Origin of the sequence: Tumebacillus lacus, from assembly GCF_026410385.1 — a bacterium.
GTDB classification, from domain to species: Bacteria; Bacillota; Bacilli; order Tumebacillales; family Tumebacillaceae; genus Tumebacillus; species Tumebacillus lacus.
Map to the genome: position 1 here is coordinate 1 of NZ_JAPMLT010000007.1, position 57,671 is coordinate 57,671.

Here is a 57,671-nt window from a genome sequence, read left to right on the forward strand (position 1 = left end):
TGCGGGGCGTGAATCATCTGCACAACCAGCATGTAATATGCACAACCAGCACGCGGTCATGGCGGAATTGGCAGACGCGCAAGATTCAGGTTCTTGTAGGGGCAACCCTGTGGAGGTTCAAGTCCTCTTGACCGCACCATAACTATCGAATAAAGAAACGCCTCTTTCACACCTTGAAAGAGGCGTTTTTTTATTCGATAGTTATATACATCTATATTTATGATTTAAGGACTTGTGGACTATTGCTCTGAAAAATGGAAACAATATGCGATTGTATCGCAGAAAAAATCGTATCAGTTGGCCCAGACGGTAGGACATACGGTAACTGGGCATAGCTGGGTGTCAACGACAACGATTCCACAACAGCCGGAACCACCTATGTGGTTTATGGTCGGAATTATGACACACTATATTCAGTGAAATTTGCTCCGTACCTTAGGTAATCTAAAATAGAGGTGGAATGACATCGTACAGCTTCTGTTTCTCGTGTTCACATTATTCGTAAGCGTGCAGGTGTCCGCTTGCTCCCCTCAAGATCAGGCAGGAAATGACAACCATGTCAGCAACGAAGCGGCGGCTGCATATGTCCAACAGGAAGGCTTGGTGAATACTGTAAGTGAGGCCCATCTCACTACAGCCTTTTCACCACCAATGACCGTTGTAACAGGAAAAAATGCGTCTGGTGATGATGCAGTGATTTTTCTGCGAGGTTCGAATTCAAACATCCACATCGTTCGTAGTGTGCTTCTTAAAGATGGTGTGACAACAGAACAAGTACTCGCTGCGTTAGCTGAAAGAGGAGCAGACAAGAGTCAGGTGCAAGCGGTGCATCTAGTTCCCTTGGAGCCGAATGGACAGACTGCTTGGATGGTCGAGATGAAAGGTGAGGCGAAGCAACAGCACTGGTTCGATTTTCGATCAGGCGGCTACCTGGGTCAAAGTGACAAATACCACTCCTTGCAACCCGCCTCATAAAGGTGATTAAAACTTGCACGGTGCCATTCCAAAATGTTAAAATCAAAGCACCAAAAACACCGATACGAGAAAAGTATCGGTGTTTTTTGCTAAGGAGGCTGCCCCACCATGCAAGAATCGATCCACCAAGCAGCGACCATCTTACTCCTCCGTGAAAACCCTACCACCTGCCACCTCGAAGTGTACATGAACAAACGCCCCGACACCATGCGCTTCCTCCCGGGCCACTACGTCTTTCCCGGCGGCCAGATGGACCAAGAAGACACCGACCCGACCTGGGCGACCTACAGCCATCCCATCGACCCAGCAAAAAATCCAGAAAGACTCCCGCTCTCCTACTGGATCACAGCACTTCGCGAGACATTCGAAGAAGCGGGGATCTTACTCGCCCGTCATGCAACTGGAGAATACATCGACCAGACAACCACCGAGTCATTCCGCACCGCCATGCTCAACGGCGAATGCACCTTCCTCGAAGTCGTTCGCCAACTGAACGTCACCCTCGCCACCGATCAACTCAGGTATTTCGGCAATCGTCTTACCCCGCGCATCGTATCTCCGAAGCGATTTGACACTCGGTATTTCCTTGCCCCATTGCCCGCCGGGATGGCTCCACAGCCGTATGCGGGCGAAGTGGTGGCCGATGAATGGGTAGACCCAGAAGTTGCACTCAGCAGGCGGGCAGAGGGCACCATGCCGATGGTGCCGCCGACAGCCGACTCCCTGAAGGTGCTGGCACGTTTTCACACAGTTGACGAGATCCTGACATCCACCGAGGGAGTTGGCAATCCAACTCCCGAAGAACTCGCATAAACACAAAAAAGGAACTGCCGCATTCCCACCGTCGGCAGTTCCTTTTCACATTTGTTATCCGATCAAAGAATAAACCCCGTCCACTTCCTTTACCCTTCCATCTCCCGCCAACTTCAACACATGCCCCTGAATCGTCCGCACAGCCACCCACATGACGCTGGGATGCACCGTATCCCCATACACCGCCTCGACCAACTCATCCACTGTGCGCGCCTGTTCATCGAGCAGCCGAACCACCTGTTCTTCACGCTCCAAGCGACGTCCGATAAAGAAGTCAATCTTCTCCTCCACATCCGAGATCATCTCCCCGTGACCGGGAGCGATCCATGCGGCCCCGAACGTCTTCAGCCGGCGCAGCGTCGCCAGATACGCCGTCAGATCGCCCTCCGGCGGTCCGATCCACGTCGTCCCGAGCCCGACCACATTGTCGGCCGTAAACAGCACGCCGTCCTCCGGCAGCCAAAAATTCAAACACCCGTGCGTATGCCCCGGAGCGTGCAGCACCTGCAACTCCACCTCGCCGATCTTCCACACATCGCCTTCCACCAACGTCTGCGTCACACGAGCCGGCGAGATCTCTTCCTCCACATAAGGCACCTCCACCGGATGTGCCACAATCGGGCAGTCAAAGAACTTCGCAAAATACTTCGCACCCGGCGTGTGATCCCGATGAAAATGCGTCAACAAAATCGCCTCCACACGCGGCGATCCGATTTGTTTCCAATAAGTCACCACATCTTGATGCACCTGTTCATGCTCATATCCCGCATCGATCAATACAGCCGTCATCCCGTCCGTCACAAAAAACACATTCGTCGTCGTCGCCGGAAACAAAGTCGGTGTCGTCACCGGCACACAATGCACGTGAGCTGTCACTTGCATGGAAAACTCCTCCTCCAACAGTCAGCCAATCTACCCCTTCATCATAACAAAAATCACCAGCAAAATGCCACGTTATGTCTAGTATACACAAATGAGATCCCCCTCCTGTTTTGCAGATAATCGTTAGAACTATATCCCTCGCCTTAAAGCAAGCTTGATCAAATCGGAGAACCAATGTTTTTATTTATGTTAATAAAAGGTTTACAAGACTCAGGTCAGTGATCTATAATGGAAAGTAGGGAGAATCTTGTCAAACTTTGTCGCATTCCTTCAACGGACTGCTTGGGGACAAAGCGCGACTGTCAGGTCTCGCCAGATCGGTTTGGGGACCAATCGGCTGGACCGAAGGACATCTGCCCTTGGGGAAGGGTAGTTTAGAGGCGATCTCTCATAAGGGGAGAGGATCGTTCTCATGGGGATATGAAACTTCAAACAAAAGGGGAAATGAGAAAATGCATTGGTTGGCTGAAATGGTCCTGGATTATCGCAAACGTCTGATGGATATCGAGTTCTTTCAACATGTGAAAAACTCTACGAAAAAGGAAGACTTTGCATGGGCGCGTTACCTGCTCCATCAATCGTATGAGTTTCCGCTGATCCTTTCGCTTCGTTACTCGCTGTGCAAAGATGCGAAATATCGTCAATACTTTGCCGTCCATGCGGACGAGGAGTACGGTCACTGCGACATGTTGCAAAACTGGATGGTACGTCATGGCCTGATGGGTGAAGAGGAAGAAGTGAACGCGGTTCCGCCGACGGTGGAAACGATGAGCGCGATCTCCTACTTCTATCGTCAAGTCATCACCGAAGACGAGTTGGCTCAGCTGGTGGGCCTGAACGCTGTCTCCGAAGGCATTGCGGCTGATTTCTTCTCGACACTCGCACCGATCGTGAAAACTCACGGCATGGGAGATGAATATTGGGACATCCACGCAGAAGTCGACGTGGAACATTCGGAGGAATGCCTCACGATGTTCCCGGAGATCGACCGTGACTCCGCTCTTGGCATCAAACTCGCACGCATTGTGCATGAGTCGTTCGTCTTGAACGGCTACATGTTGAATTCTTGGATTGGGATTCGCGCAACTATGGACACGACTGGACTAAACGAATCGGAACGTCAACTCGTTGTAGCGTAACGATCATCTGACAGAGAGGGAATCAGGCAGATGCATACAGAATTTTTGCAATGGGGTTTGTTCGGATTTTTGATTGGTCTTGTTCTGGCCGTGTTGCTCGTGCCGACAAACGTGTTCGGCGTACCGGGCTTTACGCGGGTCTTTATCAACCCGTCGAAGCTGCGTTCTGCGCACCTTGACTTCTTCATGCAGGCGTTCGCGCTGTGCTTTGCATTCTTGCTGGAGTATGCCACGAAGACGCCTTTCCCGCTGTTCATCACCATTCCGCTGATCTACGGCTCGATCAACAACCCGTTGCTCTTCTTGTATGAGGCAACGCCGCTGATCGTCCACCCGATCGGACAAAAGCTCTTCCCGATCTACATGTTGTCCTCTTGCGGTTCCGTGCTGTTTGCATGGGGCGCGATCGGCTACATGTTGCTGCCGGCGTACATGGGCATTCTGTGGATGGCGCTTGTCGGCGTAGGCGCTGTCGTAGCGGTCATGTACTCGCTGAACAGAGGGAAGCTGGAAGAAAACGCAGCGCATCAGATCGCAGCATAACCAGATCTAGGATCAAAAGAAAGAAGTCCTCTCGAAAGAGAGGGCTTTTTTCTATATCATAGAAGGAGACACTGTTGGAGGAGGCATCTTATGAAAATCTACACCCGCACCGGAGACAAAGGCGAAACCAGCCTGATCTACGGGCATCGCATTCCGAAAGACTCGATCCGCGTGGAGACGTACGGCACCATCGATGAGGCCAACTCGATGATCGGCCTTGCTGCCGCCTATCTGCGCGATGTACCGTTCCGCACGGACGATTTGCTTCCGCAGATGAAGATCATCCAGCGGGAATTGTTCGATCTTGGCCGCGACCTTGCGACGCCGGTGGAGAAAGTGCAGGAAAAAGGCTACCACGTCAACAAGGAGCAGGTCGATCGCCTCGAAGCGTTCATCGACGGCTACGACGCGGAAGTGCCGCCGCTGACCCGGTTCATCCTGCCGGGCGGGCATGTCGCGGCCGCCGCTGTGCAGAGCGCCCGCACGATCACCCGCCGTGCCGAGCGCATCGCGGTCACGCTGGCGGGGGTGGAGTCGGTCAACCCCGAGGTGCAGCGCTATCTCAACCGTCTGTCTGACTACCTGTTTGTCGTCGGGCGGGCGATCAACCACCGCGCGGGCGTCCACGAGCCGGAAGTCGATTTTTCCTGAGCAAAGGAGAGAAGCACCAGTGAACGAAGCATCATGGCTCTCGCAGACCCGTGCCTACCTGCTCGACCTTGACGGCACGCTGTTTCGCGGCAAAGAAGTGATCCCGGACGCGCCGGCCTTTATCGAGTGGCTGACGAGCACCGGACGTCAATATCTCTATGTCACCAACAACTCCTCGCGCACGCAAGAGCAGGTGGCCGAACATCTCCGCCACCTCGGCATCCCGGCGGAGGCGGAGCATGTCGTGACGCCGAGCATGGTCGCGGCCAACTACATAACCGAACAACCGAACGGCGGTCGCCGCGTCTTCGTTGTCGGCGAAGAAGGCCTGCGCACCGCCTTGTTGGCAGCAGGCTGCGAACTGGTCGACCGGTTTGAGTCGGGTGTCGACTACGTGGTGCAGGGGATCGACCGCGGCTTCACGTATGAAAAGTTGAAGACGGCGAGCCTGCTGATCCAAGGCGGCGCGACCTATATCGCCACCAACGCGGACAAAGCGTTGCCGACCGAAGAGGGATTGCTGCCGGGTGCAGGTTCGATCGGAGCTGCGATCCGCACGGCATCACGCACCGAGCCGGTCGTGATGGGCAAGCCGGAAGCGCGGATGATCGACTACGCGCTGCACCTGCTCGGTGTCACCCGTGAGCAAGCGGTCGTCGTCGGTGACAACCTCGAAACGGACATCCTTGCCGGGGTTCATGCAGATGTGCGCTCTGTGCTGGTGCTGACCGGATTTAACAGGCGGGAAGACATCCCGCTCGCAGTCGCTCAGCCGACTCTCGTCACGGAGACGCTCACCGAACTGATGCAGATCGCGAACGGACAGCGTTAACCGACAAACACAAAAAGAAAACGGACTGCGAACGCCTGCAGGCCGTTTTCTTTTTAGTTTGCTGTCACGTCTGCCTCGATCTTCAGTGTCGTGTCGCCTTCCGCTTTTACATTTTCCAGCAGCAGGCGGTAGGTCTGTCCTTCCTGTACGTCATGGCGAAAGACAAATCGGGTGCCGGACGAGGTCGTCTGATAGGTCCCGACGGAGCGTCCCGTTCGGTCGAACAGCGTGACGTACGTCAGTTCGGCGTCACTCGCATCGGCAAAGGTAAAGGTGATCGTCAATTCACCGTCCATGCCCGGCGTCAGGACAAATTTTTCTTCATCCACGCCTTCGATCAGATTTTCCACCGTCACGTCCTGCGTCGTACCGATCTGCAGGGCCGGAGCGCCGGTGAAGTCGATCTTTTGTCCGCGGTGGGTCTCTTGATAGCCGATATAGAAATACCGGGAGATCGCCGCTACCGCCAAGGCGGCCAAGATCAGCAGCAATACTTTGGCGAGACGGCGCCCCGGCTGTGAAGAGTTCCACAGCTTTACGATCCCAAAAGAAACGGCCAGCGCCACCGCGCCGCCAATCGATGTGTACCAGGCGAGCAGCACCGCCATCTCTTGAAACGTGACAAACGCATACACCGTCCAAGCGAGCCACAGCAACGTCAGCAAAATACCCACTCGTGTAGTTGTTTTCATACAGGCTCCTTTCGAGAGAGGGGTCAGAAAGTCCTGTTTGTCACCATTAAAACATAGAAAATTCTCAGTTTTATATTACTTTCGGGTCAAATGTGTTAAATAGTTATTGACGACGATTCGATTATGTTATAACTTGAGAGTAAGGATACAGACAAAAAACAGATAAAAATCTGGGAGGCTTCATCCACATGCAAAATATGAAAAAATGGCCTTATGCCGTACTCAGCACGACGCTGGCTTTGTCGATGCTGCTGACGATGCCGCAAAGCGGCGCGCTGGCTGCGACCGATGAGCAACCGACTTCCCAAGCCGTGACGCACGACCATGACCATGATGCGGAGATCTCTCCGACGCTGGACACGGACGGCGATGGCCTGACCGACGTCTTTGAGCAGGAAGTGACGCACGCGCACAAAGCGGACACCGATGGCGACGGCATCCCGGACAGCGGGGAAGACACCGACGGCGACGGCCTGTCGAACCTCGTCGAGCAGCAAAAGGGCACCAACCCGCTTGTGAAAGACTCCGACGGAGACCGCCTCGATGACTATGAAGAAGTCTATACCCACCACACCGACCCGGCAAAAGCGGACACCGACGGCGACAACCTCTCCGACGGCACCGAGGTGCTCAACTACTCCCTCGACCCGCTCGCAGCCGACCAAGACGGCGACGGTCAGCTCGACGGCACCGTCTCCCGCGACTTCACGATCCCGGCCAACGAGATCGGCATCACCGGCACGATGAGCGGCATGGGTGACATCCCGCAAAAACTTACGGTGCGCCAGTCGCCGATCCTGATCGTCCAGTCGATCCAAGCAGAGCAGTCGTTCGATCTGGAAAGCCTCGACCGCACGGCCACCTTCAACATCGAAATGCCAGTCGGCAAAGGTGAAGGCGATCTGCGCCTGTTCCGTTATGAAGCGAACCAAGCGACGCTGACCCCTGTGGAAACGCAGCAGGTCAAAGGCGGCGTGATCGCAGCAGAATTTACCGGCGGCGGCTCCTTTGTCGTCCTGCCGATGAGCGAATACAAAAAATCGCTGCGCCCGGACAAAGCCGAATACAAAGGCAAGTTCCAGAAATTCTCCGGCAAAGCGAAACTGCACGGCCTGCCAAACGTCGAGATCGACGGCGCGCAGGTATCGGCGGACGGCACGTTCACCGTCAAGCGCGGCGAGGATCAGGCGGTCTATAAGATCCAAGATATGCAAAAAAGCGACGGCACGACCTATGTGACCGCGTCGGCGATCTACCCGGAAGCGGGCAAAGTGCCGACGATCCTCGTTCACGGCTTCTGGGGCTCCTCGACCACGTGGGGCTTCAACCAAAAGTGGAGCAACGGCGGCGACACCCCGTCTGCCGAGTCGGCGATCTACAGCTATGAGACGTTCACCGGCAAAACGTACGCGAGCGGCACCGCTTCCACCTACTCCAACATCGATGTGCAGTATATCACCTCCAACTCGGACAGCACTGAGATGGGCCCGATTCTCGTCGGCAAAGGCTATACCCGCAACGTCGACCTGTTCAACTTCGAATACCACAGCGACGGTCATGTCGCGCTGGCTGGCCAGCACTTGAAAAACTTCATCGCCAACCTGAAAAGCGCAGGCAAGATCCCCTCTGGCGCGGTCAACATCATCGCGCACAGCAAAGGCGGTCTCGTCTCCCGCTACTTCATCGAGAACCAGTCCGGCTCGTCCAGCGTCGCGCGCCTGACCACGCTCGGCACGCCGCACTTTGGCTCCGACTACTCCACGTTCGGCGATATGGACCGCGACGACAGCGACCTGTGGCTTGGGAACAACAACGACGCGTACTGCAACACGTTCACCAACTCGCACCCGTACACCAAGTACTTCGCGTTCGGCGCGTTCCAAGCGTCTGCAGGCGACCTCAACGCGACCTACCCGTCGCAGCGCGGCGTGTGGTCGGTCGGTCAACTGTCGGGCAGCTATGACACCGACGTGCGAAACCGCTTCAAAAACGCGGGCAACGAGATCTCCTGGTGGAGCTATGCGGACGTCGAAGACGGCGTCGTCAACATCGACAGCGCGATGGGCTCCGACCAAGAGCCGGACTACGACGGCACACTGCCGAAAGTCAGCATCTTCAAACGCTGGTACATCTTCCACGAGACCTATGGCGATCACAGCGGCATGCGCAAATACAGCACCGTTCAAAACATGGTATACAACATTCAACAAGGATCGTACGATTACTAAAAGTTGAAGAAAGCATTTTTGGAGACTCCCGAAAACGGGAGTCTTCTTTTCTTTGACCAACAGCGTTTTTGACTGGCCACTGCGATTGATCGAAAAGACCTATTTTCACGAAAGATCCTCGTTGTTAAGCGGGGATCTTCCTACTGGTAAATAGTACTTTCCGCCTGTTTCTCGTGTCGAAAAATTTTCCTTTTTGACGGAATCGAGCAATGGCGGGCTTCGTCTGAGTCAATGGACAGAAATAGGGGTGTTTGCCCGTTTCCGTCCTTTTCAGCGACTCTGGTAAAAATACCTCGTCTCTACCATGCTGGAAGTCTTTTTTCATAGCTTTCGAGTCCCTTGACCCCTAGCAAATCTAGTGTGATAATCATCCTTGTCGCAGAGACAAGCACTACATATGGTGTTTAGAAACGGAGTTGAACCCCACCATGAAATGTCCCTATTGCGCACACGTCAGCTCCCGCGTGATCGAATCGCGATCCGCAGATGAGGCGATCCGCCGCCGTCGCGAATGTGACAATGCAGACTGTCAGCGGCGCTTCACCACGTATGAAAAGATCGAGATGGCACCGCTCATGGTGGTGAAAAAAGACAAAAAGCGGGAGGAGTTTTCCCGCGACAAACTGCTGCAAGGACTGATTCGCGCCTGCTACAAACGACCGATCTCCGCGGAGCAGATCGACGCGCTGACCGATGAGGTCGAGCGGGAGATCCGCCGCGAGTATGAAAAGGAAGTGCCGGCCGCGAGGATCGGCGAGCGCGTGATGGACAAGCTCAAGCATATCGACGGCGTCGCCTATGTGCGATTTGCCAGCGTATACAGACAGTTTAAAGATGTGGAGACGTTTGCCAAAGAAGTGCTCGGCTTGTTGACACATGAGGAGGAGACACGGTGATGACTCAAGAGATGAAAACCAGCATTTTGCCGTTTACAGAGGAAGACTTCCTGGCCCCGACGGGCGAGCGGATCGTGTCCGACCGCTACTTGTTGAAAGACACCAAGAAAGAGACGCTGGCGGCGGGCTCCCTCGTCGTCGCCGTCATCGACAAGAAGCGGGCGTACCACGAATTGGCGAGAGTGGTGTCCTTGGACGCTGCGAACCGCACCGTGCAGGTCGCACTGCGCGACGGCTACGAAATGGAACTGCCCCTCGACCAGATCGACGTGCTGAAAGAAACCTCACCGCGCGAGATGTGGAAGCGCATCGCCCGCGGCGCAGCAGAAGTCACCGGCGACAAATCCTACTGGGAGCAACGCTTCTACGACCTGCAGAGCGGCTGGAAATACGTCCCCGGCGGTCGGATCAACGCCTCGATGGGCACAGGCATCCAGACGACGTCCTACAACTGCTTTGTCATCCCGAACGTCGGCCCGACCCCGCGCGACTACGCGGTCTCCTTCGGCCAAACCTTGGAGATCCAAGCCCGCTCCGGCGGCGTCGGCATGAACCTCTCCCAAGTCCCGCCGCAGGGCAGCCTCGCGCAGGTAGCAGAAAAAGTTCGCGTGTCCGACCTGCAACTGGTGCTCGACGTCTGGCATGCGGATCTGGTGGATTATTTGAATGAAAACTATGCACACTCCACCAAAGTCGTTCGCGTCACCCGCGACTTCCTGCGCGCCGTGGAAGAGAACAGCCTCTGGACCTTCGAGTTCCCGGATACCTCGGTGGATGAGTACGACGAGCTGTGGAACGGCGATCTGATCGCTTGGAAAGAGCGCGGCCTGCCGACGGTGACCGGCGAAACGGTTAACGCGTCCGACCTGTATGAGCGCATCGTCGAAGCGGGTGTCATGGTCGTCCAAGACGTCATCGGCGTCACCTTGAACCCGGGAGACAGCCGCACCACCATTTCCAACACGCTTGGCGACATGTGGGAAGCGATGCTCAAAGGCAAGCGCGTCTCCGTGCTGCTCTCCTCGCTGCGCCCGCGCTACTCCTATGTGCGCGGCGTCAACGGCCGCTCCTCGGGGGCCTACTCCTGGGGTCAATTGTACGACAAAGGCAACTACGTGCATGCGATGGGCTTTGGCCCGGTCGGCGTCGGCGAGATCATGAGCGTCGGCTGCCAGCTGACCTTGCAAGGCGGCTCCCGTCGCGGGGCTCTGATGCTGATCCTGAACGACAAGCACGCGGATATCAAGAAATTCATCGCCTGCAAACAAGTGGACGGCGTGATCACCGGGGCCAACCTCTCCGTCGGCATCTCCGAAGAATTTATGGAAGCAAAGGCGAACGGCGAGACTTGGCAGATCGGCTACCCGCACCTCGACCAGATGCACAACTTTGACGGCGACTTTGAAAAGTGGGAAGCGCTCGGCCACGAGCTGAACGTCGCGGAAGAACTCCCGGCCGAGTCGCTCTGGGACGAGATGATGCTCTCCGCTTGGAAATCGGCTGAGCCGGGCGTCGTCTTCCTCGGCCGCTACAACCGTATGTCGAACTCCAACTACTACAACCCGATCATCGCGACCAATCCGTGCGGTGAGCAGGGGCTGCCGGCATACGGCATCTGCAACCTCGGCGCGGTCGTGCTCTCCCGCTTCACGATGGGCTTTGCAAAAGGCGCGGAAAAAGCGACCTTTGCCAACGCCGCGACGGAAGAGCAGATCCGGGGCGAGCTGAGCAAGCAATTTGACGAAGCGACGACCGAATTCCTGCTCCACCACATCAAGTGGGAAGAGTTGGAGGACACCACCCGTGCCGGGCTGCGCTTCCAAGATGCGGTCATCGACGCGACGTACTACCCGTTTGAGGAAAACCGTAAAAACCAGCTCGGTGAGCGCCGCGTCGGCCTTGGCATCATGGGCCTGCATGACTTGATGATCCAGTGCGGCATCACCTACGGCTCGGAAGCGTCGACCAAACTGATCGAAGTCCTGCTCGGCATGATGGCGGAGTGGTGCTACCTCGAATCGGTCGAGCTGGCAAAAGAAAACGGTCCGTTCCCGATGTTCGATGCGGACCTGTACATGCAGTCCGGCTTCATGCAGATGATGGAACAAGAAAAGCCGCACGTCGCTGCGGCGATCCGCGAACACGGCGTCCGCAACGTCACCACGATGACGATCGCTCCGACCGGCACCACCGGCACGATGGTCGGCTGCTCGACCGGTTGCGAGCCGTACTATGCTTGGTCGTACTACCGCAACTCGCGCCTCGGCATGTTTGAGGAAAACGCGAAGATCGTCGACGACTACTACAACGTCTACGGCGAAGGCGAGCTGCCGGAGTACTTTGTCACGGCGATGGATCTGACTCCGGTCGACCACGTCCGCGTGCAGGCCGCTCTGCAAAAATGGATCGACTCCTCGATCTCGAAGACCTGCAACGCTCCGAACTCGTACACTGTCGAGGACACGAAAGCTCTCTACGACCTCGCGTACGAGCTCGGCTGCAAAGGCGTGACGATCTACCGCGACGGCTCCCGTTCCGAGCAAGTCCTGTCCTTGAAGGACGAGACGAAGGAAGAGGAGACCATCGAGCAGACCACCGCTGCGACTGCGGAAGAACTGCCGATGCTGCAAGCGCAACAGGGCTATAAGAAGCGTCATCGTCCGGATGTCCTGTACGGCGCAACGTATAAGAAAGACACTCCGCTCGGCTCGGCGTACATCACGATCAACGATGACCCGGAAAACGGCCTCGCCCGCGAAGTGTTCGTCAACATCGGGAAAGCAGGATCTGATGTCTACGCTTCGAACGTGGCACTGGGCCGTGCGATTACGCTCTACCTGCTCGACTCCAACAACCCGGACAAAGAAGCCGAACTGGTGAAAACCTTCTCCGGCATCGGCGGCCAAGGGTCTGTAGGATTTGGCGAACGCCGCATCACATCCGTGCCGGACGCGATCGCCAAAGCGCTGATCGAGCACTCGGAGACGTTCCCGTTGCGCCATCTGGAGCAGATGGTCAAGCAGGTCGTGAACAAGGAGCTGGCATGTACGACCGATGCACCGGCGCAGACGAAACTGCGCGATCTCAACACGGGTAAGGACTACTGCCCGAATTGTCATCAGTACACCTTGATCCGTCAGGGTGGATGCAATGAGTGTGAGGCGTGTGGGTTTAGCAAGTGTTAGGTAGTTAGCAGAGGGGCACTCCATGAGTGCCCCTCTTTCTTTGATCTTTTGTTTATTTTTTCAAATCTGAAGGAATGAATGCGGGTAATCGCCCATATGATGATCGTGTAGAGGGTGAGCAAGTTACATACCAGCTACCAGATAAAGTTGAAGGGAGGAATTTGGCATGAAAAAAATGACCATCAAGAAAACGGAAGCGGTAAAACTGACTTCCGCAGCGTCCGCTCTGTACGATTGGGGCTGCTAGTCGGAACAGAACGGCAGGAAGAAGTGGGGCGTCATGCCCCACTTTTTTCCTTATCTGCTGGACAGGGGTGTGACGTGTGGACGATGAACGAAAGATTGCCTTGCATCCGCTGACGTTCCTTCCCGACGGTGAAGGGGTGTCGATCGGGCGGTTTGGCACCGATACGTTTGCTCTCTTTCCAGAGGACGGGGCGGAACTGGTCCGGCAGTTGCAAGCGGGTCTGACGGTGGGCGAAGCGGCTCGCTGGTACAAGCAGACCTATCAGGAAGACCTTGATATGGACGATTTTCTGGAGATCCTGCGCGATTTGACGTTTTTGAATGAAGAGGGAGATGCCCCGGCAGACGGTGGCGCGGTGCGCGGGCACAGGGCGGGGAAATGGGCGTTTTCGCCACTTGCGTGGGTGCTGTATGCGCTGGTGATCGGGACGGCCGGTGCGTTTTTGTGGTCGGTTCCTGAGTTGCGGCCCGCGAGGCATCATGTGTTTTACTCGGAGTACTCCACGTTTGTGATCTTTGGACTGTTTCTCGGGATCCTGCCTGGCGTGCTCTTTCATGAAACGATGCACATGCTGGCTGGGTGGCGGCTCGGGTTGCCTTCTAAATTGAGCGTTGGGCGGAGGATGTTTTTCCTTGTTTTCGAGTCCTCGATGCCCGGCTTGGCAGGTCTGCCGCGCAAGGAGCGGTATTTGCCGATTCTGTCCGGGATGTTTGGCGATGTGCTGTATTTTTCGTTGATGGTGGTCGTCGCGGGCGTGACGCTTACGCAGACGGGGGAGTTGAATGGATTTGCCCGGTTCTGTTTGGCGGTGGCGTTTACGACGGTGTTGCGATTTATCTGGCAGTTTTATTTCCATCTTCAGACCGATATCTACTATGCCATCGTGACGGCGCTGGGCTGTGTCAATCTGCAGGAGACCGCCCGACAGTATCTGAGAAATTTTTGGTATCGGCTGATCGGAGCGTCGCATAAATGCATCGACCCGTCGAAGTGGGCGGAGCGGGATGCGCAGGTGACGCGATGGTATGGCCCGTTGTATGCGGTGGGGTATGTGCTGTTTCTCTGTATGTTTTTGTTTGTGATCGTGCCGATCTTGTATCAATTGCTGGCGAATGTGGTGTGGAATCTGTTGAACGGCTCCACGGTGTACATATGGGATTCATTGGTGGTGATCGCTGTCGTCGGCGTTCAATACGGGACGGTGGGATGGCTGTTCATTCGAGAACGAAGAGCGATTGCAAAAGGAGGATGAGGGAGTATGGGACAAGGTCAGAAACACCGGTGGGTCTCCGGGCGCATGAGGGATGAGCGGGCTGCGCTCTATCAGGGGCGAGTGCAGGGGCTCGCGTTTCATATCGAATCGCATCAGCGGCTGCGGGGACCGTACACGGCGGCTGGCGAACTGTTGCGGCAGGTCGTGCCGATGGTCATGGAACGGTGGCCGGAAGTGGTGGAGCGGCATGTGGTGGAGATCTTGACGATGGCGCCGGAGTTGCGGTCGGTGGTGCCGGCGTCCCGCGAGACGCTGACCTCGTTGGCGATTCCGGAGGAGCGGACGCGCTATTATTCGCGGATGCGGACGATGCGTCTCACCAACGGTGTCGTTGATTTTTTGAAAAAGATCACGGTGCCGGAACGGCTCGGACGTCTGCAGGTCGTGTTTGAACATGCGGGGGACTGTGAGGTGCTGGATGGGGAATTTCTCTCGACTCTGCTGCGCCGGGTGCACGCAGAGCAGATGGAGTTGACGATCTGCACGCAAGGGGATGCCGGGCAGCCTCTGTTGCAGGAGGCGTTGGTGCGGTATGCGGAGCGGGTGGAGGCACCGGTTCTGGCGGCGAAGGAGACGTGTGTGAACGGGCAAGGAGAAGAGATATTGACGCTGGCGGAGCGTTTCGTGCAGTCGGATGGGACGTCCGACCGGTCGGAGGAACTCACGGCGTACGAGTCGCTGCCGGAACGTGAGCGGCAGGCTCTGCATGATCGTCGCGCGGATGAGTTGACGGCGCTTGGCGATACGTCGTGGCAGTACGGGGCGATCCCGTGGCACCGGGAGCGAGGGAGTTCTGCCCTGATGGCGATGGAGGCTCTGCGTCATGCGCTGGAGTACTGTATCAATATCGGAGCGTACGAAGCGACTGTTGATTTCGGTCTTCGCGGGAGGAAATGGGCAGATTGGTCGGATGCACATTTTGCGCATATGTGGGCGTTTACCTTTAAGACGACAAACGCGTTGGCCGCTCTCGGCCGCACGGAAGAGGCGGAGGCGATGTCGATGGACGCGCTTGCGAGCACCGACAGCGTCCGCGTGCAGACGCAGGTGGCCTATGCCACGGCGATGCTGTACACGCGACATCACGCGAACCGCGATCATGAGACGGCCCGCCAGTGGATCGAAAAGGCGATCTCTTATGCGCAGACGATAGAGGATGAAAAGATGCGGGCGTTTCGGACTGTATTTTACAACAACGGGCTCGCGTTGATCGAAATGCATGTGAACAGGATCGAGGAAGCGTTGCGGCTGGTGACTGAAGGTCAACAATTGTTGAACCGGGTGTTGGCGCCGGATGAGCACCTCTTGCACCGCTCGGTGCTGATCCACAACAAAGCGTTGATCCTCGCTTCGATGAAACGGTATGAAGAAGCACTGGCTGATTTTAATCGGGTGATCGAGATCGATCCGAACTATCCGGAATATCATTTTGACCGGGGAAATCTCTACAACAAAATGGGGCGACTGGAGGAAGCGGTCGAAAATTACACGCACGCCATCGAGATCTCGCCTCCTTTCCCGGAGGTGTATTTCAACAGGGCCGGTGCATACAGTCGGCTCGGCATGGCGGAGAAGGCGTTGGCCGACTACGACTATTTGCTCGACATCGACCCGACGCATCTCGACGGGCGTTTAAACCGAGCGACGCTGTTCTTGGAAGCAGGTGAAACGGCTCTGGCACGACAGGATGCGGAGGAGGGGCTGGCTCTCGACCCGACACATGCGCAGTTGCTCTGCACGTTGGGGCTGATCGAGATGGCGGAGGGGCGGCTGGACGCAGCGCAACGCGCTCTGACGGCGGCGCTTGAGATCGACGCCGGACTGTTGGAAGCGCATGTGAATCTGTCTGTTCTGCTGTTCGAATGCGATGATGCACAAGGAGCGGTGGACGCGCTGAATCGGGCGGTGCAGCAACATCCCGAAGCTAATGTGCTGTATTTTAACCGCGCGTGGGCGTTGCAATCGCTGGGGCACTGGCAAGAGGCGGTCGCAGATTATTCGAAAGCTCTGGAACTGGGCTGTGACGAGGCGGAGGAGATCCGAGCCCGACGGGAGACCTGCTTGCAGGCGCTCGGTACGAATTGAATGGGAAAGCAGGATGTCCGCAAGGGCATCCTTTTTTTGTGTCTGCGGCACGCGGTGTTTGGAAAGTAATGCACCCGATCTTCTTCTCTCCTTTGGACAAACTGATAGCACGATCTCATCCAAAGGAGTGAGCCCAAGTCAATGGATACCGTTGCAGGGAAAACACAACCGGAAATCGTGGAGTTTATTCGAAGTGCGGTGGCGCGGATCGAGTCCAGATTTCAGGACGTGCAAGGGCTGGCGTTGACAGAGAGCGATCTGAAGTGCATGTTGTACATGGAACTGAGCGAGTTTATGGGCGATCTGATGCCGTTGCATGCGGAGCTGAATTGGTACGATGTCGAGGCCAAACTGCGGATGAAGCCGGACCTCACCATCGTCGATCCGGCAGGCCTGACGATCACGGAGAACGGGACGCTGCGGCTGCCGCATAAAGGGTGCCAATTTGAAGGGCCGACGGTGATCGTCGATATCAAATACATCCGCTCCAAAGGCGTGCAAAAGCGTTATCTGGAGAGCATTCGCAAAGACATGACCAAAATGAAGGAACTGGCCGCGCGTCACGACGATCTGCGCCCGATCATGGTCGTGTTCAACAAGACGCACAACGGATATGAGAAAATTGAGTCGTTGATGTCGGAGTTTGAGCAGGAACGGTCTGTCGAGTGGATCTATGCGACGAGCGATATGAAGTAAAGAAGAACAGGTGACCGCCTCGAAGAAGAGGCGGTTTTTTTATGCGGAGGGGTTGACGTTTGGTGGACGAAATCATAATATGTCTATAAATAAAACAAACGAACCGAGGTGTTGTTTGGATGAGTGATGTATCGGAGTTGTTTTGGAACGCTTCGGTCGAGGAGATCAAAAGCGGGTATGTGCACGACAGCGCAGCCGGGACCTATACGTGTCTCGTCTGCGGCGAGGTGTTTGAGCAAGGGGTGATCTACCCGGCCGACGAGGTGTTGTACGAGGCGTCCCGCTATGTGAAGGTGCATATCGAGGCGGAGCACCGCTCGATGTTTGAGTATCTGCTCGGCTTGGAGAAGAAATGGACGGGGCTGACCGATCTGCAAAAGACGTTGCTCGGCTATTTCCACGACGGGTACAGCGATCAGGAGATCGTCAAAGAGATGGACGGCGGCAGCACGTCGACGATCCGCAATCACCGCTTTACGATGCGGGAGAAGGAAAAACAGGCGAAGGTGTTGCTGGCGATCTTGGAGCTTGCCGGGAGCAAGGCGGGGAAGAAGGAGCGATTTGTGCCGATTCACCGGACGGCGACGATGGTCGATGCTCGCTATGCGATCACGGAGGCGGAGAATGAAGGGATTTTAAAAACGTATTTTCCGGAAGGACCGGAGGGGCCGATCAGCTCGTTCCCGAAAAAGGAAAAGCGCAAACTCGCGATCTTGCGTCATCTGATGCAGCGGTTTGAGGCGGGACGCAAGTATTCGGAGAAAGAGGTCAACACCGTGCTGGAGGCAGCTTTTCATGACTATGTGACGTTGCGGCGGTATCTGATTGAGTACGGCTTCCTCGACCGGCAGGCGGACGGAAGCGCATATTGGGTGAAGAGGTGAGCGAGATGAATCGACGGGAAGAATTGAAACGGGAATACAAAGAGACGCCGCGGCCGATGGGCGTGTTCGCGATTCGCAACACGGTGAACGGCAAGCGGCTGATCGGATCGACGACCGAGTTGGAAAAGGTGTACAACCGGCATCTGTTCCAGTTGCGAACGGGCGTTCATCCGGCAAAGTCGATGCAACAAGACTGGAATGAGCACGGCGAGGACGCGTTTGTCTACGAGGTGCTGGAGCAGATCAAAGAGCCGGAATCGGCGCTCTGGCCAGGTCCGGAAGCCGCCCAACTGCTCGACGAGATGCGGGAAAAATGGATCGCGCAGTTGCAGCCGAACGGTGAGAAGATGTACCACAGCCATCGATAAGCAAAGCCCCCGGATATGCGAAAAAGGCATAGACGGGGGCTTTTTCTTTTGATTTTGTGCATATAATAAGATAAAAAGGGGCTGGACAAGTGAATGGGAGAGAGTAATAATAAGGTTACTCAAATCCATACTGCGAGGGAGCGAAGGAACATGAACACCACTCTCACGACGCCTGAAGTCAAAGTCAATCCGAAGTTGTTGAAGTTGCAACGGTTGGCAGGGGCACTACCCACCAATGGTGCAGCGCAAAAGATCCTCGCAGAACTTCGGTCGCGGTAAGCATGAACAACAGCAAAGTACTGCCCTTTCAACACCCGTCCTTGATACGGGTGTTTCGTTTTGTCGGAATTGATGTGTCGCGATTGCGGAAGAAGGAAATTTTCGTAGATACATGTATCTTGGTGGCGTTGGCTGACCCGGAAGATGCATGGCATGAGGTGGTTCAGCAGTTTTTCACAAGCTGTTTACTGGATGATGACGAAGGACCGAGTTTTTGGGTGACGGATCGTTCGTTTGGCGAGTTTTGTGTTGTGATGGAGAAAGCTCTGTGCAACCATTTTGAATGCGGCAATCGCAGGACACCTCAGCATGAAGAGGTGCTTGCGATTCGTTCACGAGTCGCGAATTGGTTGCGGGATACGATGGATGAGCAGGCGGGCTTGTTTCATACGGTAGCCCTGCAGTCACACACCGTTCGAGAACGGGCTCTGACGCTGTGGGAAAAGCATGAGATCGGGGAGACCGATGCTCTGTTTGTGTCGCTCAGTGCAGAACAGGAAATGGCTTTGCTGACGGTTGATGCGAGGTTGGTGAACAGTTTGCGGCGGGGGCGGGACTTGCCTCTGAAGATGGGATCACAACTAGATATCTATTTTGCAGAGCCTAAGTTTCGAAGAAGGAAAAGGGAGGAATAGATCAATAAAAATCACCCTCCCCTAGGCGTTCTTTCCTAGAGGAGGGTGATCTGCTGTTAGACGTGTTGGTGATGCGAGGTTTCAACCATCTGCTCGATCTTTTGTACTAAGCGATCCAGTTCTTTTTCGGGAGATGCCCACCAATTTCGGCTCCAAATCCGATGGATGGTCCAACCTTGGCTCTCAAGGAAGCGTTGACGGTACAGGTCTCGTTCTCTTGCGACTTTCGATGAGTGATAGGTCGCACCGTCACACTCGATTCCGAGCAGGTAAATATCAGGGTTGGAAGGATGAAGGACGGCAAGATCGATTCGATAGCCGGAGAAGCCGACCTGTTTTTTTATTTCATATCCTCGTCGCTTCAGTGCCTCCCCGACCTCTTCCTCAAAAATGCTCTCATAGACCCCTTGGTCGTCCTCTGCTTGGACGGTGTGGGTATCCAGGATGCCTTTTAGAATCGTCTCGACCAGTTGGTCGTTCCCTTCGGAAATGGCTTTACCATACTCTAAGTATCGTTTCAACAGACGCACACCGGATTTGTACGTTTCTGCTCGGTGCCATTCTGCAGGGTCAAAACTGCATACCAAGTAGGCTTTTTCCTTGGCACGAGTGATCGCCACATTTAGACGATTGGGGCCGGCCTCGCGTTGCAAGGGGCCAAAACTGCTAGGCATTTTGCCTTCTTCGTTTTTTGCATAGGCGACAGAGAATACGATAATATCGCGCTCATCCCCCTGCACGTTTTCGATGTTTTTTACAAACAGACCTACGTCTTCTTCGCCATTTTTCCGCTGCTTTGCTTCTTCAAGGAGCAGTTGGACCTCAGGGCTTTCGGCGGAGCGGCGATCAAAAATGTCATTGATCAACTCCGTTTGTTTCGCATTAAACGTGATGATCCCGAGCGTTTTTTCAGGACGGTTGCGCAAAAGGTAGATAACAATATCCACGGTACGCTCTGCCTCGACCAGGTTCTGTTGCCCGATCCAAGTCCCATTCACTTGGATAAATTCCAGAGGCTTCTCAGTTCCAAAAGTGGCGTTCGGAGCGATTTGCATGCGACGACCGTAAAACGCATAGTTGGAGAAGTTGATCAATGCTTGGTGCTTCGAGCGATAATGCCAAGCTAACCATTGATCTGTAAATCTTGACTTGCCCCACTCTAAAAGACTTTGAGCTGTCTTGTCGCTGGCATTTTTGTATTCTGCGGATTTTTCCTCGTCCTCAAGTTCTTCTTCGTCAGCGGTGCGCTGGAAAAAGTTGCTCGGAGGAAGCTGTTTTTCATCACCGGCAACCACAATCTTTTGGGCTCGCAGAATGGAGGGGACTGCATTTTCCACAGGAAGCTGCGAAGCCTCGTCAAAAATCACGAGGTCAAACAGGCCCTGTTGATGCGGGAAAATCGCACTGACAGCTTCCGGTGTACAAAGCCAGCAAGGAACCAGTCGCAACAGATCTTCCGCAAATGAGCTCATCATTTTACGAAGCGCAGGTTGTGAGCGTTTTTTCTTTGCTTCATGTTGCAAGGTTCTTCGGTTTGGGTTCGTGACATCCAATGACCGTTGGAAAAGCCGATGATCGATCAGTCTCGGCAGTTTGATCCGTTTTTCTTTCAGCAGGTCGCGATATCGGGCGACATGACTGATATACAACTCGGTGGATACTTCCTTGACATGCGGCTCTTCGGACTCGATTTGTAAGATCCACTGGTTGTAGTAATTATTTTCGATCAGGCGCTGCCAGTGCTCCACAATGTCAGAGCGAGAATCGAGAGGAGCCTTTTCCAAGCAGAGCTCAATCAGACGAGTTTGTAACTGGTTGAGTGCTGTTTTCCGTTGATCGAGTTGCACGATGCTTTCAAAATCATCGAGGGAACGAAGCAAACGCAGATAGGTATCGTGGTCATAAATTCCGTTATCAACGTCTTTTCTCAGTTCGACTAGTTGGTCTTGTTCAAAGTAAGGGTGGAGTCGGTCCACGATGGATCGAAGCTGTTTGGTGATCTCGGTGAGCTCGATGGTACGTAAAACGGAGTCGCTAAAACTCGTGGCAGCCAGTTGTTCCAAGTCTTTCGGTGAATTCAGGTTTGGCAGCCATTTCGGATAGATGACCTGAGCTTGCACATAAAGGGACAAAAATTCAATCGCTCGTTTTTTCAGACCGATCCATTTCTCCCACTCTTGATGTTCGTTCAATAGAGGGGCATCGGAAAAAAGATGATGAGACTTGGCCTCGGCACGCATTGATTCGTACTTCAGGAATGTCTCAATTTGTTCGAGATGTTGACGCACGCTTACTCCGTCGAACAAAATACCTTGTTTTTTACAGTAGGCTTCTAATTCCTTACGTAGGGAACGCCAACTGGAAGAGAACCATCGGGTGAATGACTTTTGGTTCAGTTCAAGGAACTCATTTATTTTCCGCACCCAGTCCTGTGCTTCGCCTGATGCGAGATGGGTGACGGGGTCAGGGCGGTTTTCAAGCAATTGAACTTGACGTTGGAGTGCGCTCAATAGGTGTTTGACCTTTTGGAGTTCATCTTCATGTTCAAATTCGCGGCTTTCATTCTGGTAGTACAGCAGGATGTGCCGATTCATGTTTGCGTTCTGCAAAATTCTGATCGACATCTCCAAACCGTCCAATGTTTCTCGATGAGTCAAGAAATAAGACGGTGGATACGCAAACTCAGTTTTTGTTTTGCATGCGACGCCCTGTTTCATGAGATTCATGATGTCAGTGAGCATTTCTTCCAGTTCGCGATGATCTTCAATCGTATAGGAAGCAAAGTTTTTACGGTTCGACCAAGGATGATTCGGTTGGTCATATTTGGACATCAAGAGGACGATTTCACGAAGAGTTTGAGATTGTTTCCTCAATTCCTCGTATGTCATGTTCTCCATCAGTTTGGAAACATCGATCCGTAATGAGCTGTCCCATCTCGCATGATTGTACAGCCAGTACAATGTTTTTCCAAATGGACGTTTGATGTGCAGGGATCGGGCGATGCGATTGAGGCGTTCGGAAAGAGTCTGCATTTCTTCTGAAAGATGGTCGAGTTGGTTATCTTGGTGCTGAGCGGTTCGCTCCAAAACGTTTGCTAATTTCGAGTACACGTACCCTTTGCTTTTGGCATAGTCGTGAACTTGGGCCACGTGTTTTTGCAAGTGAATGGAACCGAGCCGATTGTATACGACATTGAGCGCAGTCGGTTTTTGGCAGACGACAAGTACTCGTTCACCCCGTGCCATCCTGTCGGCTACGAGGTTTACAATGACCTGTGACTTGCCTGTTCCAGGAGGACCGTGAACGATCAATCCCCTTGAGTCTCGTGATGCAGCGACGACAGCTTCCTGACTGGCATCCGTTTCTGTAACAAAATAGTTCTCTGTCTCATGGACGTGATTTAGGATTTCATTGTCGATTTTGTCATGGTCATTGCTTTCGACATGGTCATCAGATGAACGGAACAGATCGTGCAAAAGGCCTTCAGTCGGAAAGTGTTGCAGCAAGTATTGGTAGTCATGGAGCAACGTACTGGTGGATTGTTGATACTTACCGATAACAGCACAGGGGCGAATCGTAAAACCTTTTTTGTAATTTGGCGCATCTTTGGTTGTCATGTTCTTGAAAGGTATTAAATTTGCGTACGAAGACCCGTTTTCTGAGAGGGCGGGCGGAATTGCAAAGAGATCCATCTGTTCCGTTGCCGGTGTTTGCGGGTGAAGATCGAGAGAGACAGGGATGTTGTAACCAGCGAGAAGATCTGTTACAAAAGGCAAGACTTGCGATAAATCTTTCGGCAAATTCTCCATTTGGCGCTCAAGTTCATCCCCGATTTGTATATTGGCAAATTTTTGCGCGGCCAACAAGAAGGTACGATTGAGGAAGGGGTCGTTCTCCAAGTCGCTTTCAATCACCCATTGAAGAACACCTCGAATCTTGACTCGTTTTAACTTGGCCGGATAAAACAGAAGCGGACTGCGTATGAAAAGATCCTCGTGAAAGTATCCTTCAAGGAATCCATAGGCTACGTAGAACGTGTTCATCCCGGTTTCTTGTTCGATCAGGTCGATCTCTCGCTTTAACTGGGTGAGGCGGTGGGCAAGGGACATTCCATTTTCGGACAAATCCCCCGTTGGTAGAAAAGGCACTAGCTCTTTTCGGGATGTGACCTCTTCTAAAACAGAAGCAGCTTGTCCAGTTTGCCAATGGTTTAACGTAAATAAATCGAAATGATTTTTATTGTAGAGCTTCATTAGTTTGAGACTTTTGTTCCGTCCTGTCAGATCTGTTAGTCGATCACGATACAGTGTGAGCAACTCACGTGCTTTTGCATCTTCCAATACGACACCCTCCTAAAGTACTGTTCAAATTAATTATAGGTTTTCATGACACATTTGAGTACCGTTTTTGTACAATGGGAAGATAATCGAGAGAGGGGGGACCTCGTTGAAACTGGGTGCTCGGATTGTCAAGACGGGTGCGGCGGTGGCGTTGGCGCTTGGGGTGTGCGAGTGGCTCGGGTTTGAGGATGCTGCGTTTGCGGCGATTGCGGCGACGTTGATGATTCAGCCTTCGCTCTATCGGTCGTGGAAACATTTTCTGGAACAGTTGCAGGCCAATCTGATCGGGGTGACGATTGCGGTCGGCGGGGTGCTGTTGCTCGGGCATCATCCGCTGGTGGTCGGGCTGCTGGTCATCACCGTGATCACGATCAATCTGCGGTTGAAATATGACCGGAGCATCGGCCTTTCGGTGTTTGCGGCCATCGCGGTGACGGAGGGTGCGGCGGGCACCGGGGCGTATCTGCCGTTTGCGCTGCATCGGTTTGAGTTGATCCTGATCGGCATCTTCTCGGCGACGCTGCTCAACGTGCTCTTTATCCCGCCGAAGTACGAAGGCCAACTCCTTCATGAGATCAAGGAGACGCGGGATCAGATGTCCCTGCTCATGCGCAATATGATCACACAGGAGATCCGCGCGTTCCCGGAAGAGAAAGAGAAGGTGCTGGAGCGGCTGAAGTCGACGGAGGAGTATTTTGAGCGGTATCGCGAGGAGCAGACTTATATGCGCCGGGACAAGCATCAGGCGGCAAGGCGGCTGGTGCTGTTTAAGCGGATGATCCATCTGCTCTATAAGGAGATGGAGACGATCCGCACGCTGGACCGGCATCTGCCGTTTCTGAACGTGGCTTGCGGACAAGAGATGCGGGATCGGCTGCAGGTGCATATCTCGACCCTGACCGCGTATCATCAAAAGATCCTCGGCAAATACGAGGGCACGATCAAGACGCAGTATCCGCATGAAAAATCGGCCAAGGTGTTTGAGGGACATGAGCGGCTCCTGCGAGATTTGATCGAGCTGTACGATCCTCGGACGGAACAGACGCTGTGGGTGCACGTGCTGCCTGTGGTGGCGGTGCTCAGCGATCTGGCACTGCAGATGGATCATCTGGATAAATTGATCGATGTGTACAGCACGCATCACAAAACGATCTGATTTTAAGCAGGATTTTAGACTTGGTAAAAAGAACCTTTTCTTGATGGAAAGGGGTGTGAGGATGCACAGTAATTTTGAAACGATCCTCTTGTTATTGGCGATCGCCACATTGGTAACGGCGGTGGCGAAAAAAAGGAATCATCCGTATCCGATCGCGTTGGTGATCGTGGGGGCTGTGATCGGGTTGGTTCCGATCAGCGGTTTGGAGTCGTTGAAGGAGTTTGTGGCAGAGGATGAGGTGTTCCGGTTTGCGATCATTTCGATCTTCTTGCCGGCCTTGCTGGGTGAGGCGGCGTTGAAATTGCCGTTTTCCCACCTGCTGGACAATCGTCGTCCGATCCTGACGCTGGCGGTCGGGACGACGTTGATCTCGTTTCTTGTGATCGGGATGGGCGGGCATCTGTGGCTCGGGCTGTCGCTGCAGGTGGCGTTTGTGTTTGCGGCGTTGATGTCGGCGACCGACCCGGTCAGTGTGATCTCGATCTTTAAGAGCATGCGCGTCGATCATCGGCTGGCAACGGTCATCGAAGGCGAAAGTTTGATCAATGACGGGATCGCCGTGGTGTTGTTTAATATCTCGGCGTATCATCTGTTGCAATACATAGATGCAGGCGCGATGGGGTTTGGCTACGCGCTGGTGGAGTTTGCGAAGGTGGCGGCCGGCGGGTTGATTATCGGCGGTGCGCTCGGCTATGCGTTTTCGCAAGTCACGCGGCTGTTCGATGACTATCCGCTCGAGATTATTTTCTCGATGATCCTGTTTTACGGGTCGTTCTTTATCGCGGAGCACTTCCATGTGTCCGGGGTGATCGCGGTGGTGACGGCGGCGTTGATCTTTGGCAACTACGGGGCGAAGATCGGGATGTCGCCGACGACCAAGCTGAACATTTCATCGTTCTGGGATGTGACGGCGCTGCTGGCCAACTCGCTGGTCTTTTTGATGGTCGGCCTTGAGATCACGCGGATCGATGTGTTGGATAAATGGGGGCTGATCGCAGGCGCGGTGTTGATCGTGCTCGTGGCCCGGAGCATCGGGGTGTACGGGGCGTTGGTGTTTGTTCGACATTTCCCGGGAAAGTGGAAGCATGTGTTGAACTGGGGCGGATTGAAAGGTTCGCTGTCGATTGCGTTGGCACTGTCTCTGCCGCTGAATTTTGAGGGGCGTGAGGATCTGCTGTTGCTGGCGTTCTCGGTGGTGTTGTTCTCGTTGGTGTTCCAGGGACTGACGGTGAAGCCGTTGATCTCGATGCTCGGCGTACGGGCGGAGAGTGCGGGTCTGGCTGTCTATGAAGAGGTCATCACCTCGATCCACCGCCGCAAGATGGCGATCCATCGCCTCGGACAGTTGCGGGAGGATGCGCTGATTTCCGATGTGGTGTACCGGCAGTTGCACGATGAGTACAAGGGGCAGTTGGAGAGCGGGTATCAGCGATTGGAATCGCTGTATCAGGAACATCCGCATCTGCAGGAAGAGCAGATCGACATGGCGCGGGAGCAGGCGCTCTATATGGAGTACGAAGCGGTGGAGGAACTGCACCGCCGCCATGTGATCTCGGAGCAAGTCACCGAAGAGGAGCGGGAGAAACTGCTCAACCAGATCGAAGCTGAAAAATCCAAGCGGGATACGCATTAGGGAAAGTCCAGAAGAAACGTGAGCATAGCATGAGCTTGAGTACGGGCATGAGTACGGGCATGAGCACGGGCATGAGCACGAGCATGAGCACGAGCATGAGCACGGGCATGAAGCACGGGCTTTGAGACTCATGCGTGTCCGCGCGGTGTATTTCATAGGAAAAGCGGTTCGTCTCCTGCTGAAGGAGATGAACCGCTGTTTTGTTCTTCGGGCGTAGGTTATTTCTTCTCGGCAAGCAGGGTTTCGATGCCTTTGAGGATCGTGGCGTCTTCCATGTCCGGGCCCATCAGGTAGGACTGGCGCAGGTTGTTGTTTGCGTCGAGCAGGAAGAGGCGGTCGTTGTGGGCAAAGTCTTTGCCGCCGTGGGTGGAGTGCTCCAGCATGATCTCGTCAGCCGAGACGCCGAATTGGTCCATGACTTTTTGCGTTTGTTCGGCGTTGCCGCGCAGGAATTCCCAGTGCTTGGTGTCCGCGCTGTAGGACTCGGCAAATTTTTTCATGACGTCTGCCGTGTCGCGCTCGGGATCGACGGTGATCGAGAGAAATTTGACATCGTCCATGTTGACGCCTTTGTTTTTCAGCTGTTGCATCATCGACGCCATGCGTCCGGTGGTAATCGGGCAAGCGTCCGGGCAGTTGGTGTACATGAAGTAGACGAGGCGCGCTTTGCCTTTGAGCTCGTCGTCGAGGGAGACCTGCTGGCTGTTTATGTTTTCCAAGGTGAACGGTTCAATCTGTGCGATCACCGACAGATCGTCAGACGCGCCCGACTGCTGGTCACCGGATGACGCGTGCTCATGGCTGCCGTGCGCGTTCTGCTGCTGCGGGGAGCAGGCGGCCAGCGCAGCGGCGAGCGTCAATGCGCCCAAAATACCTGCTGTATATCGGAAAAGTGGGTGTTTCACTGTGAATTCACTCCTTTGTCAACGATAAGTGTACCGTGTATCAAAAGGTGGGGCAATGGACAATTCATGAAAAAACAGTGACAGGGGAAAGCAGGAAACGAGGTGAGTAGGCAAAAGGGAGAATCTTCTGTATAATCTCTGGAAAAGGGACAGCAGGAGGCGGAATGAGTGGCGGAACGGATCACACAACGAGAGCATGTGTTGCGTAACGGACAGAGGTTGACGGTACGGGAGGCGGTCCCGGCCGATGCTGCGCAGACGATCGCTCATCTGCGGCAGGCAGCAGGGGAGACGAACCATCTGTCGTTTGGCCCTGGCGAATATTCCACGCCGCTGGAGCATCAGCAGATGATGATCTCGGAGATGGCGATCAAACCGAATTGTCTGTTCCTCGTCGGGGAGGCGGACGGGGAGATGGTCTCGATGCTGACGTTCACGTCAGGCGTGCGGGCGCGGAAGGCGCATCAGGGCGAGTTTGGCCTGACGGTGGTGCAGTCGCATTGGGGGCAGGGGATCGGTGAGTTCATGTTGCGCTATCTGATCGACTGGTCCCGGCAGAACGGCGTGACGCGCAAAATCAACCTGCGCGTGCTGGTGACCAATGCGGCGGGAATCGCGTTGTACCGCAAGTTGGGATTTGAGGAAGAGGGGCGGATCAGGCGCGAAACGTTCCTCGATGGACAATTCGTCGACACGCTCCTGATGGGGCTTTGCATCGACCCGGACTGAATGCAGGGATCAGTCCGGGTTTTTTGCTGCCTATTTTCCAAGTCAGGCGGGCAGGAGCCTTTCCCATTCTGGGGGGAGTTGCATTACATGTACTGTGTCAACAACACAAAACGAGCCGCGAAAGGAGTGTTGTTCCATGTACGGTGTTTTCGGTGCTTACACCCAATGGGCGGTGGTCTTCCTGATCATCTTCGTCCTGTTCATCCTGCTGGTCCCGCAGTGCTACCCGGTGCAAACGACCACGATCAAGTGCCACTAATCGCAGACGGAGGGAGCGTATCCCTCGCCAAATACGGAGCCCGGTGACGGGCTCCGTATTTTTTGCTGTTGAAAAAGATTCTCAAAATCAATCAAGTGCCATATTTGGTCATGAAACTCGTTCTCAATTAAAAATCGCGGATTTTCTCTTGTTTTTGTGTTTTTCCTCTGTTTCTTGTGATATGATAATACCAACAAAACGGTACAGTCACCGAGAGGAGGCGAACGCGATGCATGAACATCATCATGAACATCATCATTCTTCACATCATGAATTGTCGGGAAAATCGGAACGGGTAATCCGGATCGGCATGATCCTGACCTTTGTGATCTTTCTCGTCAAGATCATCGGCGGGTATCTGACCGGTTCGCTGGCTCTGCTCTCCGACGGTTGGCACCTGGGCGGCGATCTGGTCACGCTGTTGCTCTCGTGGTGGGGTGTGAGGCAGGCGGTCAAACCGGCGACGAAACGGCAGTCGTTCGGGATGTACCGGGCGGAGATCGTGACGGCGTTCATGGCCAATTTGATTCTCGTCGGTGTGGGCGGCTATATCTTGGTGGAAGCGGTGGAGGCGTATCTGCACCCGGTCGCGGTGTCGTCGGGCTGGATCTTCTGGCTGACGGCGGCGGGGCTGGTGGTGTATACGATCCTGACGTATATGCTGAGCAAGGAAAAGGACAATCTAAACGCCAAATCGGCGTGGCTGCACTTCCTCGGCGATGCGCTGTCTTCGGTGGCGATCTTGATCGGGGCGGTGGTAATCTGGCTGACCGGGTGGTACGCGGTCGATGCGATCCTCGGCGGACTGGTCGGCGTGGTGATCGTGATCGGAGCGGCGAAGATGGCGTGGGAAGCGGCGCGCATCCTGCTCCAGTTTGCCCCGGAGCATATCCATCCGGAAGAGGTGGAGCGGTCGTTGATCGCGCTGGATGAGGTGGAGTCGGTGACCGACCTGCATCTGTGGAGCATGACGCCGACGCAGCACTACATGAGCGTCCATCTGGCGGTCACGGTGACGACGATCGGCGAAGGAGAGCGGATCATCCGGCTGGTGCAGCAGAAGATGTATGAGCAATACGGCATCCACCATGTGACGGTGCAACTGGAGACGTCGTCGTGCTCGACGTGCTTCCACACGGCGGTGGACATGGAGAGCCATTGCAAGGAGTGCCCGTCGCTGACGAATGCGTGCTTGATCTCCCTGGACGGGATGCGGGCGAACAAAGTGATGGGGTCGTAATAAAAAGATAAAAAAACAAAAATTAGAAACAAGATCAAGCAAAGACAAAGCCAAGAGCAGATGCAACAAAGAGCAGATTAGTGCAAAGGGCAGATCAGATGCAAGGCATTGGGCGGGGTCTAGGATCTTGTGTAAATGCAAGAAAGGCTATCGGGGTGTTCGCCCGGTAGCCTGTTTTGTCATGTTCGCCTTTGTGTTGCTTTCTTTGTAGTCAGTCTTTGTATGTAAAGCTGCCTTCGTCGATGGAGGTGACATCGTCCAGCGCCGCGAGGTCTTTCGCGAGGCGCATGGCGGCGTCGTCTTTTTGTTTGGCTTCGACCATGATGTCGAGATCGGTATTGGTCGTCTCGCGGACGAGGTCGAGGAAGGGGAGGAGGTCGCCCGGTTCGATGTAGTCGGCGTGGTGGAGCATCGCCTCCGGGCTCTTCGGCGAGGAGATGTGGATCTTTGGCACGAGGCCGGTGCCGTCCCACGTTTTGAAGATGCGCGAGGTGAGGTCGCGCAGGTCTTCCTCGCCCGGATTGCAGCGGTGGTGGTGGATATCGAGCACCATCGGGATGCCGAGCTCTTCACAGAGGGTGAGCGTCTCCAGTGCCGTGTAGGTCTTGTCGTCATTTTCCAAGGTGATGCGTCGCCGGATGCGTTCCGGCACGAGCTGCCAGTGATCCCGGAAGCGGTTCAGGGACTCTGCTTTGTCTTTGTAGGATCCGCCGACGTGGATGTTCAGTTTGGCCGTCTCGTCGAGCCCCATCAGCTCAAACATGGTGGTGTGGCGGTCGAGGTCGGCGATGGAATTGTCGAGCACTTCTTTTTTCGCACTGTTGAGCAAGGTGAAATGGTCCGGGTGGAACGAGACGCGCATCTGTGCTTTTTTGATAAAATCACCGACTTCTTCAAACTCCGGTTTCAGTTTGGTCCAAAAATCCCATTCGGCGGTGTGGGCGTGTCCGAGCAGCGGAACGAGCTTGGAGGTGAAGCGGTAGAGGTGCAGGCCGTGCGCGTGAGCATGCCGCATCACCCGCAAGGAGTTCTGCAAATTTTTGGCGGCCGTGTTGGTCAGTTTGCGCAGGGCGGCTTCCCGGTCGATGATCTTTTCAAAGTTTGTGACGGTCATCGTCTGCGAGGGCGACGCGTTTTTCAAGTGAATCGACATCGCGACAAATCCAAGTCGAATCTTCATAGCAAAAACTCCTTCACCAGACGTTGTGAAAAAAGGAACTTTCTGTGACGATTTGAGTATAATGTTTGTAGGTGCAATCTTTCACATACTTGGTGACAAGCAGATGGCGAAGCGAGTAGTACAATCTCGCGCTCTCGTAAAGACTAGTTTCACACCAACGTGTCTGCTCCACACCGTACGCTGAACGACCCACCGAAATACTCAAGGGAGTTGATTCCGATGGCTAAGATTTTGATCGCGGGTGCCGGTTACGGCGGCCTGACATGCGCCGTCGAGCTGGAGAAAGCGGGTCAACCTTTCACTTTGATCAATAAGCACGACTATCACTACTTCACGACGCTGCTGCACGAGCCGGCCGGAGGCCGCAACAAGTTTGAAGAGTACAAGGTCAATCTCCATGACGTGCTGCGCAAAGAATCGTCGAAACTCGTCAAAGGGGTGGTGACCGGTCTGTCGCCGCAGGAAAACAAGGTGCTCACCGACAAAGGCGAACTGTCCTACGACTACCTGATCCTCGCGCTCGGCAACGCGCCGGAGTACTTTGGCATCCCAGGCATGGCGGAGCACGCGATGTTGCTGCGCTCTTGGGACACGGCGCGCAAGATCCACGAACACATCGAGCACATGTTCCGCATGTACCGCGATGACCGCGACGAGACGCGGCTGCGCATCATCGTCGGCGGCGCCGGTCTGACCGGGATCGAGCTGTGCGGCGAGTTGGCCGAGTGGATGCCGGAGTTGATGGCGACGTACCACGTGCCGGCGGAGAAGGTGCAACTGATCAACTTGGAGGCGGCTCCGACGATCTTGCCGATGCTCGACGAAGGGCTGCGCAAGGCGGCAGAAGAGGTGCTGACCAAAAAAGGCGTGCAACTGCGCACCGGCACGGCGATCGTCAAAGTGAACGAAAATCAGGTCGAGTTGAAGACAGGCGAGGTGATCGACGCGCGCACGATCATCTGGACAGGCGGTGTGCGGGCCAATCCGCTGATCGCCGCCGCCGGATTTGAAGTCGACCCGCGCGGGCGGGCAAAAGTGAACGAGCACCTGCAGTCGGTCGATTTCTCCAACGTGTTTGTGATCGGCGACTCGGCGTGGTTCACCGGCCCGGACGGCAAACCGCTGCCGCCGACCGGGCAAGCGGCGACGCAGATGGGCGCGGTGGCCGCACACAACGTCCTGCGCATCATGAAGCGCGAACCGCTGGAGACGTTTACGCTGAACTACATGGGCACTCTGGCCTCGCTCGGTGCGGAGGTCGGTGTCGGCAATGTCAAGGGCATGAAGACCAAAGGCGTGTCGGCCGCTCTGATGAAGGAAGGCAGCAAACTGAAATACCTCTGGCAACTCGGCGGCCTGCGCCTCGTCAACAAAAAGCGCGGCCAGCTCTCCTCGCGCCGCTAAGCTGAAAAATGGGGCTCTCCTCTCCGTAACCAATCGCGGAGAGGGGAGTCTTTTTTATTATAGACGAAACGGGTTTGGGTTGGATGTCTCTGGAAAGTAGTGTGCCTCAATGTCGTATTTTGTATCAATGTATGTGCAGGGCCAATACGTTGTGTGCAAAGGGGGTGAATCATTCGATGTGGGCGGTGTATGTGACGCTGGTCGGTGGGCTGATTTTGTTTTTTTACCTCGATATCAAGTTGGCGGCGATGTGGGAGTATTTCAGTGTGAGAGCCTATACGATGTCGATCCAAGCAGGCGGCAAACAGTCGGGATGGGCGCATGACGAGAGCACGTTTGTGACGCACGACGGTCCGATGCAAAGAAAACGTCGAATCATGCGGAATGACTAAGAAAAACAGTCATGATGGTTTTTGGTGTCCACTATACATGGAGAGGGAGTGATTGAGAGGAAAAGGGGAGAGACCACTGCATGTCCGTGATCAAATTTGGAACAGACGGTTGGCGCGGCGTGATCGCAAGAGAGTTCACGTTTGCAAATGTGGCGATTGTCGCGCAGGCGGTCGCGATGTACGTGAAGGCGGAAGGGCAGACCGGGAAAGGGATCATCGTCGGCTATGACAACCGCTTTCTCGGCAGCCTGTTTGCCGAGCGGGTGGCCGAAGTGCTGGCGGCGAACGGCATTCCCGTGTGGCTGTGCGATGCGCCGGCTCCGACGCCGGCGGTGGCGTCGATGATCGCCGAGCGAAGCCTCGCCGGGGCGATGATGGTGACGGCGAGCCACAACCCGCCGGAGTATAACGGCATCAAATTTATCCCGGACTATGCGGGACCGGCGACGCCGGAGATCACAGATGCGATCACCCGCTATGTGCGCGAGGTGGAAGCGGGGCAGGTCGAGGTGCAGGTCGTGCCGCTGGCTCAAGCGACGAAGGAAGGGCTCATTGCCTATGAATGTCCCAGGCAACCTTACGGAGAGCGTCTGAAGCAAGTGGTGGACGGAGCGGTGATCCGGCAGGCGGGACTGCGGGTAGTGGTCGATCCGATGCACGGGTCGGGGATCGGGTATCTGGAGGAGATCGCCGCAGAACTCGGCGTCGAGGTGGTGGCGTGCCTGCGCCATCACAAGGACCCGATGTTTGGCGGTCGGCTGCCGGAGCCGTGCGAGGAAGAGCTGGAGGAACTGGCCCGCCTGACGCAGGAGCACGGGGCGAGCCTTGGACTCGCGCTGGACGGCGATGCGGACCGATTTGGGATCATCGATCCGAGCGGGGCGTATGTGACGCCAAACGAGGTGTTTATCCTGCTCGCCCATGATCAATTGCGCTACAAAGGCGGCCTGCAAAAGATCGCCCGCACCGTGGCGACGACGCACCGGATCGACCGGATGGCGGCCGCGTACGGGGTTGAGGTGGTGGAGACGCCGGTCGGATTTAAATATATCGGACAGGAGATCCTCAAAGGCGCGGGGATCGGCGGCGAGGAGAGCGGCGGCCTGTCGATCTCGTCGCACATCCCGGAGAAAGACGGCCTGCTGGTCGGGCTGCTGATGCTGGAGCTGACAGCAAGAACCGGCCGCACGCCGAAACAACTGCTCGCCGAGTTGGAGCAGACGTACGGCACGGCGGTCAGCGAGCGCGTCGATGCCCGCATCTCGCCTGAGCAGAAGGATCAGGTGCTGGCGGTGATGCGTGACTGGACGGCCGAGCGGCTGGATCGGTGGCTCGTGACGAAAAAGACGGCGGTCGACGGGGTGAAACTCGTGTTTGACACCGGAGCGTGGACGCTGGTGCGCCCGTCGGGCACAGAGCCGCTGGTGCGGATCTATTTGGAAGCGGGGGACAGGGAGGAGCTGAACGGGCTGAAGACCGCCTTGTTCGCGGTGCTGGGGCTGTCCGCGATTTGACGGAACGGGGCACTTCTCTTACAATGCTTTCAGAATGGAAGCATGGAGAGGAGTGCCTTTTTCCTATGGTTCGCAGTATCCGCGACGTGATGCAGGAATTGAAAAAGGGGATCGTGCAGCCGGTGTATCTGCTCTACGGCATGGAGGCGCTCTTGATCGACGAGATGGTGACCTCAATCCAGCAGCGGGCTCTGCCGGGGGGGATCGACGATTTTAACAGCATGAAGTTCCACTACGATGAACAGCCGGTGCAACTGGCGGTGCAGGAGGCCGAGACGCTGCCGTTTATGTCGGAGCGCAAATTTGTACTGATCCACAACTGCGGCGCGTTTACGACCGCCAAGTCGCCGCGTGTTGATCACAATACGGACGCGTTGCAAGCGTATCTGGAAAATCCGGCTCCGTACTCGACGGTGGTGATCACCGTGGGCGCGGAAAAATTGGACGAGCGCAAAAAGCTGACCAAGACGGCGCAGAAAACGGCCGTTGTGGTGCCGTTTCAAGCGTTGAAGGAAAACGAGTGCCGGGACTGGGTGATCGGCGAGGTGAAGCGGCAAAAGGCGGCGATCACCGGCGACGGGGTCAACCGTCTGATCTTGTCGGTGGGGACCAATCTGCGTCTGCTGCGCAGCGAGATCGAGAAACTGGCCCTGTACGCGGGCGAAGGCGGCACGATCACGGAGGAAGTGGTCGACGATCTGGCGACGCGGACGATGGAGCAGAACGTGTTTGTCTTTATCGATGAAGTGGTGCGGCTGCGCGTCGACCGGGCGATGCGGATGATGTACGATCTGCTGAAAAATCGCGAGGAGCCGATCAAGCTGCTGTTTCTGATCACCCGCCAGATCCGGATCATGTTCCAGATCAAGGTGCAGACCGGGCGCGGCTACACGATGCAGCAGGTGGCGCAGCAGATCGGCGTGCATCCGTACGCGGCAAAGATCGCAGGCGAGCAAGGGCATTCCTACACGCCGAAGCAACTGGAGCGGCTGCTGTTTGAACTGGCCGACCTCGACTACAAGATCAAGACCGGGCAGATCGGCGACCGGGCGGCACTGGAGATGTTTTTGCTGACCCTGCCGCAAAAGGCGGGTAGAGGAGCGTCGGCGGGGGCACGATAAGCGTGGAGGTGACGGGCTATGGCTCGCAACAGACGCAGAAAAGTGCTCGTGCCCGAGGCGCGGGAGGCACTCGACCGGCTCAAGAGCGAAGTGATGAACACAGCCACTGCGGAACAAGCCGTCTTTGAATCGGCCAGACGGCAGAACGTGCCGCTGGTGCAAGGGGACAATTCCCAACTCACCGCCGAGCAAGCGGGCAAGGTCGGCGGTCCGATAGGCGGGCAGATGGTGCGCAAATTGATCGCGCTCGCCCAGATGCAGATGATGAACGAACAACAGCAACAGGACGGCAACCGGCCGCATCTATAAAAAAACGACCCTCGCGAGATCGCAGGGTCGTTTTTGTCGGCCGCTGATTCAGGTCTTTGGCGCCAAAGACTTGAAAAATTAAGCGGTTTTGTTCAGCTTCTTGGTCAGGCGGGATTTCTTGCGAGCTGCGGTGTTCTTGTGCAGCAGGCCTTTGGTAACAGCCTTATCCAGAGAACGGCAAGCTGCTTTGAGCAGCGCCGGAGCGTTTGCATCGTTGGACGCGAGAGCCAGCTCGTACTTCTTGATCGAAGTGCGGAGAGCGGATTTCGCAGCAGCGTTGCGCAGGGTGCGGGTGCTGATGGTCTTCACGCGTTTCACGGCGGATTTAATGTTCGGCATCTATGATTCACCTCCATCTTCATGCTACATATCCCTCTAAAAGGACAATGGATATTTTAGCATGCCCATACGTAGATTGCAAGGCTTCGGGCGAATTGCATATTTTGACATGGCGGTTCGCAACCTAGGAACAGTCTAGATCGAGAAGAAGAGGTGGTAGCCGTGGCAAGGGAAATGCGGTACAAGCGACAGGAGCAACAGCCGGTGGAGATCGACTGGAATTCGTACAGCGTCAATACCGATCTGGCGCTGGAGGCACATCAGATCTTTTCGCCGGAGCATGGCGGCTCGATCCCCGGCGTGCAGAGTTCGACCGAGGAGCTGGACGGGATCACGATCACCCGGCTGTCAATTGAAAATGAGATGGGCTCGAAGATCATGGGCAAGATGGTCGGGAACTATTTGACGCTGGAAGTTCCCGGACTGCGCTACAAGGATACAGACTTGCAAAAGCGTGTGGCACAGACGTTGGCCGCCGAGTTTCGCCAATTTGCCGGGCTCACCCCGGAGTCGACGGTGCTGGTGATCGGCCTTGGCAATCGCAAGGTCACGCCAGACGCCCTCGGGCCGCTCGTGTGCGACAATCTGTTCGTGACGCGGCACCTGTATGAACACATGCCGGAAGTCGTCAATCAAGGCGGCTACCGGCCCGTAGCGGCGGTCGCACCGGGCGTGATGGGCATCACCGGGATCGAGACCAGCGAGATCGTGCACGGGATTGTGAAAAAGGTCAAGCCGGATCTGGTGATCTGCGTGGACGCGCTGGCGGCCAGATCGCTGGAGCGGGTGAATACGACGATTCAGATCGCCGATGTCGGCATCTCGCCAGGGGCGGGGGTCGGGAACAAGCGCAAGGGATTGAATAAGAAGTCGCTCGGTGTCCCGGTGATTGCTGTCGGGGTGCCGACGGTGGTCGATGCGGTGACGATCACAAGCGACGCGATGGATCTGATCGTCAACCGTCTGGAGCAGGATGTGCCGAACAACGGGATGACGAAACTGATGGCGAATTTTAATGAGCAGGAGAAGAAGCAGCTGATCTTCGAACTGCTCCAACCGCTCGGGAACAACTTGATGGTCACGCCGAAGGAAGTGGACACGTTTATCGAAGACGTGGCCAACGTGATCGCGAACGGACTGAACGTGGCGTTGCATGAGGCGATATCGATGGATGATGCGACGATGTATACGCATTAGAGTTAGTTATATAAGAAGAAAAGAGATGCCATGATTCTGGTGGCATCTCTTTTTGGCATGAGGTGTGAATTGTACGAAACGACCGTTTCCGGCAATCGGCTCTCCTCATAGACTGTAGGACAAATACTTGCAGAGTGAGGGTATGAGGTAGCGATGAAGGTGTGCGTGATCGGGACAGGCTATGTGGGCGCGACGACATCTGTGACGTTGGCCGCCTTGGGACATGATGTAGTCGGGGTGGATGCTGACCCGCGAAAGGCGGAGTTGCTCGGGAGAGGGACTCTGCCTTTTTTTGAAAGCGGGCTGGAAGACCTGTTGCGGGAGATGATCGCGGCAGGAAGGTTGAGATTTACCGGGAACGGGTCGCAGGCGATTCGGGACTGTGAGGTGGTGTTTACAGCGGTTGGCACGCCGTCTGCCCCGGACGGGTCGGCCGATTTGACTGCGGTGTGGGAGGTGGCCAGACAGATCGGGCGGACGATCACCGACTATACGGTGGTGGTGAACAAAAGCACGGTGCCGGTGGGAACCGGCGAGCGCGTCGAGGAGATCGTGTTGCAAGAATTGCAAGGGCGCGGTGCGGATGTGCCGTTCGATGTGGTGTCCAACCCGGAGTTTCTGCGCGAGGGCAAGGCGCTTGAGGATGCGTTGCACCCGGACCGCGTGGTGATCGGGGCAGCGTCGCAGCGGGCGCGTGAGGTGATGGCGCGGTTGTATGCGGATGTGGTCGCGCCGGTGCTGTGGACGACCGTGCGGGATGCGGAGATGATCAAGTACGCGTCGAATGCGTTTTTGGCGACGAAGATCTCGTTTGTGAATGAACTGGCCCGGCTGTGTGAGCGGACAGGCGCGGATATCGCGCAGGTGGCGCGCGGGATGGGGATGGACGGCCGGATCGGGCAGGCGTTTTTGCAGGCCGGGGTCGGGTATGGCGGGTCGTGCTTTCCGAAAGATGTCGATGCGCTGCTCCATCTCGCCCGCGTGAACGGCGAGCGGCTCGGACTGCTGGAATCGGTGGCCGAGGTGAACCGGACGCAGACGGGGTGGTATCTGGAAAAGGTGCGCCGGGTGCTCGGGGACTTGGCCGGGAAGCGGGTCGCGGTGCTCGGGCTGACGTTTAAGCCGGGGACGGATGATATCCGCGAGGCGCCGGCGTTGCGGATCTTGGCGGCACTGCTGGACGAAGGCGCGCAGGTCTGCGCGTATGATCCGCAGGGCATGGCGGCGGTGCGCAAACTTGTACCGAGCGTCGTGTATGCATCGGATGCGTATGCGGCGATGGAGCGGGCGGAGGCGGTGTTGTTGGTGACGGAGTGGCAGGAGTTGGTCGAATTGGACTGGCAGCGGGCGTTCGGACAGGTCAAGGAGGGCATCGTCTTTGACGGGCGAAATGCGCTGGATGCTGACAAGATGACGGCGGCAGGCTGGCGGTATTACGGCGTCGGAAAGGGGCGATTGCGATGAAGGGTGTGATTCTGTGCGCCGGTAACGGGACGCGGATGCAGCCGTTCTCGTATACGATGCCAAAGACGCTGTTGCCGGTGGCCAACCGGCCGTTGCTCGACCATTGCATCCGCAAGATGCAGGCGGCGGGTATCGAGGAGATCGCGGTGGTGATCAATCCGGCGCAGAAGCGGTTGGAGGACTATGTACGGGCCTATCAAGGCGCGAAGTTGCGACTTCTGTATCAGAAGGAGCCGCGCGGGATCGCCCATGCGCTGATGGCGGCCAAATCTTTTTTGCGCCGCTCGCCGTTCGTGTTGCTGCTCGGGGACAATCTGATTGCGGAGCCGCTGTCGACGATGCTCGGGTCGTTTCGCGGGAAGGAGGCGTCCGTTTTGCTGGCCCGGGTGGAAAAGCCGCAGGAGTACGGCATCGCCGAGGTCGAGGGCGAGCGGATCGTCCGGTTGACGGAGAAGCCCGCTCAGCCAAAGAGCGATCTGGCGGTGATCGGGGCGTATGCGTTTCGAGCGTCGATCTTTGAGGCGATCCGCCGGTTGCAGCCGTCGGCGAGAGGCGAGTACGAGATCACCGATGCGATTCAGACGCTGATCACCGACGGGCGACCCGTGGCGTTTTCGGTGACGCAGCGGCCGTACTTCGATGTCGGGACGGTGCCGCGTTGGCTGGCGGCGAACCGCTGGATGTTGGAGGCGGAGCAGGGTGCGGCTGTGCAGGTCGGGGCGGACACGTCTTTGGAAAACGTCGTGCTGCGCGGACCGGTGCAGATCGGCGACGGATGCCGCCTCAAAGACGCGGTGATCGGGCCGTATGTGTCGGTGCAGGATCAGTGCGAGCTGATCGACTGTCGGATCGAGGACAGCCTGGTGCTGCAAGGGGCGCGGGTGGCGCATGTGGAGGTGCCGATGCGTCGCAGCATCCTCGGGGCACGCAGCCGTCTGGAAGGGCGGACAGCGGCGGCCGGAGAGTCGGTCGAACTGCTGATCGGGGATCTGTCGCAGGTGCGGTGGCTGACCGCAGGAGAGGAGCGGGCGAAGGATGGGACATGAGGAAAGCCTCTTCCGGTGAAGGAAGAGGCTTTTCTCATGTCGTTTTTTTGTGGGTCAGGGCAGGTTGTAAAGGCGTTTGATGTCTTGGATCTGCAGGTAGAGGCCGAGTTCGAGGTCGAAGAGCGGGGAGTAGGCGAGCTCCGTTTTGGCTTTGCAGATGTCTGCCCACGTGTGGCGCGGGTCGCCCGGCTGTTGCGGGAGGTGTTGGAGGCGGGCTTTTTTGCCGGTGTGCGTTTCGATGATGCGGATGACGTCGAGCAGGCGCAGTCGGTCGCGGCCGCCGATGTTGTAAGCGATGCCGTTCTGCTGCGTATCGAGGGCGGCGAGGTTGGCGGCGATGGCGTCGTCGACGAAAGTGAAGTCGCGGCTCTGATGCCCGTCACCGTAGATCAAGAGCGGCTGGTCGGTGAGGATCTGGCGGATGAATTTGTGAAACGCCATGTCCGGCCGTTGGCGCGGTCCGTAGACGGTGAAGTAGCGGAGCGAGACGACGGGGAGTCCGAAGTTTTTGGCGTAGAGGGTGCAGAGCTGTTCGGCCGATAGTTTGGTGACGCCGTACGGGGAGAGCGGCTGCGTCGGGCGTGTCTCGTCGGTCGGTCCGGACATGTTGCCGTAGACGGAAGACGAGGAGGCGTAGATCAGTTTTTTGACGGTGGGGCTCGCTTTGACCGCTTCGAGCAGAGATTGGGTGACGAGGATGTTGTGATCGACGTAGTCGGCGAAGTCGCGGCCCCAGGAGGTGCGCACGCCGGGGAGGGCGGCTTGGTGAAAGACGCCCTCCACGCCGTCGAGCAACTGCGGCATGTCGGCGTGGCGCAGGTTCAGTTCCCGGAAAGTGAAATGAGGGTGGCGGAGCAGGTCGGCGAGGTTGCGCTCTTTGATCCAACGCTCGTAGTTCGGGCCGAACATGTCGACGCCGAGCACGTCGTATCCTTCGCGCAGCAGGCGTTCGGAGAGGTGCGAGCCGATAAATCCCGCGCAGCCGGTGACGAGGATGCGGTTCATTTCCAAACGCTCAGGATGTCGGCGACAACCCGCTCCCAGCCGTATTTTTGCTCGGCCAGCCGACGGCCGTACTGGCCCATCGCTTTCATCTTGGCCGGATTGGACAGCAGTTCGGATATTTTTTGGGCGATCTCGTCCGGCTGTTCCGGAGTCTCGATGATCAAGCCGTTTCGACCGGGCTCGATCACTTCAGGGTTGCCGCCGCGGCTCGTGGTGAGGATCGGCAGTTCGGCGGCCATCGCTTCGTAGTGGACGCGGGCCAGCGGTTCCATCCACAAGGACGGGCAGACGAACAGGTCACCGGCCCAGAACCAATGGTGGATCTGAGCCGCATCGATGTAGCCGGTCGAGATGACGGGCAGCGGCGCGCGGGCGGCGAGGGCGCGGATGTAGGCGACATAGTCGGAGATCGAGTTGTCGCTGAACCAGCGGCCGCCGACGATGACGAGGGCGGCGTCCGGGTGCTTTTTGGCGAGCGGGTACATGGCGCGCACGAGCATGTCGGCGCCTTTTTTCGGTGAGAGGCGGCCGACGAAGAGGACGACTTTTTTGCCGGTCAGACCGTGTTCGCGGCGCAGTTGCTCGCGGATCTGCCGGGACGAGGAGCCAGTCCGGTAGCGGGCGAGGTCGACGCCGGAATAGACGGTGCGCAGTTTGTCGGCGGCCTGCGGGTAGTCGTCGCAGATGGCGCGGCCGACGTAGTCGCTGACGGTGACGATGCGCTCGACCTCTTGGATGGCGAGGGCGGCCTGCTCGGGCGCGATCTTGCCGGGGAGGAACATGTCGTTGTGCATGCTCAGGATGAGGCGGGCATGGGGTGCGGCGCGGCGCACGGTCTCGACCATCAAGGGGCGGTTGAAAATGTGGATCAGGTCGTAGGAGCGGTCTTTGAGAAACGCTTCCACCCCTTCGCGGTACAGATCGAAATTGCCGCCGGGGATGCGCTCATAGCGGATGCGGCCGACCGTTTCGCTGTCCGGCAGCTCCGGGTCGGTGCGGCCGAGGATGGTCAGGCTGTGATGGCGGCTCAGTCCTTCGGAGATGCCGGAGATGTAGGTTTGGATCGCGCCGCCGCGGATCGGGGGCACGGGAAGTTTTTCGGTGACGATCATCAGGATGTTCACTTATTTTTTCTCCTTTCGCGGCTGGTTGATCAGCGCTTCCACAAGCTTTTGAATGCGCGGGTCCGGGGTCAGCGGTTGGTTGGCCGCTTGGATCAGCGCGCGGGCTGTGAACTCGATGTAGGCGCGGCGTTGTTTCAGCGATTCATCCGGTCGTTTGGTGCGGTTCGAGACGGTGAACGGCCGTTTGTCAGGCATGGAGAGCGGCTTGGGACGCGGAGGTGCCGATTTTTTCGAGGATGTTTTGGCGGTCTTTGGCTTGAAATTTTTCAGGTCGAGTGCGTCAAGGAGGGACGGAATGTCCGGCAGGTCGAGGGAGGGGGAGTTTGCGGCGGAAGGAACAGGAGCGGCAGGCGTTTTAGGAGCGGCAGTTGTTTTAGGAATGGCAGGTGTTTTAGCGGCAGGTGTTTTTGGATTGGCGGGTGTACTAGAAGCGGCAGGTGTTTTAGGAGCGGCAGGTGTTTTAGAGTCAGCACGCGACTTGGTCGGAGCAGCGGCAGGCGGCGGGGAGGCCAGACCGGCGTACTGCGGGGACGGCACGGCGTGTGAATGGCTGCGGTTGGCGGCGTGTGCGGAGGCGGCTGTGGCGGTGTGGATCAGATAGCGCGGTTTGAAGTCGCTCGGGGCGGTCTGGATAACGGCTCCCAGCTCTTTCAACGCGGCCCATTTGGTGGCGTCGGTGGCTTCGAGGTGGTCGAGCAGCGCTGCGGTTTGGGGATCGTTCAAAAAGAGTTCCGGCTCAAAGACGATCTCTTTGATGTGTTTGTAAAATTCGTTCGGCATCGCCATATCGATCAAGAGCATCTGATAGAGTTCCGGCTCAATCGGGTTGGCTTGGTTGTAGGCGTCGATCATGCCGCGCATCCACGTCAGGTCCCACACGCCCATGTCGTGCATGGTCGAGGTGATCAGTTTGCGCAGGTCGCGGATCGGCAGGTCGTAGGCGACACCGTCGAGGTCGATGATCCACAGGCCGCCCGGACCTTGCTGACCGTTCGACCAGCCGTAGTCTTGGTGGGCCAGGCCCCAAGCCGCTTCGCCGCGTTCGATCAACGCGGGATAGGGACCGTTTTGCAGAGTGTGCAGGGCGTCACGGGCTTGTTGCTCGTATTTGTCGACGATGCCGAGCAGTCGCCGGCTGGCCGGGTGGTCGGAGTAGGTGGCGGCGATGACGCGGAACCAGCTGATTTTTTCGAGGATTTTCATGTATTGCTTTTCGTAGCCGTACAGACGGGAAGCGCGCTCCGCTCCGGCAGGCGGCATGTAGCCTTGGGAATGGCGGTGAAATTCGCCGAGGCCGTAGCAGAGGGCTTGGGCACCTTCGAGGTCGACTTTGCTGGCGGGGGTGAGATCGATCCAGTCGGTGACGATCCACAGTTTGCCGCCGCACTCGCAGCAGAGCGCGCCGTCGCGATTGGGGATCAGCGCCGGGACGCGGGCTCCTTTGTTGACGAGGTACTCCTGCGCGCCGACGGAGAACAAGCTGCGGGGCGGGGTGCGGTGCAGCACTTTCAAGGAGCGCGGGCCTTTGTCGGTGAGGATCTTCCAGATCGCGCCGCCTTTGTCCGGCTTGGTGGTGATCAGGGTCCGCTCCTGCACGCGCATGTCGTAGCGGGAGATCACTTGTTCCGCCAGTTGGTCGAGCTCCGGCGGTACGGTCGGCACGTCGCCTTCGACGTCTCCCCAAGGGACGATGGTCCATTCAGTCATGGGTTTCCCTTCCTTTTTTAAAGTTTTATTAGCAGTCTATGAGGGGGCAGAGCGTGTCGAAACGGACAAACGGGCAGGTATTTTTCGCGGCTTCGGAGCAAGGGACCGGCATATCTAGCAATCTCGTTTCATAGAATCAGGAGAAACAAGGCAAAGGATACGCAACAGTTGCCGACAGAGGAGGACCTGTGCGCATGAAACGAGATCAAGAACGCAAACGACGCTTTCGCTCCTATACGGTCAATATGGCCTCACCCAAAGCACGGACGACGATCATCATGTTGGGGCTGGCCATCGCCGTTTTTGCGATCATCGTGTCGGTGATCGCGGTGCAGTTGCTGGCGGGAGGGCAGAAGGGGCTGGCCGGAAAGATGTTGCACAGCATATCGGCCCATTCGCTCTCTCATGTGATTTCCCAGGAAATTCCGATGTACGCGTCGGTGGGGCCGGATGTGACGATGGTGGAGAACAAGGTGTATCCGAAAGGGTTTTCCAATATGCTGCTCTACCTGTTTACCGATATCGATGCGGGCAATCCGCTGACGGTGGTCGGTTCACAAGTGCCCGGCATGGCGGTCAGCGAGTTTCAACTGCTGACTCCGGGACCGGAGTTTGACGTTCCGCCTGCGGAACACACGCACCCGGAAGGCTCGCAGCCAAACGCAGATGCGAAGCCTCGGGAGAAAGTCGAAGATTTCAAGACGTCGAACGAGCCGCTGGTCTATGTGTATCACACCCACAACCGGGAGTCGTTCCTGCCGGCGATGCCGGGGGTGTCTGATCCGGATCGTGCGTATCATCCGAAAGAAAACATCGAGAAAGCGGGCACTGCGTTAATCGAAGGGTTGAAAAAGGAAGGCTATGCGGGGCTTCAGACGCTGGAGGACTATTGGGTGAAAGGCGACTTTAACCGGGCGTATGATTTCTCCCGTCCGACGGTGCAGAAGGTGTTGAAGGAAAATAAGAATCTGCAACTGATCTTCGACATCCACCGCGATGCTAACAAGCGGGAGGTGACGACGCGAGGGATCAACAAGGAGAACTATGCGACGGTGTACCTCATCGTCGGCGGCGGGAACAACCCGCACGCGGAGAAGAATGAGGCGGTGGCGTATGAGTTGCACAATTTGATCCAAGAGATGTATCCTGGCATGTCGCGCGGGGTGTGGAAAAAGAACGACACCCGATTTGACACGCGCTACAACCACGATCTCAACCCGAACATGGTCATTCTGGAGATCGGCGGTCCGGAGAACACGATGGCGGAAGTGACGCGCACAGCAGAAGCGATGAGCAAAGTGTCGGCTGCGTATTTGAAAAAGAAAGGATTTGCGCCGCAGCGGTTGGAAGGGCAGAAACAGTAAGGGAAACGAATGACCGACTGATGAGGTCGGTGACAGAGTCGGTGGAATGGGATCGGGCTGTGATTGAAACGCCCACTGATGCGGCAGGTGGCTGAGGGAAGGCAGTCTGATGCGGTTGGTGGAATGGGGGGCGGGCTGTGAAGGAAGGCCGACTGAGGTCATGCGATCACGCGAAAGAGGTCAACCGGCGATCTGCCGGTTGACCTCTTTTGGTGGATGTGCGATTACGAGATGGTGATGGTCGTCGAGTCTTGCTCAGGCATGTTGTAGGACGTGATCTGGCCGACGACAGTGTAGGTGCCGGTCGGGACTTGGTTGCCGGCGGAGTTGGTTTGGTTCCACTCGACGGTGTAGACGCGGGATTCGCCCGGTTGCAGGGTCTCGCTGCCCATCATCTGGGCGAAAAAGCGGCCGTCGCTCCACTGCCAGACTTTGTTGCCGCCCCGGCCGATGATCACGTCGTAGCGCTGCGAGGAGCTGAAGTTGTACGTCTGCGTCGTACCCGTGTCGTTGGTCAACGTCAAGGTGATCACAACCGTCTCGCCCACCGCATAGTTCGTTTTGTTCGTTGTCACTGTAAGCATCTTGAACATTCCTCCTTGTGATGTTAGGGATACTATGTTCTATGTTTCACAGAGATAAGTTGTGAGCGTTTGGCAGGAATTTGTGCGTCTGTCATATCTAGCAATCCTGCCTCATAGATTGGTAGCAAAGTATAGGCGTTGTTTCCCGCTGGACATACTGGAAACAATCGGTGAGAGGAGGAATCGCAATGCGAAGTCTCATGGAACAGACGGCCGTGTACGGGATCTTGATGGTGATGCTCGCGCTGATGGTGCTGTTTGGCATCCAGTCGGCGGAAAAGGGCATCCAGTCGCTGACGGGCAGCGACGACCCGCAAGCGTTGGCTGTGACCGGCACGCAAAACGGACAGGTGGACCTGAGAGTGCTCGGCAAAGACCTGTCTTCCACAGAGATCCCGTGGGCCGACCGGCTCAGCGATCAACTCGAAGGGCAGGAGAGCATCGTCGGCGATCTGGTCGACAGCGCCGCGCTGAACATCGGCGACTGGATGCAGGCGGGGGCGCAGACGCTGCTCGAAAAATTGAACGGGTGGCTGCGCTGAAAGTTTCGTGCCGGGAGCGGGCACGGAGCTTTTTTTCTTGCTGTTGATGTTGCAATTCATCGAATGATATAATGGGGAGCAGTATTGTCTTTAAGGAGTTAAAGGGGGATGTCCGTCAATGGACGCCAGAAAACGTCAGGAACAGATTCGTAACTTTTCTATCATCGCACATATCGACCACGGGAAGTCCACGCTGGCAGACCGGATCTTGGAATATACCGGGGCGATCACGTCCCGCGAGATGCAAGACCAGTTGCTCGACAACATGGACATCGAGCGGGAGCGCGGGATCACCATCAAGCTGCAATCGGTGCGCCTGAACTACAAGGCGCAAGACGGCGAGACCTACATCCTGCACCTGATCGACACGCCGGGCCACGTCGACTTCACCTATGAAGTCTCGCGTTCGCTGGCCGCCTGCGAAGGCGCGCTGCTCGTCGTCGATGCCGCGCAAGGCATCGAGGCGCAAACGCTGGCCAACGTCTACCTCGCGCTGGAGAACGATCTGGAGATCGTCCCGGTCGTCAACAAGATCGACCTGCCGGCTGCCGAGCCGGAGCGCGTCAAGCAAGAGATCGAGGATGTGATCGGCCTCGACGCGTCCGACGCGGTGCTCGCATCCGCCAAGTCGGGCATCGGCATCGGCGAGATCCTCGAACAGATCGTGCAAAAGGTGCCGGCTCCGCAAGGCGACCCGGACGAGCCGCTCCAAGCGTTGATCTTCGATTCGCACTTTGACTCGTACAAAGGCGTCATCGTCCAAGTGCGGATCGTCAACGGCACGATGCGCCCGGGCCAAAAGGTCCGCATGATGGCGACCGGCGCGGAGTACGAGATCATCGAGTGCGGCATGCTCTCTCCGAAAGCGACTCCGGTCAAAGAACTGATGGTCGGCGACGTCGGCTATTTCCACGCGTCGATCAAAAACGTTCGCGACACCCGCGTCGGCGACACGGTCACCGCTGTCGAGCGTCCGACGGCCGAGCCGCTGCCGGGCTACCGCGGGATCAACCCGATGGTGTTCTGCGGCCTGTACCCGGTCGAGACCAACCAGTACAACGACCTGCGTGACGCACTGGAAAAAATGGAACTGAACGACGCAGCGCTCAAATATGAGCCGGAGACTTCGTCTGCGCTGGGCTTCGGCTTCCGCTGCGGCTTCCTCGGCCTTCTGCACATGGAGGTCATCCAGGAGCGTCTCGAGCGTGAGTACGATCTGACGCTGATCACGACCGCGCCGTCTGTCGTCTATCACGTCTATCACACCGACGGCACGATGATCGAGATCGACAACCCGTCGAACATGCCGGACGTGCAGCGCATCGACCGCGTCGAGGAGCCGTACGTCAAAGCGTCGATCATCGTCCCGAAAGACTTCGTCGGTGTCGTCATGGAGCTGTGCCAAGAAAAGCGCGGCGTGTTCGTGACGATGAACTACCTCGACGAGACCCGCGTCACGCTGATCTACGAGATGCCGCTGACGGAGATCGTCTATGATTTCTTCGACCGTCTGAAGTCCGGCACGAAAGGCTACGCGTCGTTCGACTACGAGCTGATCGGCTACCGGGCATCCGCTCTGGTCAAAATGGACGTCATGCTCAACGGCGAAGTGATCGACGCCCTGTCGATCATCGTCCATCGCGACAAAGCGTACGCACGCGGCCGCGGCCTGTGCGAAAAGCTCAAAGAGCTGATCCCGCGCCAGATGTTCGAAGTGCCGATCCAAGCTGCGATCGGCAACAAAGTCATCGCCCGCGAAACGATCCGCGCGATGCGCAAAAACGTCCTCGCCAAGTGCTACGGCGGCGACATCTCGCGCAAACGCAAGCTGCTCGAAAAGCAAAAAGAAGGCAAGAAGCGCATGAAACAGGTCGGCTCTGTCGAAGTGCCGCAAGAAGCGTTCATGGCCGTTTTGAAAATCGACTAAGACTCAAACCGGGGGAGGCGTTCGTGACGAACGCCTTTTTCTGGTACAATAGGGACGATGTATACGGGAAAGGGGTCATGAGAGCATGGCAGACGAGATGAACCAAGAACAGAAGACACCCCGGCAACAAGTCGAAGAGTTGCTCGGTTACATAGAAGATCTGATGGCGGAAGAGGACTATTCGCGGGCGCAGGACATCCTGAACAACGCGCTGCGCCTCGACCATTTTGACATTCGCATCTATGAACGCTATGCGTTCGTGCTCCGCATGATGGGCATGGGCGACGCAGCCGAACTGTTTGAAAAGGTGGCGTTCAATCCGAACGACCCGCAGCCGCTGTTTGAACTGGCCCGCGCCCTGATGAAGGACAAGATGTACGGCGTGGCGATCAACCCGCTGCTGCGCGTCTCGGAGATGGTGCCGATGGCGGCCGCCGTCAACTTTGAACTGGGCTATGCGTACATGAAAGAGTTTGACATTCCGGCAGCCCGCCGTCATTTCGAGTATGCCTATGAACTGGAGCAGTCCCCGGCGACCGCCTACTACCTCGGCTATGTCGCGCTGCTCCAAAACGACATCTCGATCACGGAGCAACTGATCGGCTACATGGATCGTCATTTCGAGACGACCGGCGAAGAAAAGCCGCCGACCCTCCAGATGCTCAAGGACATGATGACGCGCTATGAAGCGTTTCCGGAGCCGCAGACGGTCCGCGACTGGCACTTCATCCAGTACGGCACGCCGCTGCTGCGCCTGTCCAAGGAAGACCTCGGCGATGACGGCGATCTGAACGGCCGCTATGTGTTTATCAACTATGGCTTTGGCTCCCTTGCGATCATCATGGAGACGTTCACCCGCCTGATCCGCGAAGTGCCGGGCTTCCCGCAGTTTGAGTACATCATCCCGGCTTCCTACAACGCCGCACCGCTGGCGTTCGCCCTGTCGAAGATGCTGGAGATCCCGCTCGCACCGGTCGAAACGCTGCAATCGGAGCGCAAAGGGCTGATGGTCGCCGACTGGACGGCAGACGTCGATGCGGTGGCCGGTCACATTGCGCACAACCCGAACGTCACCCTGTTCTCCTTTGCGCTGGACTGGACCAACCAAGCCCACCTCACTCCGGAAGTGATCGGCTACTTCGACCAAGCACACCGCATGCCGTGGGAGTCGACCGTCGTCGTGGAGATCGACGGCACCCGCACGCAGCGTCCGGAGATGGAAGAAAAACCGGAAGAGCTGGCGGAGATGATCCTCGGTCGACTGGAGAAGATCCGCGAAGAGGACGGCGAGTCGATTGACGCGGTGATCGCGTATTACAAAGAACGGGCCCACCTGCTGAAAGTCGGCGCACAGATGAGCATGCCGCGCATGACGTTCCAAGTGGAGTCGCCGATCGAATCGGTGCGGATGATGTTCTGATGCGCGTCTCCTCGCTCTACATTCACATCCCGTTTTGCGCGTCGAAGTGCTACTACTGCGACTTCAACTCATACGTCTCCACGCCGGACGTGATGGATCGCTATCTGGACGGCCTCGACCGCGAGTTGGAACTGGTGGCGGCGTCGTACGACCACGATCCGTTGCAGACTGTGTTTTTCGGCGGCGGCACTCCGACGATCTTCAACACGCGGCAGAGCGAGCGCATGGTCTCGCTCCTGCACAAGCATTTCCGGCTGGCCGACGGGGCGGAGGTCTCTTCGGAGGCCAACCCCGGCACGGTCGATCTGGAAAAATTGCAAGTGCTGCGCGACGGCGGTGTCAACCGCCTGAGCTTTGGCGTGCAGAGCTTTGACAACGACCTGCTCGTCAAGCTCGGCCGCCTGCACGACCGCGACGCGGTGTACCGTTCGTGGGAGCTGGCGCGGCAGGCGGGCTTTGGCTCGATCAACCTCGACTTGATGTTCGGCCTGCCAGGTCAGAGCGTCGAGACGCTGGAAACGAGCATCAACGCGCTGCTGGACCTCGGGCCGGAGCATGTGTCCGCCTACTCGCTCAAAGTGGAGGAGGGCACCCCGTTTTACACGTGGCACAACCGGGGTCAATTGATCCTGCCGCCGGAAGAGGACGAGGTGCGGATGTATCAGCTCGTCATGGACAGGCTGCAAGGCGCAGGCTGCGAGATGTACGAGATCTCCAACTTTGCCAAGCCGGGCCATCGCTCTCGCCACAACCAAGTGTACTGGCGCAACGAGCCGTACATGGCGGCCGGTTCCGGTGCGCACGGCTATGTCGGCAGCACGCGCTACATCAACCAAAAAGATGTGCCCCTCTACATCGAGACGACCAACGGCGGCCAGCGTCCCGTCACCGAGACGGAGGAGATCTCCGAGCAGTATCAGATGGAAGACACGATGATGCTCGGCCTGCGCTTGATCGAAGGGGTCGGCTATGACCGCTTTCGGGACAAGCACGGGCGGGAGATGCTCGACGTATTTGCCGGTCCGATCCGCAAATACGAGGCTCTCGGCCTGCTCACCGTCGACGAGGTCGGTGTGCGGCTGACGGAGCGGGGCAAGTTTTTGGCCAATGAAGTGTTTGCCGCGTTTTTGGAAGGGTAAGCGCTGTTCACAAAATTGTCTTGGGTCTCTCCCTGTGGAGAGGCCCCTTTTTGTCCTTGTGATGTTGACAGCGAGGGCGCGTTTTTGCTACATTCTAAATAGCTTTTAGCACTCGTACCTACCGAGTGCTAACAATAAGGGAGGCGGGCCGCAGATGTTGACCGATCGACAGAAGATGATCCTTCAGATTTTGGTGGATGACTATATTCGTTCGGCTGAACCGGTCGGGTCCCGCACGATCTCCAAACGTCCGGATATCAAAATCAGTCCGGCGACAATCCGCAATGAGATGGCCGATTTGGAGGAACTGGGATTCCTGGAGCAGCCGCACACGTCAGCGGGACGCATTCCTTCCCAAAAAGGATATCGCTTTTATGTGGACCACCTGATGCAGCCTTCGCAAGTCGAAGGGCTGGAGGTGGACTCGCTGCGATCTTATTTGTTGAAACAGATCGACCAGATGGAACAGGTGGTGCAACAGACGGCGACGATCTTGTCATCGTTGACCAACTACACCTCGATTGTCTTGGGGCCGCAAAAAAATGTCGCCAAGCTGCGGCACATTCAACTGCTGCCTCTGCAAAACCATCTGGCGGTGGCGATAATCGTCACCGACACCGGCCACGTGGAAAACCGCACGGTGACGATCCCCGAGGGGATCTCCGCCGAATCGGTGCAAAACTACGTGGAACTGCTCAATCGCAAGCTGGTCGGCCAGCCGTTGCATCGCCTGAAAGACGCGCTGCGCACGGAGATCGTCGCCGAACTGAGACGCTACTCGGAGCAGTTTGAGCACGCGATGGACCTGTTCGACCAGATGGTCTCGTTCAAGGACGAACAGGCAAAGATCTACCTCGGCGGCACGACGATGATCCTCAATCAGCCGGAGTTTCGCGATGTGGACAAATTGAAACCGCTGCTCGACATGTTCCAGCAGTCGCACGACATCGCGCGGCTGCTCGAAGGCACGCAGGCACCTGGTCTGCAAGTGCGCATCGGGCAGGAGAACACGGTGGAGACGGTCCGCGATTGTTCGCTGATCACCGCCACCTACGCGGTCGACGGCCACCTGATCGGCACGATCGGGGTGCTCGGGCCGACGCGGATGGAGTATGCGCGGGTGATCGGGGTGTTGCAGTCGATCTCGAGCGTGCTCTCGAACGTTTACAACACCGACCTGCATAATTAGGTGGCTCCTGAACATACTTGCTAAAGGTTTCCACACAGGCGTGCTTTGGAAGAGGCAGAAGGAGTTGTCAGCATGAGTCAGAACCAGAAACCGAGCGAAAGCGAAGAGCGGCTGGCCGCTCTTTACTCAAACGCGACGGCTGTCCGGGCCATCGCCTCGGCTGTCGAAGGCACCATCGGGCCGAAAGGGCTTGACACGATGCTGGTCGACGCGCGGGGCAACGTCATCATCACCAACGATGGGGTGACGATCCTCAATAAGATGGAAGTCGTGCACCCGGCCGCCCGCATGTTGATCAACGTGGCGAGCGCGCAGCAAGCGGAGATCGGCGACGGCACGACGACGGCGACCCTGATGGCAGCGGCCCTGCTGGCGGAAGGGGTGGCTCAAGTCGAGCGCGGCGTGCCGGTCACCCGGGTGATCGAAGGCATCCAGACCGGCGTGGCGCATGCGTTGGAACGGCTGGAGCTGCGGTCCCGGTCGCTGGAGTCGCTCGGGGACGATGTTCTGTTCCATGTGGCGATGGTCGCCGGTCGGGAGCATGCCGATATCGCCCGCCTCGTCACAGAGGCGGCCAGGTTGATCGGCTATGACAAGCTGCGCGAAGAGACCTATCGCCTGTCGGAGCATGTGATCGCCCGCGAAGGAGCGGGCAGTGAAGTGTTCCAAGGCGTGATCCTGAACAAACAGCGGATGTCGCCGCAGATGCCGGAGCGCGTGGAAAACGCGCAGATCTTGATCGTCGATGACGCGTTGGAGCCGGAAGAGGTCGAAGGCGAGGCGCTTGGCACCGAAGCCGGGTTTCTGCTCTATCGTCAATATAAAGAAGAGTTTCGCCGCAACTTGGAACGTCTGGTCGTCCTTGGGGTCAACACCGTCTTCACCGACCGGGGCGTCTCGCCGGTGGCGGAGGAGGTGCTCGGCGAGGCGGGCGTGATGATCGTCCAGCGCGTCGCGTCCAAAGACCTGCGCAAAATCGCCGAGCACACGGGCGCGCGCCCGGTCAAGCGCACCGGCCTTGGCAAGTCGCCGGAGGAGATGCAAAGAGTCCTCGGCACGGCGGAGGCGGTCTATGAGGAGGAGCGGGCGGGCAACATCCGCATCCTCGGCGGACGCGGCACGCAGTTCGCGACGATCTTGGTCGGCGCGTCGACGGAGGAAGTGGTCGGTGAGCGACTGCGCATCGCCCGCGATGCTGCCTCGTCTGTGCAGGCGGCCGTCATGGGCGGCGTCGTGCCAGGCGGCGGTGCGGTCGAGCTGTGGATCGCCCGCGACGTGGAAAAGCTGCGCGAGACGGTGCGCGGCATGACCGGATTTGGCGTGGAGGCGGTGGCGCGCGCGCTCCGCAAACCGATGACGCAGATCGTGCAAAACGCCGGATTCAACCCGCTGGAGAAAGTGGAGGCGGCGAGCGTGGCGCAGGTCGAGAGGCAGAGCGACGCGCTGGCGATCGACTGCGACGACGGCGCTGTGATCGACGTGATGGAGCGGGGCATCTACGACCCCGCCCCCGTCAAACTCCACGCGCTCCGGGCGGCCGGCGAAGTGACGGTCGCGATCATGCGCATTCAAACGGTGATTCGCATGCGCGAAGACGCCGATCAGGATGAGTGAGTCAGGAGGCTTCAATCATGGATCAAGACAACAACCAACACGAACACGAACAAGAAGTGCTCGAACCGGAAGCGGCGGAGACCGAGTCTGTGGAGACGAGCGACGAGGCGGGCGCCGATTTTGAAAACAAAACCCGCGAAGAACTGCTGGAAGATGTGAAGCGTCTGGCGCACATGGCGGACGATTACAAGACCCGCTACCTGCGCGCACAGGCTGATTTTGATAATTTCCGCCGCCGCAGCCGTCAGGAGAAAGAAGAGTTTGCTACATATGCGAACGTGAAGATTCTCGAAGAGCTGCTGCCGGTGCTGGATACGTTTGATATGGCGCTGAAGACGCAGGAAGGCTCCGACGTGAAGATGCTGCTGGCCGGGATCGAGATGGTCCACCGTCAGTTGATCACCACGCTCGGCAACTACGGCCTGCAAGAGATCGGCGCGGTCGGTCAGCCGTTCGACCCGAACCTGCACGAAGGCATCATGCAGGTGGAATCGGCCGAGCACCCGGCGAACACCGTCGTCGAGGAACTGCGCAAAGGCTACAAAGTGAAGGACAAAGTGGTTCGTCCTTCGATGGTCAAAGTCTCCCAATAATTTTTCATCTATAAAAATTTCCAGATTAAACATCTCAGGAGGTAGTATTTGTCATGAGTAAAGTTATCGGTATCGACCTTGGCACCACCAACTCTTGCGTCGCAGTCATGGAAGGCGGCGAGCCGGTAGTCATCCCGAACGCGGAAGGCAACCGCACCACCCCGTCTGTGCTCGGTCTGAAAAACGGCGAGCGTCTGGTCGGCGATGTGGCGAAACGCCAAGCGGTCACCAACCCGGACAACACCGTCATGTCGATCAAGCGTTACATGGGCACCGCTCACAAAGAAACGCTGGAAGGCAAAGACTACACCGCGCAAGAGATCTCCGCGATGATCCTGCAAAAGCTCAAAGCGGACGCGGAAGCATACCTCGGCGAATCGGTGACCCAAGCGGTCATCACCGTTCCGGCGTACTTCAACGACTCCCAGCGTCAAGCGACCAAGGACGCGGGCAAGATCGCAGGCCTGGAAGTGCTGCGCATCGTCAACGAGCCGACTGCAGCCGCGCTGGCATACGGCCTCGACAAAGAAGAAGACCAAACGATCCTGATCTATGACCTGGGCGGCGGTACGTTCGACGTCTCGATCCTGGAGCTGGGCGATGGCGTCTTTGAAGTCAAAGCGACCTCCGGCAACAACCGCCTCGGCGGCGACGACTTCGACGAAAAGATCATGGACTTCCTGATCGACACCTTCAAGAAGGAAAACGGCATCGACCTGTCCAAAGACAAGATGGCGATGCAACGCCTGAAGGACGCAGCGGAGAAAGCGAAGAAAGAACTGTCCGGCGTGACCGCGACCACGATCTCGCTGCCGTTCATCTCGATGACCGCAGAAGGCCCGAAACACTTGGAAGTCAACCTGACCCGCGCGAAGTTTGACGAGATGACCGCAGACCTCGTGGAAGCGACGATGGTCCCGACCCGTCAAGCTCTGAAAGACTCCGGTCTGTCCGTTTCCGAAATCGACAAGATCGTCCTCGTCGGCGGCTCCACCCGTATCCCGGCTGTCGTCGAAGCGGTGAAAAAGCTGCTCGGTAAAGACCCGTCCAAAGGCGTCAACCCGGACGAAGTCGTCGCGATCGGCGCTGCGATCCAAGGCGGCGTCCTGACCGGTGAAGTCAAAGACGTGGTCCTGCTCGACGTCACCCCGCTGTCCCTCGGCATCGAGACCCTCGGCGGCGTCATGACCCGCATGATCGAGCGCAACACGACGATCCCGACTTCCAAGACCCAAGTGTACTCCACGGCAGGCGACAACCAGACCTCCGTTGAGATCCACGTCCTGCAAGGCGAGCGGGAGTTTGCCCGCGACAACAAGACCCTCGGCCGCTTCATGCTGTCCGACATCCCGCCGGCTCCGCGCGGCGTGCCGCAGATCGAAGTCACCTTCGACATCGACGCGAACGGCATCGTCAACGTATCGGCCAAAGACCTCGGCACCGGCAAGCAACAAAAGATCACCATCACCTCGAACACCGGCCTGTCCGACGACGAGATCGACCGCATGGTGAAAGAGGCGGAACTGAACGCCGACGCGGACAAGAAGCGCCGTGAAGAGATCGACATCCGCAACAACGCAGACTCCTTGGTCTACCAGACCGAGAAGACGCTCAAAGACCTCGAAGGCAAAGTGGACGCTTCCGAGATCGACAAGGCAAACGCAGCGAAAGACAAAGTGAAGTCCGCACTCGAAGGCGAAGACATCGAAGCGATCAAGTCCGCATCCGATGAGCTGAACGAAGTGGTGCAAGCTCTGTCGATCAAACTGTATGAGCAAGCGGCACAGGCGCAACAAGCGGCAGAGGGCGCGGAAGGCACCTCGAACGCGAAGGGCGAAAACGTCGTCGACGCTGACTACGAAGTGGTCGACGAAGACAAGAAATGAGTGAGAGCTTGTGAGTAAACGGGATTACTATGAAGTGTTGGGCGTCGGCAAGGACGCGTCGCCCGACGAGATCAAAAAGGCATACCGCAAGCTGGCCCGCCAGTATCACCCGGACGTCAACAAAGACGACCCGAGTGCGGCCGACAAATTTAAAGAAGCGGCCGAAGCCTACGAGACGCTGTCTGACGGCGACAAGAAGGCGCATTACGACCGCTTCGGCCACACCGATCCGAACCAGTTCGGCGGCGGCGGTGGCGGTCAGGGCTTCGGTGACTTCGGCGATATCTTCGACATGTTCTTCGGTGGCGGTGGCGGCGGCCGTCAACGGAACGGTCCGCAACGGGGGGCCGATCTCCAGTACCAACTGCAGATCGACTTCAAAGAGGCGGCGTTCGGCGTCGAAAAGGACATCGAGATCCCGCGCTGGGAAGAGTGCGACACCTGCGACGGCTCCGGTGCGAAACCGGGCACCAAGGCGTCGACCTGCTCGACCTGCCACGGCACCGGCCAGCAAGAGCAAGTGATGAACACGCCGTTCGGGAGAATGGCGAACCGCACCACCTGCCGCTCCTGCGGCGGCTCCGGCAAAAAGATCGAGCACAAATGCGGCACCTGCCACGGCGAAGGCAAAGTCCGCCGCCGTCGCAAGATCAACGTCCGCATCCCGGCGGGCGTCGACACAGGCAACCGCATCCGCATCTCCGGCGCGGGTGAAGCGGGCGTCAAAGGCGGCCCGCCCGGCGATCTGTACGTGGTGCTGGTCGCACGCGATCACGATTTCTTCGAGCGCGACGCAGAGGATGTCTACTGCGAAGTGCCGCTGACGTTCGTGCAAGCGGCGCTCGGCGACGAGATCGAAGTGCCGACCATCGACGGCAAGGCGAAACTGCGCATCCCGGAAGGCACGCAGTCCGGCACGGTGTTCCGCCTGCGAGGTCAGGGCATTCCGGTTCTCAACCGCCAAGGGCAACGCGGCGATCAGCATGTGCGCGTCACGCTGGTCACGCCGACCAAGCTCAACGACCGGCAAAAAGAACTGCTCCGCGAGCTCGCGTCCACGATGGGCGAAGAGACGCACGAGCAACAACGCTCGCTGTTTGAACGCTTGAAATCGGCGTTCCTCGGCGACTGACAAACATCCACAGGGGTAGGAGGTCGCCTTTTCCGGGCACTCTATCCCTGTGGATTTTGTTTTGCGAATGTGGTATTTTTTAATCTGTGTGTCAACAGTTTCCTACAGTTATCTACTACCCGAGGGGATGCGATAGAAATGCAATGGGCGGAAGTGGAAGTTCTGACCACGTCCGAAGCGACGGAGGCGGTGTCGGCGATCTTGGAGCGCTACGGCGCCAATGGCGTAATGATCGAGGACAGCGGCGATCTCACCCGCGAGTTTGTCGACCGCTACGGCGAGATCTACGGGCTCAATCCGGCCGACTACCCGGAGTCCGGCGTGCGCGTGAAAGCGTACGTGGCACTGGAAGTGTGGCGTGAAGAGATGGTCGGCCAGATCGAAGCGGAGATCAAAGGTCTCAGCGAGATGGAACTCGATCCGGGCGCGGCGAAAGTGACCGCGCGGATCGCCGATGAAGAAGAGTGGGCCGATGAGTGGAAGAAATATTACCACCCGGTGCAAGTCACCGAGCGCCTGACGATCAAGCCGACTTGGGAGGAGTACGAAACGCGCGAAGGCGAGATCGTGATCGAGCTCGACCCTGGCATGGCGTTCGGCACGGGCACCCATCCGACGACGACGCTGTGCCTGCGCACGCTGGAAGGCGTGATCCAACCGAACGACACCATCGTCGACGTCGGCTGCGGCACCGGAATCCTCTCCATCGCCTGCGCGAAGATGGGGGCGGACAGCGTGCTCGCTCTCGACCTTGATCCGGTGGCGGTGCAGGTCGCACAGGAAAATATCGAACTGAACCGCGTGCAGGACACGGTCACGGTGCGGGCCAACGACCTGCTCAAAGGCGTAGACGAGACGTATGACGTGGTCGTCGCCAACATCCTCGCCGAGATCATCCTGCTGATGGTCGGCGA

50 protein-coding genes and 1 tRNA gene (1 of these 51 running past the window's edge) are annotated in these 57,671 nt (G+C 57.1%); 41 read left to right on the top strand and 10 right to left on the bottom strand.

The window, feature by feature from the left end; all coding sequences use genetic code 11:
• The first annotated feature begins 52 nt into the window (after nt 1-52).
• The 3 genes from OS242_RS12415 to OS242_RS12425 all read left to right on the top strand — a co-directional run bounded on the left by OS242_RS12415 (nt 53) and on the right by OS242_RS12425 (nt 1,788).
• Nucleotides 53-139: transfer RNA gene (locus OS242_RS12415), tRNA-Leu, on the top strand.
• Between the two features lie 464 nt (nt 140-603).
• Nucleotides 604-975 (top strand): hypothetical protein, encoded by a 372-nt coding sequence (locus OS242_RS12420; protein WP_267152016.1) that lies wholly within the window; start codon nt 604-606, stop codon nt 973-975.
• 108 nt (nt 976-1,083) lie between these two features.
• Nucleotides 1,084-1,788, top strand: coding sequence for an NUDIX hydrolase (locus tag OS242_RS12425; protein WP_267152017.1), 705 nt, complete (start codon nt 1,084-1,086; stop codon nt 1,786-1,788).
• A 54-nt stretch (nt 1,789-1,842) separates the two neighbouring features.
• Here OS242_RS12425 and OS242_RS12430 read toward each other — a convergent pair whose 3' ends face one another.
• The gene (locus tag OS242_RS12430; RefSeq protein ID WP_267152018.1) at nt 1,843-2,670 is read right to left on the bottom strand and encodes an MBL fold metallo-hydrolase; all 828 of its coding nucleotides are present in this window, start codon (nt 2,668-2,670) and stop codon (nt 1,843-1,845) included.
• Between the two features lie 452 nt (nt 2,671-3,122).
• On the opposite strand from OS242_RS12430, the gene OS242_RS12435 reads away from it, so the two are divergent.
• The 4 genes from OS242_RS12435 to OS242_RS12450 all read left to right on the top strand — a co-directional run bounded on the left by OS242_RS12435 (nt 3,123) and on the right by OS242_RS12450 (nt 5,835).
• A complete protein-coding gene (locus tag OS242_RS12435; RefSeq protein ID WP_267152019.1) occupies nt 3,123-3,809 on the top strand; it encodes an iron-containing redox enzyme family protein in 687 nt (228 codons plus the stop codon).
• A 30-nt stretch (nt 3,810-3,839) separates the two neighbouring features.
• Entirely contained in the window at nt 3,840-4,352 is a 513-nt protein-coding gene (locus tag OS242_RS12440) for a hypothetical protein (RefSeq protein WP_267152020.1), read from the top strand.
• A gap of 90 nt (nt 4,353-4,442) precedes the next feature.
• Nucleotides 4,443-5,003: a cob(I)yrinic acid a,c-diamide adenosyltransferase gene (locus tag OS242_RS12445; RefSeq protein WP_267152021.1), complete on the top strand. Its 561-nt coding sequence runs from the start codon at nt 4,443-4,445 to the stop codon at nt 5,001-5,003.
• Between the two features lie 19 nt (nt 5,004-5,022).
• A complete protein-coding gene (locus OS242_RS12450) occupies nt 5,023-5,835 on the top strand; it encodes a TIGR01457 family HAD-type hydrolase (RefSeq protein WP_267152022.1) in 813 nt (270 codons plus the stop codon).
• A 53-nt stretch (nt 5,836-5,888) separates the two neighbouring features.
• Here OS242_RS12450 and OS242_RS12455 read toward each other — a convergent pair whose 3' ends face one another.
• Nucleotides 5,889-6,527 carry a hypothetical protein gene (locus OS242_RS12455; protein ID WP_267152023.1) on the bottom strand — a complete coding sequence of 213 codons (639 nt, stop codon included), beginning with the start codon at nt 6,525-6,527 and terminating at the stop codon, nt 5,889-5,891.
• Between the two features lie 188 nt (nt 6,528-6,715).
• Here OS242_RS12455 and OS242_RS12460 point away from each other — a divergent pair, with 188 nt between their 5' ends.
• From OS242_RS12460 to OS242_RS12505, 10 genes are all read left to right on the top strand, one after another.
• Complete coding sequence (locus OS242_RS12460; protein WP_267152024.1) at nt 6,716-8,755, top strand: esterase/lipase family protein; 2,040 nt, start codon at nt 6,716-6,718, stop codon at nt 8,753-8,755.
• Nucleotides 8,756-9,183: 428 nt separating this feature from the next.
• Nucleotides 9,184-9,651: a transcriptional regulator NrdR gene (gene nrdR, locus OS242_RS12465; RefSeq protein WP_267152025.1), complete on the top strand. Its 468-nt coding sequence runs from the start codon at nt 9,184-9,186 to the stop codon at nt 9,649-9,651.
• Nucleotides 9,651-12,836, top strand: a complete 3,186-nt coding sequence (locus OS242_RS12470; RefSeq protein ID WP_267152026.1) for an adenosylcobalamin-dependent ribonucleoside-diphosphate reductase — start codon at nt 9,651-9,653, stop codon at nt 12,834-12,836. Before nrdR ends, OS242_RS12470 begins: the two co-directional genes overlap by 1 nt.
• Nucleotides 12,837-13,159: 323 nt before the next feature.
• The gene (locus OS242_RS12475; protein ID WP_267152027.1) at nt 13,160-14,335 is read left to right on the top strand and encodes a hypothetical protein; all 1,176 of its coding nucleotides are present in this window, start codon (nt 13,160-13,162) and stop codon (nt 14,333-14,335) included.
• A gap of 6 nt (nt 14,336-14,341) precedes the next feature.
• Entirely contained in the window at nt 14,342-16,441 is a 2,100-nt protein-coding gene (locus tag OS242_RS12480) for a tetratricopeptide repeat protein (RefSeq protein WP_267152028.1), read from the top strand.
• 141 nt (nt 16,442-16,582) lie between these two features.
• Nucleotides 16,583-17,137: a hypothetical protein gene (locus OS242_RS12485; protein WP_267152029.1), complete on the top strand. Its 555-nt coding sequence runs from the start codon at nt 16,583-16,585 to the stop codon at nt 17,135-17,137.
• A 119-nt stretch (nt 17,138-17,256) separates the two neighbouring features.
• Nucleotides 17,257-18,021, top strand: coding sequence for a DUF2087 domain-containing protein (locus OS242_RS12490; protein WP_267152030.1), 765 nt, complete (start codon nt 17,257-17,259; stop codon nt 18,019-18,021).
• A gap of 5 nt (nt 18,022-18,026) precedes the next feature.
• A complete protein-coding gene (locus tag OS242_RS12495; RefSeq protein WP_267152031.1) occupies nt 18,027-18,389 on the top strand; it encodes a GIY-YIG nuclease family protein in 363 nt (120 codons plus the stop codon).
• Between the two features lie 150 nt (nt 18,390-18,539).
• The gene (locus tag OS242_RS12500) at nt 18,540-18,668 is read left to right on the top strand and encodes a hypothetical protein (RefSeq protein ID WP_267152032.1); all 129 of its coding nucleotides are present in this window, start codon (nt 18,540-18,542) and stop codon (nt 18,666-18,668) included.
• A 2-nt stretch (nt 18,669-18,670) separates the two neighbouring features.
• Nucleotides 18,671-19,303, top strand: a complete 633-nt coding sequence (locus tag OS242_RS12505) for a hypothetical protein (RefSeq protein ID WP_267152033.1) — start codon at nt 18,671-18,673, stop codon at nt 19,301-19,303.
• Between the two features lie 56 nt (nt 19,304-19,359).
• Here the strand turns inward: OS242_RS12505 and OS242_RS12510 are convergent, their stop codons facing one another.
• Complete coding sequence (locus tag OS242_RS12510) at nt 19,360-23,643, bottom strand: AAA domain-containing protein (protein WP_267152034.1); 4,284 nt, start codon at nt 23,641-23,643, stop codon at nt 19,360-19,362.
• A gap of 106 nt (nt 23,644-23,749) precedes the next feature.
• Here OS242_RS12510 and OS242_RS12515 point away from each other — a divergent pair, with 106 nt between their 5' ends.
• Nucleotides 23,750-24,799, top strand: a complete 1,050-nt coding sequence (locus tag OS242_RS12515) for an FUSC family protein (protein WP_267152035.1) — start codon at nt 23,750-23,752, stop codon at nt 24,797-24,799.
• Between the two features lie 61 nt (nt 24,800-24,860).
• Nucleotides 24,861-26,432, top strand: a complete 1,572-nt coding sequence (locus OS242_RS12520; RefSeq protein ID WP_267152036.1) for a cation:proton antiporter — start codon at nt 24,861-24,863, stop codon at nt 26,430-26,432.
• Between the two features lie 218 nt (nt 26,433-26,650).
• Here OS242_RS12520 and OS242_RS12525 read toward each other — a convergent pair whose 3' ends face one another.
• On the bottom strand, nt 26,651-27,337 hold the full coding sequence (locus OS242_RS12525; protein ID WP_267152037.1) for an SCO family protein: 687 nt from the start codon (nt 27,335-27,337) through the stop codon (nt 26,651-26,653).
• A 168-nt stretch (nt 27,338-27,505) separates the two neighbouring features.
• Between OS242_RS12525 and OS242_RS12530 the strand changes: the two genes are divergently transcribed.
• The 3 genes from OS242_RS12530 to OS242_RS12540 all read left to right on the top strand — a co-directional run bounded on the left by OS242_RS12530 (nt 27,506) and on the right by OS242_RS12540 (nt 29,565).
• Nucleotides 27,506-28,066, top strand: a complete 561-nt coding sequence (locus OS242_RS12530; RefSeq protein WP_267152038.1) for a GNAT family N-acetyltransferase — start codon at nt 27,506-27,508, stop codon at nt 28,064-28,066.
• A gap of 136 nt (nt 28,067-28,202) precedes the next feature.
• Nucleotides 28,203-28,325: a hypothetical protein gene (locus OS242_RS12535; protein WP_267152039.1), complete on the top strand. Its 123-nt coding sequence runs from the start codon at nt 28,203-28,205 to the stop codon at nt 28,323-28,325.
• Nucleotides 28,326-28,554: 229 nt separating this feature from the next.
• A complete protein-coding gene (locus OS242_RS12540; protein ID WP_267152040.1) occupies nt 28,555-29,565 on the top strand; it encodes a cation diffusion facilitator family transporter in 1,011 nt (336 codons plus the stop codon).
• Between the two features lie 211 nt (nt 29,566-29,776).
• Here OS242_RS12540 and uvsE read toward each other — a convergent pair whose 3' ends face one another.
• The gene (gene uvsE, locus OS242_RS12545; RefSeq protein WP_267152041.1) at nt 29,777-30,745 is read right to left on the bottom strand and encodes a UV DNA damage repair endonuclease UvsE; all 969 of its coding nucleotides are present in this window, start codon (nt 30,743-30,745) and stop codon (nt 29,777-29,779) included.
• Nucleotides 30,746-30,964: 219 nt separating this feature from the next.
• Here uvsE and OS242_RS12550 point away from each other — a divergent pair, with 219 nt between their 5' ends.
• From OS242_RS12550 to OS242_RS12570, 5 genes are all read left to right on the top strand, one after another.
• Nucleotides 30,965-32,149, top strand: a complete 1,185-nt coding sequence (locus OS242_RS12550; RefSeq protein WP_267152042.1) for an NAD(P)/FAD-dependent oxidoreductase — start codon at nt 30,965-30,967, stop codon at nt 32,147-32,149.
• Nucleotides 32,150-32,325: 176 nt separating this feature from the next.
• Nucleotides 32,326-32,541, top strand: a complete 216-nt coding sequence (locus tag OS242_RS12555) for a hypothetical protein (RefSeq protein WP_267152043.1) — start codon at nt 32,326-32,328, stop codon at nt 32,539-32,541.
• Between the two features lie 80 nt (nt 32,542-32,621).
• The gene (locus OS242_RS12560; RefSeq protein WP_267152044.1) at nt 32,622-34,055 is read left to right on the top strand and encodes a phosphohexomutase domain-containing protein; all 1,434 of its coding nucleotides are present in this window, start codon (nt 32,622-32,624) and stop codon (nt 34,053-34,055) included.
• Nucleotides 34,056-34,120: 65 nt separating this feature from the next.
• The gene (gene holA / locus OS242_RS12565; RefSeq protein ID WP_267152045.1) at nt 34,121-35,176 is read left to right on the top strand and encodes a DNA polymerase III subunit delta; all 1,056 of its coding nucleotides are present in this window, start codon (nt 34,121-34,123) and stop codon (nt 35,174-35,176) included.
• 18 nt (nt 35,177-35,194) lie between these two features.
• Complete coding sequence (locus OS242_RS12570; protein WP_267152046.1) at nt 35,195-35,485, top strand: alpha/beta-type small acid-soluble spore protein; 291 nt, start codon at nt 35,195-35,197, stop codon at nt 35,483-35,485.
• A 78-nt stretch (nt 35,486-35,563) separates the two neighbouring features.
• Here OS242_RS12570 and rpsT read toward each other — a convergent pair whose 3' ends face one another.
• Nucleotides 35,564-35,824, bottom strand: a complete 261-nt coding sequence (gene rpsT / locus OS242_RS12575) for a 30S ribosomal protein S20 (RefSeq protein WP_267152047.1) — start codon at nt 35,822-35,824, stop codon at nt 35,564-35,566.
• A 174-nt stretch (nt 35,825-35,998) separates the two neighbouring features.
• Here rpsT and gpr point away from each other — a divergent pair, with 174 nt between their 5' ends.
• The 3 genes from gpr (at nt 35,999) to OS242_RS12590 (ending at nt 39,531) form a co-directional block, all read left to right on the top strand.
• Entirely contained in the window at nt 35,999-37,021 is a 1,023-nt protein-coding gene (gpr, locus tag OS242_RS12580) for a GPR endopeptidase (protein ID WP_267152213.1), read from the top strand.
• A 153-nt stretch (nt 37,022-37,174) separates the two neighbouring features.
• A complete protein-coding gene (locus tag OS242_RS12585; protein WP_267152048.1) occupies nt 37,175-38,485 on the top strand; it encodes a UDP-glucose dehydrogenase family protein in 1,311 nt (436 codons plus the stop codon).
• A complete protein-coding gene (locus OS242_RS12590; protein WP_267152049.1) occupies nt 38,482-39,531 on the top strand; it encodes a sugar phosphate nucleotidyltransferase in 1,050 nt (349 codons plus the stop codon). Before OS242_RS12585 ends, OS242_RS12590 begins: the two co-directional genes overlap by 4 nt.
• Nucleotides 39,532-39,585: 54 nt before the next feature.
• On the opposite strand, the gene OS242_RS12595 is transcribed toward OS242_RS12590, so the two are convergent.
• From OS242_RS12595 to OS242_RS12605, 3 genes are read right to left on the bottom strand one after another with little or no spacing between them, the layout of a single operon-like run.
• Nucleotides 39,586-40,536 (bottom strand): NAD-dependent epimerase/dehydratase family protein, encoded by a 951-nt coding sequence (locus OS242_RS12595; RefSeq protein ID WP_267152050.1) that lies wholly within the window; start codon nt 40,534-40,536, stop codon nt 39,586-39,588.
• A complete protein-coding gene (locus tag OS242_RS12600) occupies nt 40,533-41,660 on the bottom strand; it encodes a glycosyltransferase family 4 protein (RefSeq protein ID WP_267152051.1) in 1,128 nt (375 codons plus the stop codon). Before OS242_RS12600 ends, OS242_RS12595 begins: the two co-directional genes overlap by 4 nt.
• A complete protein-coding gene (locus OS242_RS12605; protein ID WP_267152052.1) occupies nt 41,661-43,367 on the bottom strand; it encodes a CotS family spore coat protein in 1,707 nt (568 codons plus the stop codon).
• 194 nt (nt 43,368-43,561) lie between these two features.
• On the opposite strand from OS242_RS12605, the gene spoIIP reads away from it, so the two are divergent.
• Nucleotides 43,562-44,731 carry a stage II sporulation protein P gene (spoIIP, locus tag OS242_RS12610; protein ID WP_267152053.1) on the top strand — a complete coding sequence of 390 codons (1,170 nt, stop codon included), beginning with the start codon at nt 43,562-43,564 and terminating at the stop codon, nt 44,729-44,731.
• Between the two features lie 224 nt (nt 44,732-44,955).
• Here spoIIP and OS242_RS12615 read toward each other — a convergent pair whose 3' ends face one another.
• A complete protein-coding gene (locus tag OS242_RS12615; RefSeq protein WP_267152054.1) occupies nt 44,956-45,315 on the bottom strand; it encodes a BsuPI-related putative proteinase inhibitor in 360 nt (119 codons plus the stop codon).
• A gap of 188 nt (nt 45,316-45,503) precedes the next feature.
• On the opposite strand from OS242_RS12615, the gene OS242_RS12620 reads away from it, so the two are divergent.
• From OS242_RS12620 to prmA, 10 genes are all read left to right on the top strand, one after another.
• Complete coding sequence (locus OS242_RS12620) at nt 45,504-45,857, top strand: DUF3679 domain-containing protein (RefSeq protein ID WP_267152055.1); 354 nt, start codon at nt 45,504-45,506, stop codon at nt 45,855-45,857.
• A 118-nt stretch (nt 45,858-45,975) separates the two neighbouring features.
• Nucleotides 45,976-47,784, top strand: coding sequence for a translation elongation factor 4 (lepA, locus tag OS242_RS12625; RefSeq protein ID WP_267152056.1), 1,809 nt, complete (start codon nt 45,976-45,978; stop codon nt 47,782-47,784).
• An 85-nt stretch (nt 47,785-47,869) separates the two neighbouring features.
• Nucleotides 47,870-49,204: a tetratricopeptide repeat protein gene (locus OS242_RS12630; RefSeq protein WP_267152057.1), complete on the top strand. Its 1,335-nt coding sequence runs from the start codon at nt 47,870-47,872 to the stop codon at nt 49,202-49,204.
• The gene (hemW, locus tag OS242_RS12635; protein ID WP_267152058.1) at nt 49,204-50,343 is read left to right on the top strand and encodes a radical SAM family heme chaperone HemW; all 1,140 of its coding nucleotides are present in this window, start codon (nt 49,204-49,206) and stop codon (nt 50,341-50,343) included. Before OS242_RS12630 ends, hemW begins: the two co-directional genes overlap by 1 nt.
• Nucleotides 50,344-50,497: 154 nt before the next feature.
• On the top strand, nt 50,498-51,532 hold the full coding sequence (gene hrcA / locus OS242_RS12640; RefSeq protein WP_267152059.1) for a heat-inducible transcriptional repressor HrcA: 1,035 nt from the start codon (nt 50,498-50,500) through the stop codon (nt 51,530-51,532).
• A gap of 72 nt (nt 51,533-51,604) precedes the next feature.
• Nucleotides 51,605-53,146, top strand: a complete 1,542-nt coding sequence (locus OS242_RS12645; protein WP_267152060.1) for a TCP-1/cpn60 chaperonin family protein — start codon at nt 51,605-51,607, stop codon at nt 53,144-53,146.
• A 17-nt stretch (nt 53,147-53,163) separates the two neighbouring features.
• The gene (gene grpE / locus OS242_RS12650) at nt 53,164-53,739 is read left to right on the top strand and encodes a nucleotide exchange factor GrpE (RefSeq protein WP_267152061.1); all 576 of its coding nucleotides are present in this window, start codon (nt 53,164-53,166) and stop codon (nt 53,737-53,739) included.
• Nucleotides 53,740-53,792: 53 nt separating this feature from the next.
• Entirely contained in the window at nt 53,793-55,625 is a 1,833-nt protein-coding gene (dnaK, locus tag OS242_RS12655; protein WP_267152062.1) for a molecular chaperone DnaK, read from the top strand.
• 10 nt (nt 55,626-55,635) lie between these two features.
• Nucleotides 55,636-56,757, top strand: coding sequence for a molecular chaperone DnaJ (dnaJ, locus tag OS242_RS12660; RefSeq protein ID WP_267152063.1), 1,122 nt, complete (start codon nt 55,636-55,638; stop codon nt 56,755-56,757).
• 138 nt (nt 56,758-56,895) lie between these two features.
• Nucleotides 56,896-57,671 carry the 5' portion of a 50S ribosomal protein L11 methyltransferase gene (gene prmA / locus OS242_RS12665; protein WP_267152064.1) on the top strand. Its footprint extends 160 nt past the window's final position, so the window shows 776 of its 936 coding nt (coding positions 1-776); its start codon is at nt 56,896-56,898; its stop codon lies off the right edge, out of view.

What these genes read in the sequence shown, in the direction of transcription:
- uvsE (WP_267152041.1), bottom strand. Translation starts at nt 30,745, where the DNA reads ATGAAGATTCGACTTGGATTTGTCGCGATGTCGATTCACTTGAAAAAC.
- nrdR (WP_267152025.1), top strand. Translation starts at nt 9,184, where the DNA reads ATGAAATGTCCCTATTGCGCACACGTCAGCTCCCGCGTGATCGAATCG.
- OS242_RS12425 (WP_267152017.1), top strand. Translation starts at nt 1,084, where the DNA reads ATGCAAGAATCGATCCACCAAGCAGCGACCATCTTACTCCTCCGTGAA.
- OS242_RS12645 (WP_267152060.1), top strand. Translation starts at nt 51,605, where the DNA reads ATGAGTCAGAACCAGAAACCGAGCGAAAGCGAAGAGCGGCTGGCCGCT.
- OS242_RS12485 (WP_267152029.1), top strand. Translation starts at nt 16,583, where the DNA reads ATGGATACCGTTGCAGGGAAAACACAACCGGAAATCGTGGAGTTTATT.
- hemW (WP_267152058.1), top strand. Translation starts at nt 49,204, where the DNA reads ATGCGCGTCTCCTCGCTCTACATTCACATCCCGTTTTGCGCGTCGAAG.
- OS242_RS12455 (WP_267152023.1), bottom strand. Translation starts at nt 6,527, where the DNA reads ATGAAAACAACTACACGAGTGGGTATTTTGCTGACGTTGCTGTGGCTC.
- grpE (WP_267152061.1), top strand. Translation starts at nt 53,164, where the DNA reads ATGGATCAAGACAACAACCAACACGAACACGAACAAGAAGTGCTCGAA.
- OS242_RS12585 (WP_267152048.1), top strand. Translation starts at nt 37,175, where the DNA reads ATGAAGGTGTGCGTGATCGGGACAGGCTATGTGGGCGCGACGACATCT.
- spoIIP (WP_267152053.1), top strand. Translation starts at nt 43,562, where the DNA reads ATGAAACGAGATCAAGAACGCAAACGACGCTTTCGCTCCTATACGGTC.
- OS242_RS12490 (WP_267152030.1), top strand. Translation starts at nt 17,257, where the DNA reads ATGAGTGATGTATCGGAGTTGTTTTGGAACGCTTCGGTCGAGGAGATC.
- rpsT (WP_267152047.1), bottom strand. Translation starts at nt 35,824, where the DNA reads ATGCCGAACATTAAATCCGCCGTGAAACGCGTGAAGACCATCAGCACC.
- lepA (WP_267152056.1), top strand. Translation starts at nt 45,976, where the DNA reads ATGGACGCCAGAAAACGTCAGGAACAGATTCGTAACTTTTCTATCATC.
- OS242_RS12555 (WP_267152043.1), top strand. Translation starts at nt 32,326, where the DNA reads ATGTGGGCGGTGTATGTGACGCTGGTCGGTGGGCTGATTTTGTTTTTT.
- OS242_RS12550 (WP_267152042.1), top strand. Translation starts at nt 30,965, where the DNA reads ATGGCTAAGATTTTGATCGCGGGTGCCGGTTACGGCGGCCTGACATGC.
- OS242_RS12505 (WP_267152033.1), top strand. Translation starts at nt 18,671, where the DNA reads ATGAACAACAGCAAAGTACTGCCCTTTCAACACCCGTCCTTGATACGG.
- gpr (WP_267152213.1), top strand. Translation starts at nt 35,999, where the DNA reads ATGCGGTACAAGCGACAGGAGCAACAGCCGGTGGAGATCGACTGGAAT.
- OS242_RS12570 (WP_267152046.1), top strand. Translation starts at nt 35,195, where the DNA reads ATGGCTCGCAACAGACGCAGAAAAGTGCTCGTGCCCGAGGCGCGGGAG.
- OS242_RS12435 (WP_267152019.1), top strand. Translation starts at nt 3,123, where the DNA reads ATGCATTGGTTGGCTGAAATGGTCCTGGATTATCGCAAACGTCTGATG.
- OS242_RS12605 (WP_267152052.1), bottom strand. Translation starts at nt 43,367, where the DNA reads ATGACTGAATGGACCATCGTCCCTTGGGGAGACGTCGAAGGCGACGTG.
- OS242_RS12430 (WP_267152018.1), bottom strand. Translation starts at nt 2,670, where the DNA reads ATGCAAGTGACAGCTCACGTGCATTGTGTGCCGGTGACGACACCGACT.
- OS242_RS12615 (WP_267152054.1), bottom strand. Translation starts at nt 45,315, where the DNA reads ATGCTTACAGTGACAACGAACAAAACGAACTATGCGGTGGGCGAGACG.
- OS242_RS12470 (WP_267152026.1), top strand. Translation starts at nt 9,651, where the DNA reads ATGACTCAAGAGATGAAAACCAGCATTTTGCCGTTTACAGAGGAAGAC.
- OS242_RS12560 (WP_267152044.1), top strand. Translation starts at nt 32,622, where the DNA reads ATGTCCGTGATCAAATTTGGAACAGACGGTTGGCGCGGCGTGATCGCA.
- OS242_RS12535 (WP_267152039.1), top strand. Translation starts at nt 28,203, where the DNA reads ATGTACGGTGTTTTCGGTGCTTACACCCAATGGGCGGTGGTCTTCCTG.
- OS242_RS12495 (WP_267152031.1), top strand. Translation starts at nt 18,027, where the DNA reads ATGAATCGACGGGAAGAATTGAAACGGGAATACAAAGAGACGCCGCGG.
- OS242_RS12540 (WP_267152040.1), top strand. Translation starts at nt 28,555, where the DNA reads ATGCATGAACATCATCATGAACATCATCATTCTTCACATCATGAATTG.
- hrcA (WP_267152059.1), top strand. Translation starts at nt 50,498, where the DNA reads ATGTTGACCGATCGACAGAAGATGATCCTTCAGATTTTGGTGGATGAC.
- OS242_RS12520 (WP_267152036.1), top strand. Translation starts at nt 24,861, where the DNA reads ATGCACAGTAATTTTGAAACGATCCTCTTGTTATTGGCGATCGCCACA.
- OS242_RS12630 (WP_267152057.1), top strand. Translation starts at nt 47,870, where the DNA reads ATGGCAGACGAGATGAACCAAGAACAGAAGACACCCCGGCAACAAGTC.
- OS242_RS12445 (WP_267152021.1), top strand. Translation starts at nt 4,443, where the DNA reads ATGAAAATCTACACCCGCACCGGAGACAAAGGCGAAACCAGCCTGATC.
- holA (WP_267152045.1), top strand. Translation starts at nt 34,121, where the DNA reads ATGGTTCGCAGTATCCGCGACGTGATGCAGGAATTGAAAAAGGGGATC.
- OS242_RS12590 (WP_267152049.1), top strand. Translation starts at nt 38,482, where the DNA reads ATGAAGGGTGTGATTCTGTGCGCCGGTAACGGGACGCGGATGCAGCCG.
- dnaK (WP_267152062.1), top strand. Translation starts at nt 53,793, where the DNA reads ATGAGTAAAGTTATCGGTATCGACCTTGGCACCACCAACTCTTGCGTC.
- OS242_RS12500 (WP_267152032.1), top strand. Translation starts at nt 18,540, where the DNA reads ATGAACACCACTCTCACGACGCCTGAAGTCAAAGTCAATCCGAAGTTG.
- OS242_RS12440 (WP_267152020.1), top strand. Translation starts at nt 3,840, where the DNA reads ATGCATACAGAATTTTTGCAATGGGGTTTGTTCGGATTTTTGATTGGT.
- OS242_RS12460 (WP_267152024.1), top strand. Translation starts at nt 6,716, where the DNA reads ATGCAAAATATGAAAAAATGGCCTTATGCCGTACTCAGCACGACGCTG.
- OS242_RS12595 (WP_267152050.1), bottom strand. Translation starts at nt 40,536, where the DNA reads ATGAACCGCATCCTCGTCACCGGCTGCGCGGGATTTATCGGCTCGCAC.
- OS242_RS12620 (WP_267152055.1), top strand. Translation starts at nt 45,504, where the DNA reads ATGCGAAGTCTCATGGAACAGACGGCCGTGTACGGGATCTTGATGGTG.
- OS242_RS12480 (WP_267152028.1), top strand. Translation starts at nt 14,342, where the DNA reads ATGGGACAAGGTCAGAAACACCGGTGGGTCTCCGGGCGCATGAGGGAT.